This window comes from Psychrobacter pacificensis, from assembly GCF_900101915.1.
GTDB lineage: Bacteria > Pseudomonadota > Gammaproteobacteria > Pseudomonadales > Moraxellaceae > Psychrobacter > Psychrobacter pacificensis.
In genome coordinates this window covers 1-48,588 of record NZ_FNAL01000021.1, presented here as the reverse complement: position 1 = coordinate 48,588, position 48,588 = coordinate 1, and the positions used below count along the sequence as shown (strand labels likewise).

Here is a 48,588-nt window from a genome sequence, read left to right as displayed (position 1 = left end):
AGATGCTGTTTGCACTAGATTACTTTAAGCACAACATTAACAGCAGCATATTCTACAACTGGTGCAAACAAACCCTAATCCCAAGTCTTAAAACCAAATGCGTGATTGTGATGGATAACGCTCGATTTCATAAGAAGAAGCGCATTCAAAAGCTACTGAATAGGCATGGTCATCGTATTCTATGGCTGCCACCGTACAGCCCTGATTTGAACCCTATTGAAAAGAAATGGGCACAAGTAAAGTTTCTACGCCAAGGCTGGTTGGAAAACGACTTATCCAAGTTGTTTTATGATGTTTGTCCTAACCATAACAATTTTATTTTGAACTGACTATAGACTAAAATCTTAAGATATCCTAACGTGACAGCGGCGCAATGGCAAGATTCACGCCCGCCATTGCGCCGTCAGTTAGGCAAGAATGGACGATAGAGGCTATTCTAAGCCTTCCATCTTACGCAATTCTTTACGTAGGATTTTGCCAACGTTCGACTTTGGTAATTCGTCAACGAACTGTATGTGACGCGGACGCTTGTAGCCAGTCAGTTGTTTTTTGCCGTACTCAAGCAGCTCTTTTTCGGTAACATCGCCTTTTTTGACCACAAATACTTTTGGCTCTTCACCGCGCTCATCATTAGGAACGCCAATGGCACCGCACTCTACCACAGCTGGATGCTCACTCATGGCTTCTTCGATTTCATTTGGATATACATTAAAACCAGATACCAAGATCATGTCTTTTTTGCGATCAACAATTTTGATAAAGCCTTTTTCGTCCATAATGCCAATGTCACCGGTTTTTAGGTAGCCACTCGCGGTAAAGGACTCGGTTGTTTCTTTTGGACGGTTTTGATAACCAATCATCACCTGTGGACCTTTGACGCATATCTCACCGCGATCACCCAGCGCGACGACGTTTTCTTCTTCATCGATGAGCACGACATCGGTGCTAGGTGCAGGAATACCAATCTTGCCAGTAAACTCTGCGATGGTCATTGGGTTAAAAGCAACGATTGGTGACGTCTCAGATAGTCCATAGCCTTCAACGATAGGTAGACCTGTGATTTTATGCCACTCTTTGGCAACGCTCGGCAATACGGACATACCACCGCCGATAGAGGCTTTTAGATTAGAGAAATCTAGGTCTGCAAAGCTGTCTTTGTGCACTAAGCCATTAAATAGCGTATTCACAGCTGGGATAAAAGAAGGTTTGTATTTACCCATCTCTTTGATAAGCCCATCGAGATCGCGCGGGTTAGGAATAAGCAAGCCTGTATAACCCTGGTACATGCTACATATACCGCATACCATAAATGAGAACACATGATACAACGGCAGTGCTGTCAAGATGACATCTCTGCTGTCTATATCATCTTCGAATGCACTATTCATCAGTGCATTAACCTGTAGCATATTGGCGACTAAGTTGCCATGAGATAGCATTGCCCCTTTCGCCACGCCTGTCGTCCCGCCTGTATATTGTAGTAATGCCACATCACTCAAGTTCAACTCAGGACGCTCATAATGACTGGCAGAGACTGCGCTCAATGCTTCCTTAAAGCTCACGCTATTTGGGATTCGATAAGGAGGAATCATTTTTTTGATATGACGAGCGACGAGGTTGACCACGACCCCTTTGACCGTACCCAGCATATCCCCAATCTTACAGACGACAACATGCTCAATCTGCCCTTTATCTTCGGCATCTTGATAGGTTTTCGCAAAATTCTCAACGATGAATAAGGCTTTGGCACCACTGTCATGGAGCTGATGGGACAATTCGCGACTGGTATATAAAGGGTTTACATTGACGAGTATCATACCGGCGCGAATGACACCTAGCGCGATGATCGGATACTGCAAGAGGTTGGGCATCATAACCCCAACCTTATCGCCTTTAACCAACCCTAGCGATTGCAAATAACTGGCAATCTGGCGGCTATATAGGTCCAATTGCTTAAAACTAATCGAGGCGCCCATGCAGATATAGGCCGTTTTTTGGCCATAACGGTTAAAATTACGCTCAAACACATCAAGTAAAGAGGTACTGTCCTCTGGCATCTCAATCGTAGCATCAATGCTATAACGCTCATAAGCGCTCAACCATGGACTGTCACTGGCGATAGTCGGCATAGTAGGGAATGCATTGTCTTGATAAATATACTCAGATGCATTGCCTTTATCACTGGTGCCAGCGTTATTATCTGTTGTCTCTTTATTGATATTGTCCGTCATAATTTTCCTTAAATATTACTGTTAAAAACATAGAATACTTTATATAAAAACTCTGTTTTTTTGATGGTGTAATGTTTGATGCAGCATGGTGAAATCGTATTAAATGAGCTCACAGGTCAGCGTAGCTATATCATTTTTATAGTAATCGCTTTGCAAGTCATATTGAGTAAAATCATCACTCTATTATAAATAAATGCAAAAACCTCTTGGCTGGCACTATAGCATTTTTACTAAAAATTCTCTATCTATACTCCTTATGCCTCACTATTCACAACAGGCACAAAGACAAAAAATGATAAGGCAGCACGAGACAACCTTATCATTTTGGTTATAACAATAACTAAATCTGGTTACTCAGCATATTACAAGTACCAATCAATCATAGAGGTACTTATAAATAGCCAGTGATAAAACCCCATCTAAACATAAGCCTTCGTAGATTAACCGTGGTTTTTCTCTTCGAGTGCTCGTAAGTCTTTACGTAAGATTTTACCGACGTTCGATTTTGGTAGCTCGTCAATAAACTCAACATGGCGAGGACGTTTGTAGCCAGTTAGGTTTTCTTTGCCATACTCAATGACTCCCTCTGCGGTCAGACTAGCGTCACTACGTACCACATAAATTTTGGGCACTTCACCACTCTTCTCATCATCAATGCCAATAACCCCGCATTCCAAAATTTTTGGATGGGTGGACATGGCGTCTTCTACTTCATTTGGATACACGTTGAAGCCTGAGACCAAAATCATGTCTTTTTTGCGATCGACAATTCTAAAGTAGCCGTTTTCATCCATGATACCGATATCGCCTGTGCGGAAATAACCGTCAGACGTCATAACCTCAGCAGTCGCGTCATCACGCTTCCAGTAGCCTTTCATTACCTGCGGACCACGAATACTAATCTCACCACGCTCACCCAAGGCCACTTCATTGCCTTCTTCATCCAAGATCGCAACATCGGTGCCAGGTACTGGTAGACCAATCGTACCATCAAAAACGGTGCTACCCATGGGGGTGGCAGTGGCCACAGGTGCTGTCTCAGATAAGCCGTAGCCTTGCGAGATGACGTTGCCCGTCACTTGCTGCCATTGCTCAGCCGTTGAGCCAAGTACTGCCATACCACCGCCCATTGAAGAGACCAGCTTACTATGATCCAAAGACTTAAACTCTGCGTTATTGGCTAAGGCGGTGAACAACGTATTCACTGCTGGGAAAAATGCGGGTGGATAGTCTTTATATGCTTTGATCAAACTTGGTAGATCACGTGGGTTTGGTACTAGCAGCCCGATGCAACCACGGTATAGGCCAAACATACCACAAACAGTAAATGAGAAAATATGATATAGCGGCAGTGCCGTCATAATCACTGGCTGCTCATTACTCTTCTCAAACTTGTCAAAAGTATCGCCTAAATAAGTATCGCTTTGGATCAAGTTAGCCACCAAGTTACCATGCGTTAGCATAGCGCCTTTGGCCACCCCTGTCGTACCGCCCGTGTACTGAAGTACAGCGACATCATCGAGGCTGATATTGTTAGGACGTTTATAGCTTTTAGCAGAAAAAAGGTTCATTGCTTTTTTGAACTTGACGCTGCCTTTGATATGATAAGCAGGCACCATTTTTTTGACGTGACGTACCACGGCATTGACAATAAAGCCCTTGAGCGGACTCATCATATCACCCATTGAGGCAACTACGACATGATCGACGAGGTCTTGGCCGATATCTTCATAAGTTTTGGCAAAGTTCTCAAGCAAAATCAAAACTTTGGTATCTGAATCTGTTAACTGATGTGACAGCTCTTTGCTGGTATAAAGTGGGTTGACGTTGACCAATGTCATACCAGCACGTAGCACCCCTAGCACCGCAACTGGTAGCTGCAAAATATTAGGCATCATTACTGCCACTTTATCGCCTTTTTGTAGTCCTAATGACTGAAGGTAAGCGGCAACTTGTTTACTATAGAGATCCAACTCTTCGTAAGACAGCTTAACATCCATACAGACAAACGCCGTTTTGCCTGCATGATTGATAAAGTTTTGCTCAATGATATCAATCAATGAGGTGTTGGCTGGCGGCATATCAATATCATACTGAATGCCAAGTTTTTCGTATGTTTTGAGCCATACTTTGTCGTTGCGACGAATCAGGTTACCTTGATCTTCCATAATCTTTTCTCTCCTAGTAATAATACATTACCGTCAGCTCATGCAAATCACAGTGTGATAAACAGACGAAAAACCAGAGCGCAGTCTCACCATCATGATGACAAGCGAGGCTGCGATATAGTCGTAAGGTGATGAGCAAACAATGTAGTGGTAAATAGCCCTTTGTTCATTAACATACACACTTTATATAGACTACTCAATACAAAAGATTGTTATACGAGTTCTCAAACTGGCTTGACGGCTGATATTTTCATTAATATCAATTATTTATACCAACAAAAACTGGTCATGTCACTGAATTTTACCCACAGTATCTCTTTTATTTTAGACACAATATTTACATAATAAAACTGCCTTCGCCTGTGCTCTCGAGGGCATCAGCTGGCCCAGTGAGCGGCGTAAAGTTACAGTAAGCTCCCTCTTCTCTTTGTCGCTGCTCGGTTTAGCTGCGCCGGTTCTGTCACTAATTCGGCACTGTCACTCTAAGATATTTATTAAAAATAAATGTTAGGTTTACTATACTTAACTTTATCTATAAAAGCCACGTAAGGGGACATGGCAAGTAAAGTCTATAAAAGCCAGTATAAGCACGTCATGAGCTGTCGTATATTCTGATACATGTCTTTTTAATTGGATCAATATCCTTTACGATAGCACTATCTTATTTTTACGTGAATATCGCGCCGAACCTAAATGAGCATACGGTGCAGTTCACACCTATACTATGCCTAACTATATAAACCATACTAATTAAAAACTCATAAGCGAAGTCTATTTTATGTCTGATGTTATTGATCCTACTGTTGCCCCAATCATTCCTAATGAGCCGATGGATACTCGCTCAGTGGCAGAGTTCACTGAGCAGGCCTACCTCAATTATGCCATGTACGTCATCATGGATCGGGCGCTACCAAATATCGCTGACGGCCTAAAACCTGTTCAGCGCCGTATTGTCTACGCCATGAGCGAGCTTGGGCTAAAATCCTCTGCCAAGGCAAAAAAATCTGCACGTACGGTCGGTGATGTGCTCGGTAAATACCATCCACATGGTGACAGCGCGTGTTATGAAGCCATGGTATTAATGGCACAGCCGTTCAGCTATCGCTATCCGCTTATCACGGGTCAAGGTAACTGGGGTAGCCCTGATGATCCTAAGTCCTTTGCGGCCATGCGTTATACCGAAGCCAAAATGTCTGCTTATGCCAACACCCTACTTGCAGAGTTGGGACAAGGCACGGTCGATTGGCAAGATAACTTTGACGGCACGATACAAGAGCCAACCACTCTACCCGCTCGCCTGCCCAATATTTTATTAAACGGCACTACAGGAATCGCGGTTGGCATGGCAACTGACATTCCGCCGCATAACCTTAACGAAGTGGTACGTGCTGCTATTCGTTTATTAAAAAATCCTGAGCTGTCTGTTAAGCAGCTTACCCAGTCAATACCAGCACCAGATTTGCCAACGCCAGCTGAAATCATCACTAGCAAAAAAGACTTGCAGGCGATGTATGAAACAGGGCGTGGAAGTTACAAAATGCGCGCGACTTTTCATATCGACCCCAAAGAGAAGAATTTAGTCATTATTGACGCGCTGCCCTACCAAGTCTCAGGCAACAAAATCCAAGAGCAAATCGCCAAGCTCATGACGGATAAAAAACTGCCTTGGATTACCGATATTCATGATGAATCAGATCATGAGAACGCTTGTCGTATCGTATTAGAATTGCGCTCAACGCGCGTCGATGTCGATCGCGTTATGAGCCATCTGTTTGCTAGCACCGATCTTGAGAGCAACTACCGCGTCAATATGAACATGATTGGCCTCAATGGTAAGCCACAGGTCAAAAATCTAAAAGAAATCTTAGAAGAATGGCTCATTTGTCGCCGCTCAGTCGTCACACGCCGTCTGCAATATCGTCTTGATAAAATCGATAAGCGCTTGCACGTCCTTGCAGGTTTGCTAATTGCGTATCTCAATATCGATGAAGTCATACGTATCATTCGTGAAGAAGACGATCCAAAAGCAACATTGATGCAGGACTATAACCTGACTGATATTCAGGCCAATGCTATCTTGGATATTCGTTTGCGTCAGTTGGCAAAGTTAGAGGAAATTGAGCTACGCCGCGAGCAAGATGAACTCGCTGCCGAACGCGCCACCATCCAAGAGTACTTGGACAATCCAGACAGTCTCACCAATCTGATGATTGAAGAGCTCACCGCCGATATGAAAGAACACGGCAATGAGCGTGTGTCGCCATTAGCAGAACGCGAAGAAGCACAAGCATTAAAAGAGTCAGACCTCGTACCGAGCGAGCCGGTCACCGCTATCCTATCGAAAGCGGGCTGGATTCGCGCGGCCAAAGGCCATGATGTCGATGCCGCTGGTATGAGTTATCGCTCAGGGGACAGTTATCAAGCGCACGTGCGCGGCAAGTCCAATGAGAAAATTTACGTCCTCGATAGTACAGGACGCAGCTATAGTATTGATACGCACAACCTTGCCTCCGCGCGTGGTCAAGGCGATCCGCTGACCAGTGTGTTAAAACCGCCAGCAGGTGCCAGCTTTGAGCAGCTATTGACTGGTGCTGACGATCAACGCATCATTCTTGCCAGCTCGCAAGGTTATGGCTTTATCAACACCCTTGGTAATTTAGACAGCAATCAAAAGGCAGGCAAGAATGTCATTAACCTCGCTGCCGATAGTCGCCTGCTGTCTGTCGCTCGTATCGATGCGCCAGTAAAAATGGCGGATAACACTGACGACGAGACCACCAAGTTAGAGATAACGCCTGACCATGTCGCAGTGGTAACCAATGCCGGATATCTACTAATATTTGCCCTCGATGATTTGCCCGAACAGGCTCGCGGTAAAGGAAACAAACTGATTAAGCTGAAAGATGATGAAGAAGTGCTGGCTATTACGCCACTCAGTTTACAAAACAGCCTCGTCATTACTGCTGGCAAACGCCACGTGACACTCAAGCCAAATGACTTGGCTAACTATACGGGCACTCGCGGTAATCGCGGCGGACGGTTACCACGAGGCTTTCAGAATGTAACGAGTGTTGAGGTTGGGTAGTTTTGGTCTCTCAAGTTTGATCAAGCTAGATTAAAACCCAGCTATCACGCATCAAAAAGCCGCCCATACACAATGTATGGGCAGCTTTTTTGTACTAATAAAGGTTTGTATTACCAAGAACAAAAATTTGTACTACAGCAGAAAAATGTCTGGCCATATTTGAATATTAAAACTAAGAGCCACCAAAACTAGAAACGATTAAAAGTAGAGTGAAAAAACACAGTTGTAGCGAACAGATACGCTCCATTTAGATATCGTTAAGCAGTTCATCTGTGAACAGCGCATCCATAAAACTTGTGATTCGATCTTTCGGCATTAGGTAGGGATTAAAGTCAGTACCTGCCGAAAAATGTCTGAGGGTATGTGCTTCATATTCAGGAGTTGATGCTAAGTATCTGATCAAAAATCCATCCCATTTACGTGTCTCTACCTCTTTAATATCTACAACATGGATAAAAAGATGTGGACGTTCCGTGATAATCCTCGTTATCAGCTCGTTGACATCAAGTCTTGAACCTTCAATATTTTGAATAATATAGTTGTCGTTGATGGCCAGTGCTGAGGTTATACCGCTTTTCTCGTTGTTTCGTCTTGCTATCTCAAAAGTACGGGCCATTTTCACGCCATTATCTTTTTCGCGGTTTTTGCCAATATACGTTAGACTGGTGAGAATGTGAGCACCGTTTTTATTTCTCTCGTCTGAAATCATTCCCTTCTCTCTTCTAAATTAGAATTCAATAAATCTACGCATAAGGTATCTAATTAAAAATCCATTTAACTTAAGATACTATTTAAGAATTATCCTAATCAATAGCCCCTTATTTTTTTGTTATATAGTTGCTAATTAATAACCTTAAGTTATTAATTCTCGAAGACCCATCTTGTATTTTTATTCCAATTCCACTCAAAAAAAATCTAAAAAAAGCATCTATAATATCTTTCTCTGAGAGTTCTGTAGCGAGAACAACTCATCAACTCTTTCTTCACAAACCTTTTCAGTCATTATGTCGTTATAATTTTTTTTGATCTGCAAAAATCTCATGTAAAAAGTTCTCAATCTGACTACTTCTCATAAGGTAAGGATTATAGTCAGCACCTGTCGAGAAGTTTTTCAAAGCATACAATTCATCTTCATTACTTGACGTTAAATGTTTGATTAAAAAACCATCCCATTGGCGTGATTCTATTTCTTCTATGTTGATAATGTTAGGAAAAATAGTTGGATGCTCGTCGAATATCTTGTGCAAGGCAGTACTGATAGCAGGTCTTGTTCCCTGAAAGCTTTGGACAAAATAGCCTTCACTGATAACTAAAGCTGAAACGATGCCGTTTTCTTCGAAATACCTTCTCCAATACTCAAGTGCACGAGTCAACTCGATGCCTGAGTCTAGATCGACATTTCTGGCGATATATGTCATGTTGATAAGAATGTGCTCGCCATTTCTTTTTTTGTTCTCTGAAGCATGGCTTGTCGTTGTATGCATAAGAAACCCTATTTGCAAAATACTTATCTAAATTAAGATACACTTTATTATAAAATATAATCAATGAAATTGTTACGTTTTGACCGAATTTTTACCATCTATTATTATTTTTTAAATTGTGACATGACCTTTTTGATGAGATAGGACACCAGTATTTACTGCCGCGAATTTTACTACAAATGTTGGTGAAAACTGTGTGATTGTATTATTCTAATAGCTCAAAAGCCTAATCTATATCTGACTATAATTACTATTTTTTAATCCCAAAATAGCAATAACTAAGCTTTCCTTAATCGAAAATCTCGAGTTTTCAATGTTTTGAATAAAATAATGATCCTTAATGACAAGCGCTGAAGTGATATTGCTTTTTTCGTTATTTTTTCGTGCCGTCTCAAAGGTACGAGTCAGCTTTATGCCATTATCTTTCTCACGATTTTTACCGATATATGTGAGGCTAACCAGAATATCTGCCCCGTCTTTATCTCCCTCCTCCAAAACTTCAGCACCAGATTCTGAGATGTACTCAATAACTTTATGCATAAAAGATTCCAATGATCAAAACAGCTTTAAATTAAGATATCCTTTACTCTAAAGTACAATCAACAACATTTTGTATTTTTTAGTAGGTTTTTACCCGTTATTACTATTTTCTAGAGAGCCAACGTTGCAGTTTCAATAAGATAGCGTACTCCCACTCCTATCGCTACATCGTAGTACTACAGATTTTGATACATTCAGTGCGGTAGTCTTGTCTGATAAAAAATAAAGCTGAACTATTTTTCGCTATAACACTAATTTAACCCCAAAATAGGAATCACCAAATCTTCTTCATCAGTGAGGTGTTGCGACAGTAGCTCACTTGCATCCATTAAGCGCTGATGCAATTGCTCAACCAGCGCTTTATCTTCAGTATTGCTTGATGCTAGCCTGCTATTTAGCACTTGCAGCTCATTAAGCAGTGTATCCAAATGCACATGATCACGATCTAATATCTCAAAACCTGCTTTTAGTTGAGGGTACATGCGCATGAACTGCGGAAAGTAGCCTGTATCTTCAATATTATGGTGCTGATGTAATTTAAAAATATATTGATTAATCCGTGATGAGATTTGTGAGCGGTATTCTAACCATTCAATATCACCAGCATGATAGGCATCACTGATTTGGATAAGAACGTGTTGGCGTTTACGTATGTCAGCGTGAATACTTAGCCAAAAAGATGTCTTATAAACATAGTCGTTACTGAACCATTGATCTGGTGGCAGTTTGTCATACAAAAATAGCCATTCTGATTGTAATCGGCTCTCAGGGTGACGTGGCATAGACGCATCGAGCGTGTTATCTGCTATGGCATCATGATTTGATTTTGGGGTAGAAGCAGTCATAATCTTGTCCCTATAAATTATTTTGCTTATTCAATTTTCTCTATAAGTGCTTGAGTCGTTATCAATAAACCCTCTTTAAAGAACTTAGCTCAGAAAACGACATAGTAATTTATTAGATAAAATTCATTAGATGAACTAAAAAATATTTAATTTAAGTGTAGTCTATATATAGTCTAAACATAGAATATCAACGGTATCTTCGGTAATACGTTAGCAATTTTATGAATCATCAAAGTGAATAGCGTAAGACCCATGCGTTACACAACCTAGTCAAAACCATCCTCATTTTTGGCTAATGAGCCTGTAGGATAAGACGAATAATAAAGTCGCTCAGGCATTAGTAATCAGCTACTATTACCTTTAGTAGCAGCGCTTAAAATGTAGAGGATCATCATGTTTATCGAAGATAAAATTGCTCAAGAAAGTATGAATACCAAAGTTTCTACACCTAAAATCATCTTTTTCGATATCGATGATACCTTGAGTCGCAGCGGCGTCATTGCCGAACATAATAAAGCAACCCTTGAGCAACTGGCAGACACTGATATCAAGCTGGTGATTTCAACTGGGCGCTCCAAGGCCATATTGCCTGAGGATATCTTAGCATTGCTTGATGCAGATATATTGGATGCCATTATTTGTATGAATGGACAGTATAGCTTTGATAAAAAGGGCCGAATCAGCCACTATCCATTGTCAGATGAGCAAACAGATAAAATCGTGCGTCTTTGCCAGCAGAGCGACTTGATTCATAAGTTTGACTCTGCTACTCATATCGCATGGTCAGATGAAAACGACCGTTTGCGTGAATTCAACGCTGTCACACCCAACTCTATTCTTGACCCTGAGTATTACAAGTCAAATATCGTCTATCAATGCTCAGTATTTTTTAATAATCAATTCGATAAAATGCAGGACATCGATTTTGCGCAGTATGATTTAAAGCTGGTACATTGGCATCAAATCGGTGCAGATATTTTGCCAGTAGATGCTTCAAAAGCGCGCGGCATCAAAGATGTCTGCGAATACTATGCGGTCGATGTCAGCGAGTGTATGGCGTTTGGCGATGGTATGAATGATTTAGAAATGTTTGATTTGGTGGGGTTTGCGGTTGCGATGGGGGATGCTCAGCCCGCTCTGATAGAACGAGCTGATTTTGTCACTGGTACGATTGAAGAGTATGGTATCCAAGCCGTGCTTGAGCAGTTCTACACTGCCGCGTCCACCAAATAAAAACCTTGCTTGAGCCTATATCAAGTACCCGTTAGCTTTTTGCTAAGGCATCGTCAAACCACCATCAACCGCGATGGACTGACCGGTGATAGCCACGCTCAAATCAGACGCCATGAGTAGTACAGAGTTAGCAAAGTCGGCAACTGAGGTGGCTTGACGCAGCGGCGTGGTGGTAGCGATATAGTCAAAGACTTCCTCAGTCGTGAGGCTGCTAGCATCGGTAGTCTTTAACAGGCCGCCTGCTAATAGGTTTACGCGAATGCCGTGCGGACCAAGCTCGCTAGCTAGATTGCGCGTGAGCCCCAGCAGCGCCGATTTGGCGGTCGTATAGTCATAATAAGTCACGACAGGATTGTAGACAAGGTTGGTTGAGATATTAATGATTTTACCCATCTGCTGCGCTTTCATCTGTGGCAATACCGCTTGTACAGTGTTGACCGCGCCTTTGACGATACCGTCGATTTGCTGAGAAAAATGCGCCCACTGCACGGTCTCGATGCTAGTATTGTCAGCACTAGGGTCAAATTGATAGTGTGGCAATGCATTATTGACCACAATATCGATACGACCATGACGGCTAATAACTTCAGCCGCCATGGCCTTTACCTGCTCAAGCTTGGTGACATCCGCCTGATATACGAACGCCTGCCCGCCTGCTGCCATGATATCAGCCACTACCGTCTCAGCCGCCTCTTTACTGTTGAGGTAATTGACACAAACGATTGCGCCAGCTGTTGCCATTTGCTGAGCAATTTGTGCACCAAGTCCACGACTGGCGCCAGTGACGATGGCGACTTTGTCCGTAAGTAATGCTGGTATAGCGACAGGTCTGTTAGTAGAGGTACTTTGAGTCATCACGCGGTATCCTTTATTATTGTGGTATGGTTCATTGAGAGCCAAGTGCTTTTTGCGATTTTGCGCTTGAGCCTACGTTTATAGTAGCATGGTTATATCACCTCATTGCCCAGCACCTTGTGAGCAGTTTTTTAGAAATTCGACTGATTATCATCTGTGTTCAAATCAGCTGTTATGACAAATTTGATTTGTCTCATGAGCGCTATGTATGCGCATTACGACATATTGTCTTAGTAATAGCCCTTTAAATTGTGCAAAGTGATAACCATAATAGTGTTATTAGCGACATTAGGCATTAATTGCCTTATCATTTTTATCCGCATCTTTGATTTGAATTGTCTTTATTTAGGAGAGGTATTTTGACCCATTTATCATCGTTCCATTCAAGCAGCCCGGCACGCTTTGGACGTATGCTGCCAAAAGCATTACTAGCAGCCACTGTTGGCTTGGCATTATCCAGCTGTAGCAATTCTGACAATGCGGCAGATGCTAGCGCTGCTGCGAGCAATGAGACGCTTAATCTGTATAACTGGTCAGAGTACATGCCACAAGAGATTTTGGATGGTTTTGAGGAAGAAACTGGTATCACGGTCAATTACACAACGTTTGATTCCAACGAAGCCATGTACGCCAAACTCAAATTGCTTGATGATTCTAGCCAGTATGATTTGGCCATTCCATCGACTTATTATGTCGAAAAAATGGCCAAAGAAGGGTTACTGCAAGAGTTAGATAAGTCTAAATTAAGTAACTTTAAAAACCTCGATACGTCATTTACCAACACCAAAGTCGATCCTGACAATAAATACTCTATACCGTACATGTGGGGTAGCACCGGTCTTGCGATCAATGGCGATAGTGTCGATCCTGCAACTGTGAATAGCTGGAACGACCTATGGGATCCTAAGTACAAAGGTCAGGTGATGCTTACCAACGATGTGCGTGAAGTGTTCGGTATGGCGTTACTGACGCTAGGCTACTCGGGCAACAGTAGCAATCCTGATGAAATCAAAGCGGCTTACGACAAGCTTACAACGTTAATGCCAAACGTCAAAACGTTTAACTCTGATGCGACACGTATGCCGTACATCGAAGGTGAGACGTCTCTTGGCATGACGTGGAATGGCGAAGCAGTCATGGCGAATGACGAAGGTCTAACGAGCCTGGCTTATAAATACCCAACTGAAGGCGCTATCTTGTGGATGGACAACTTTGTCATTCCAAAAAATGCCAAACAGGTTGATGCAGCACATAAATTTATTGATTACTTATTGCGTCCTGAAAACGCCAAAATCGTGAGTGAAGAAATTGGTTATGCCTCACCAAACCAGGCAGCACGAGAGCTGATGGATGAAAGCGTTCGCAACAATCCAACGATTTACCCATCTAAAGACGTGTTAGCCAAAGCGGAATTCCAAGAAGATGTGGGCGATGAAGCACTACAAGTGTATCAACAATACTGGGATAAGCTAAAAACGGGGCGCTAATAGCCATGGTTTAATACCTTTAAAATAAAGTAAATCTTTAAGAAAAAACGCTGATCCTAAATGGTCAGCGTTTTTTTGTGCGTTATAAATGCAAATCTGTCTCGCCGCCCTGCTCTTTCATCCGGCGCTGCTCACGGCGCTGATAACCCAGCCCAGATGCAGCAAACCAGTGTGGCTTAGAGGTTTGTAACAGATCACTCAATTGCTGCAACTGGGTTTGCAACGTCTGTGTTAACCAAAAATACCCCTGCCACTCAAATGCTAAGTGCTGCACACTTGGATATTCTGACACAGCAATACGAGTAATCGGGCGAAACACTTCATCGCTTGGACTTCGGAGTACCGCCGCCATATGCTGCATGGCTTGCGTCAATTCGTGCTGATAATGCATCAGTAACACATGGTTTTCTTCATCAATTTCGATATTCGCCAAACGCGGAGCAGCACTTAATAATAAATCAATCGTTCCGATAATATTACGATGGGTACGCTGAATGGTCTCTAGCGTCTCTTTTTCGATTCCTGACTCACTTGCTGTCGCAGCGATATGTGGACGCACAGCCAGCAGGCGTTTGTTGATCTGCTGTAGCGCTGTTACCAACTTCCTATCAACGGGTACTTCTTTAATAGGAAAGGCGATTGGGTTTGATTTTTGAGTAGCATTGTCCATTACCCCATCCGCTGCATCAATATGATGACCCACGCCAGCATAGAGACTGCTACAAGCGTCAAGATTACTACTCAATAAAAACCGCCACATCAACGTTGATTTGAGCGGTAAAATCAGCGTCACTGCTACCGAAACACCTGTACCCAGTAAGATATTTAGCGCGCGGTAGATGCCATCTTGACCGATGCTGTTGTGACCCAAGTCAGAGACAATCATCAACATAGTGATACCCGTTAGCAGCCCTGTGTAGCCAAGCTTACGAACGGCCAGATAACCAATGATGCCGCTTAATATACCGATAAGTACATAATCGATCCATAGCCATGCACCTGCATTTTGAATGAACCACAGCACCCCAAGGGCTGTACCTATGCCTAATAGAGTACCCAAGACACGCTCTTTGGCTTTGGTATAAATAGCGCCTTGATACTGCAATAATCCCAAGATAATAAAAACCGTAATGGTGGTCCACTCACCATGCGGCAGGTTGGTGAGTTTATTGGCCAGTAGCGCCAGTATGACAGCCGTTCCTAAGCGAATGGCGTGCAAGACGTCGGCATGTTGATAGCGAACATAAGGCTCAGTAAATGGAGCAGTAATAAGCTGGTAAAGGGTTGATTTCACGCAAGGCTACTCTTTTTAGTGAATAAACGAGTTTTAGTGGATAAATGAGGTAAACGATAAAGCATATAGGGTACGCAAAAACATGCTAGCAGTCGAGCCTCGATTTACCAAGCATCACTCAAAAAAAACGCCTTTTGTCTGATAAAAGACAAAAGACGTTTACATCACAAACCACTAATAAATCGTGGAATCTAAATCGAGGTAATTATACTTCTAAAAAGTCTAGTATACCTTCTGCTGCTTCGCGGCCTTCCCAAATAGCCGTCACGACCAAATCAGAGCCACGTACCATATCACCACCTGCAAAAATTTTGGGATTCTGCGTTTGGAATTTAAAGGTTTGTTTTTCTGCAGCCAACACTCGACCAGAGCTGTCCATTGCCACTTGCTGCGACTCGAACCAATCAGCAGGACTTGGTCTAAAGCCAAACGCCATAATCACGGCATCACATGGGATAATCTCTTCAGAATTAGGAATCGGCTCAGGACGCTGACGTCCGCGGTTATCTGGCGCACCCAAGTGCGTCGTGACGACTTTTACCCCATTGACCTTGCCGTTTAAGCCAATGATTTCAGTAGGCTGGCGGTTGAATAAAAACTCAACCCCTTCCTCACGAGCATTGACTACTTCGCGGCGTGAGCCAGGCATATTTTCTTCATCACGGCGATAAGCACAGACGACTTTTTCAGCACCTTGACGAATACTGGTACGGTTACAGTCCATCGCTGTGTCACCACCTCCTAGTACGACAACTCTTTTGCCTTTAAGGTCGATGTACTCTTCGGCATCTTTTTCCCAGTCATTACAACGGTTGACGTTGGCAATCAGGTAATCTAGCGCATCATAGACGCCTGTCAACTCTTCACCAGCGAAGCCGCCACGCATATAGGTGTATGTACCCATACCCATAAAGACCGCGTCATACTCAGCCAATAGCTCATCAATGGTGACGTCTGTACCGATCTCTGTCTCTAAGCGAAACTCCATACCCATGTCTTCAAAGATGACACGGCGGTTACGCATGACGTCTTTTTCCATTTTGAACTCAGGAATACCAAAAGTTAATAAGCCACCAATTTCAGGACGTTTGTCAAAGACGACAGGCTTGACACCATTTCTGACCAAGATATCTGCGCAACCAAGACCTGCTGGTCCTGCGCCAATGATAGCAACTTTTTTGTCTGTCCAAACGACTTCAGACATATCTGGGCGCCAGCCAAGTGCAAACGCGGTATCGTTGATATATTTCTCGACATTACCAATGGTCACTGCCCCAAAGCCATCGTTCAATGTACAAGCGCCTTCACACAAACGGTCTTGCGGGCAAACTCGTCCGCATACTTCAGGCAAGGTATTGGTGCGGTGGCATAATTCAGCCGCTTGGAATATCTGTCCTTCTGTCGCCAACTTTAGCCAGTTAGGAATATAGTTGTGTACTGGGCATTTCCACTCGCAGTACGGGTTACCACACTCAAGACAACGATGCGCTTGCTGAGCAACAGCTTCGTTTTCAAAAGGTTTATAAATCTCAACAAACTCTGTTGAGCGCGTTGCAATGTCTTTTTTGGTTGGATCAAATCTCGGTACATCTAAAAACTGGAAGTTATTTTCTAAGCGTTTTGCCATGGTGCTATCTCTTTTATATAAGGCTCTTTTGCAGTGGGTGGCGACAGTCATGCGATGTGTTGTTTGTCTAAAATCTAAGACATATATCACTGCTGTCACGTACCTGCTGAAAACCTGTGAGTTAAAACGTCTCTAAAAACGGAACGCTGGCTACCCTAATTAAAGTCATTGTCGATTCCTCAATACGATCTCTTAAGACAATCGATTGACACGACCGACAATGACAAATCGGCTATTGTGGGTCGGCCATGGTAGTTTTAAGAAGACTTGCAATGTTCGCCGCTTTTGGCTTCACCAAATAGAATTTACGAACATAGTGCTCAAAGTCGTCCAATATCGTCTGACCCCACGCACTGCCTGTTTTATCTACATGAGCTTCAATCACTTGTTGTAAGTGAATGCGATGCTCTTCTGTTTGCTCGCTTGAGATACGGTTGAGATCGATCAGTTCATGATTGCAACGATCAAAGAAGTCACCTTCCATGTCGAGTACATAAGCAAAACCACCCGTCATACCAGCGCCGAAGTTGAGCCCAGTACGTCCAAGAATCGTGACGATACCGCCAGTCATATATTCACAGCAATGGTCACCTGTACCCTCGATGACTGCATGCGCACCAGAGTTACGAACGCCAAAACGCTCACCTGCGGTCCCAGCAGCATATAACTTACCGCCCGTTGCACCATATAGACAAGTATTACCGATGATGGCGGTTTCTTGTGCCGTAAAGTTTGAGTCTTTAGGTGGATAAATGACAATCTCACCGCCAGCCATGCCTTTACCCACATAGTCATTGGCATCGCCTTCAAGCTCAATATTTAGGCCGCCAGCGTTCCACACACCCAAGCTCTGCCCTGCGGTCCCCGTCAGACGAAGCTTGATCGGCATATCGCTCATGCCAAGGTTGCCCCATACTTGCGCAATCTCACCAGAGATACGAGCACCAATAGAGCGGTCACAGTTGCCAACGAAATAGCTATAATCGCCGCCTGAGCCTTGGCGAATATTGACGAGCATATCGCGAATCATCTGCTCAGCGAGCAAGCCTTTATCAAACGGCTCGTTACGCTCCACCTGACACGTTTGGGCTTTGCCCACACTGGCTGGGTGACTAAATAGCAATGGCGTTAAATCAAGATGACGCTGCTTGTCCGTATTACCTTCTAAGATATCTAGCAAGTCAGTACGACCGACCAGCTCTTCCATACTACGAACACCTAGCGCTGCTAACCATTCACGTGTTTCAGTCGCCACAAATTTAAAGAAATTAATCAGCATTTCTGCTTCACCAATGAAATGCTCATCGCGTAGCTTGGCTTTTTGGGTAGCAACCCCTGTTGGACAATTATTTAAATGACAGATACGAAGGTACTTACAACCAACCGCAATCATCGGCGTAGTACCAAAGCCAAAGCTCTCTGCACCAAGAATGGCAGCCTTGACGACATCCAATCCTGTTTTTAAACCACCATCGGTCTGAACACGTACCTTATCACGTAATCCATTCACTCGTAGAGACTGATGGGTTTCAGCCAGACCTAGCTCCCATGGCGAGCCTGCATGATGGATAGACGATAGCGGAGATGCTGCTGTACCACCATCATAACCTGAGATCGTAATCAAATCGGCATAGGCTTTTGCAACGCCTGTCGCGATCGTACCAACACCCGGACGCGACACCAATTTAACCGATACCAATGCATCTGGATTGACTTGCTTCAAATCAAAAATCAGCTGCGCCAAATCTTCGATAGAGTAAATATCGTGATGCGGCGGCGGTGAAATCAAGGTCACGCCTGGCACCGAATAACGCAAGCGCGCAATCAGCGCATTCACTTTACCACCAGGTAGCTGACCACCCTCGCCCGGTTTTGCGCCTTGAGCGACCTTAATCTGCATGACTTCTGCTGAGCGCAGATATGCAGGTGTCACGCCGAAACGACCAGAGGCCACTTGCTTGATCTTTGAGTTACGCAACGTGCCATAACGCGCAGGATCTTCACCGCCCTCACCAGAGTTTGAACGTCCACCGATAGTATTCATCGCCATCGCAATTGACTCATGCGCCTCAGGAGACAGCGCACCTAGTGACATGCCTGCTGAGTCAAAACGCGTCAAAATCTCAGAGATATCCTCAACATCATCGACATCGATACTGTTGTCAGTCTTTAATTGCAACAAGTCACGTAAGGTCGCCACTGGGCGGCTATTGACTAGATTGGCATAATTCTGATAATTCTCATAATCGCCCGTACGTACTGCCGTATGCAGGCTGTTGATCACGTCAGGGTTAAAGGCATGGTACTCTTTATTGAAGACAAATTTGAGCAAACCGCCCTGATCTAGTGGCGCACGACGCTTAAATGCGTTGGCAGCCAGTTGCGCTTGGTCAGCGGCAAGATCTGCAAAGGTAGCGCCTTTGATACGGCTTTGTACGCCTTTAAAACATAGGCTCACGACCTCTTCAGACAGACCAACTGCTTCAAACAGCTGCGCACCGCGATACGACACAATGGTAGAGATACCCATTTTTGATAAGATTTTTAGCAAACCTTTATCCAAGCCTTTGCGGAAATTAACGCGAGCTTGAATCGGATCACCAAGCAACTCACCAGTCGCCACCAAGTCATCGATGACATCATATGCCAGATATGGATACACACAAGTTGCACCAAACCCGATCAATACCGCGACTTGATGCGAATCGCGTGCAAGACCTGTCTCAATCACCAAGTTAGCATCGGTACGGATACCTTCTGCAATCAGATAATGATGTACGGCTCCTGTGACCATGATGGCATTGGCAGGTACTTTTTCTGCATCGATCTCTTTATCAGACAGTACGATCAAGGTATTGCCCGAACGGATTTTATCTGCCACTTCTTCGCAAATAGCAACGATAGCATCAGATAACTCTAAAGTACGGTCATAGTTCAGATCGATACGAGCCATCTTGAATGCTGGATCATCCAAGGTTTCAAGCTGCTGCATCTTGCTGGCTGACAAGACTGGTGATGACAAAATAATACGGTGAGCATCTCTTGCTGATGGCGCAAACACATTAGTCTCAGCACCTAGGCAAGTTTGTAGTGACATCACGATTGATTCACGTAATGGATCAATTGGCGGGTTGGTCACCTGTGCAAATTGCTGACGGAAAAAATCACCGACATGGCGGATTTGCTGCGATAGTACTGCCATTGGCGTGTCATCACCCATCGAACCTACTGGCTCTTGGCCGTTTTCAGCATTAGGACGGATGATCTCTGTACGCTCTTCATTGGTGATGTGATACATCTTTTGTAAAGCTTTTAGCTTGTCGCCACGGCACGCTTGCGCTGCTAAGGTTTCTTCTAAGCGCTCATCATCACGGACACGTGTCGCTTCTTCACGCAGCCACTTTCGATACGGATGCGCATTTTTCAGCAACGTTGCAACAGCAGTCGTATCCATCACTTGACCTGTCAACGTATCAATAACCAGCATTTGACCTGGGCCGACACGACCTTTTGCCAACACATCTTGTGGTGAGTAGTCCCAAACACCAACCTCTGATGCGACGGTGATATAACCGTTCTTGGTGGTCACCCAACGTGACGGACGCAGACCGTTTCTATCGAGCATACAGACGGCATAGCGTCCATCTTGGATCACAAGCCCTGCAGGACCATCCCACGCTTCCATATGCTGCGAATAAAACTCATAAAACGCTCGCAAATCCATATCCATGCTATCGACGTTCTGCCACGCTGGTGGCACCAAAATCGACATCGCATGGAACAAATTCATACCACCAGACATTAGCACTTCAAGCATGTTATCTAGGCTTGATGAATCAGAACCTGTACTGTTTACAAGCGGCGTCAATTCATTCAAGTTCGGCAGTTTGTCTGATTTGAGCTTTGGCGTGCGTGCTTTAGACCAGTTGCGGTTACCTGTAATGGTATTCAATTCACCATTATGAGCCAGATAACGGAACGGCTGTGCCAATGGCCAACGCGGCAAAGTATTGGTGGAGAAACGCTGATGGAAAACCACGATATGTGACGCCAAGCGCTCGTCTTGAAGATCCAAGAAAAATGCTGGCAGGTCTGATGGCATGACCAAACCTTTATAAATAATGGTCTGGCAGCTTAATGAACATACATAAAACAGCTCGTCATCTGTCAGGCGCTGCTCTGCTTTTTTGCGTGCAACAAACAGTTTACGGTTGAAATCTTCAGCAGCCAAGTCATCTGGCGCATTGACAAATACCTGCTTAAAACCTGGTAATGTCTCACGGCCGATCTCACCCACAATACTTAAATCAAGTGGCACATCACGCCAGCCAGCGACTTCTAATCCTTGGGCGGTAATCTCATCGCTCAATACTTGCTGGCTATACTTGGCTTTATCATCATCCAAATTGACGAACACCATACCAACAGCAAAGTTGTCTGTGATTGCGAATTGCTGCTCATCAGCGATCTGTTTAAAGAAGTCGGTAGGCGTCGCTAATAGTAGACCGCAACCATCACCAGTTCTACCATCTGCCGCCACACCACCACGATGTGTCATGCAACTTAAACTATGAATGGCGGTTTTTACCAAATTATGGCTGGCTTCACCCTTAATATGAGCAATTAGACCAAAACCGCAATTATCAGAAAAATCATCTGGCGTGGCCAGGTGTGTTTGCGAGGAAATCATTGACATAGCTTGTCCTTTTAAGTAGACGGGCAACTTACATCTCCAATGCGGAGCATAAGCTGGTACCCGTAAGCAGAACGGGCTGATAGTGGATATTCGGATAGTTGAATTAGTAAATGGTGCGAGGCTCAATCAACATCATGCTCTAAAAGCAAGTAACCCTTTGACCCTCTTGGTCATTAGCTAATGTCGTGACATATGCGTCGTATATTAAAGACAGTGAATGGCAGCCCTTTGAAACAGAGTAATTTATACCCCTAAATGCCAATTGCCCAATCAGTAATACGTTATGTCGTTCGTTTAAGCATCGTGTGTTATGTCGTTATATCTAGCAATGAGAGCTGGACATCCAACCATTTAATAATCGTGCATGTGGTTCGTCTTGAATATCTGACGCTCTGTATTCAAGCGCCTTATTCACTCTAAAAAGAGTGACAATAAGAGAGGTTGCGTCACTTACAATGATCTTGATGTCGGTTGTAAGTAGCCGCGCTTGAGACAACAAATTTCAGTAATAAACTCTATAAATGATAGATCTATCACTAAATGCTTGTTTAACAATAGTTTTTTACGATAACTATACAGAACGTCGCCCACAGTTATATTAGTTAATGATTCACAAAAAATCTAGTCTTTTCTATCGATTCATCAGCCATAATTTGTATATGGTCTCATTACTATTGGTTATAGGACGATTAAAAACCTATTAGAAATATAATATAAAGCGCCTATGTTAGGGTTACCTGAGGCAATGGATGATATCTGTCTACCTTGAATACTTTGCCCCAAAATAGCGACAGTAGCCACTAATATATTAAAAAAACGAAGTATAAAAAAACCCACTAACCAATTAGCTAGTGGGTTTTCAATAACAAAAAATGCGTATCAGTTGCTTTTGTCCTCTATTAACGACTTGATACTGTCACTATTATTTTTAGGCGCATTATTATTTTTAGGTGCATTTGCATTACTATTTGCCCCATTGTTGCTCGTATTGGGCGGTTTTGGCGCAGGTACAGCGGGTGGTTTTTTAGCGGTGCTATTATCTGCACCTGCTGTTGACGGCTTTTTATTTTCCTGCTTGGAGTTATTGGTATTACTTTGCGTTTGACTTGATGCCTCATCAGTTGATTGTGGCTCATTACCAACTGTGCGCTCTTCTGTGACAGATAATGTTTCAGAGGTATCTGCAGATTGACGGATGCTTTCTACTGGGGCGCTATCGTTAGAGGAACGTTGACTATCGCGACTCGTATTAGTGTTAGCGGCTTCTTGCTCATTAGCCGTATTGTTGACTGCTTGCGCTTGCTGACGTACTGGTATTTCACGCTTAGTCGGTTTTAGATTGACAGCGCGCGTGCGCTTCGTACTTAAGTCTTTTACTGGATCAGGACGCTCGTAGTTATCGATAATACTTACGTATCGATTGATCTCCTCCGGTAGTACACGTACATTGGCAGGCAGTTTAAAATCTGTGAGCTTTGCTGCCCCAACGGCCTCCTGTGGACTACTCATGATTCCGTAAGTCAGCATATAACGGACTTGATTTTCACTATCAAGATAGCGGAAATAAGCGAACTTATCACGATCTTCACGGCCTTCTAAATAGCTGACAATCACGTCATTTTCAGCGACATTCATCACCTGCACGGTCCACTTACCCTTGTTGGCAAGTAGATAGCGCTTGTCTTTAAACTCGTCAGGATAATTACGCAAGTCACGGACAGTCGTATCAAAACTAATCGGCTGTACATCGGTATCCAGCTCGTGAAGCGACTCGATTTTTAATGGTTGCTCAAACTCATCAGCCAACATTTGCGGTGCTGATACTGGTTCGTTTTCAATTTTGGCACCCATCGCTGGCGTTTGGCTTAGCATCCAGACTAACGCTGTCACAACACCTAATAGTAACGTCGCGACCAGCCAGATCAGGGCTTGACGACTGTATGATTGGCCAGCGGTACGCGTCTTCGATTTTGATGCTGCCATAGGAATATCCTTGGTAAAAACATATTTAAGAGCATTACACCAATGCTCATTCAAATAGAAGTGCAGTGAGTGCAGCCTATGAATCTGCTGTACATATCAAGTTTTAGTACGAATACTCACTAAAATTTTGATACATTATGCGCTGTGTTGTGACAATACTTCGAGCAACAGATCGTTATCGAAGTCATTGGTCACTACTGCACTCCCTATTGATTTTAACAAAATCAGCCGGATTTGTCCGTGTTTCACTTTTTTATCGTGTCCCATCAAGTCCAGAGCAGTTTGTACATCAATGGCAGGCGGTTTGGTTGGGAGGTTACCTAGCATCAAAACACGCTCAATGCGTTCAACCTCATCAAGGGTCAACCAACCAATTTTTTGGGAGAGTTTAGCTGCTTGCATCATGCCCGCCGCTACCGCCTCACCATGCAACCAATTGCCGTAACCTTGATGGGTCTCGATCACATGACCAAACGTATGCCCAAAGTTCAACAGGGCACGCACACCTGACTCTCTTTCATCTTGAGCGACCACATCTGCTTTGTATTGACAGCAGCGCTTCACGGCTTCGCCAAGTACTGCCAGATCCAACGCCATCATTGCAGTTAAATTCTCTTCAAGCCATGTCAGGAATGCTTCATCCATGATAAGCGCATACTTGATAATTTCAGCGACTCCTGCTGACAGCTCACGTGCAGGCAACGTTTTGAGCGTACTCATATCAGCGAGCACCATCTGTGGCTGCCAGAATGCGCCAATCATATTTTTGCCTTGCGCATGATTGATGCCCGTTTTGCCGCCAACGCTAGAATCGACTTGCGATAATAAGGTCGTTGGAATTTGGATAAAGTTGACCCCGCGCATAAAACTTGCCGCAGCAAAACCTGTCATATCACCCACCACGCCGCCACCAAGTGCGATAAGCGTGACATCACGATTGAAATGCTCTGCCATTAGTGCATCATATATTTGGTCAATGCTTGTCTGGTTCTTATATTGCTCACCATCTGGTAACACGCAAACTTTTACCGTAAACTGCTCTGCTAGCTCGTCTTCTAAAGCTTGCAAGTATAGAGGTGCCACGGTATCGTTAGTCACAATCAATACTTGGCAACCCTTAATATAAGGTGCGACTTGCTTTGCCATACTGCTGTCTTTTGACGTCGCATCTTCAGTAATAATGATTGGATAATCATGACTTTGCGTACGAACTGTTAAGCTATCATGAAACAGTGACGTTGCCATGAGACACTCCTTAAGCATTTATAATTGGGTAAAAGTAGCTGAGTATACCTACCTATCATATCAATAGATAATATCGGTCTACTCTTTATTGTCTTTTGGTGTTGTGTCAGTACAATCAAAAAATGCGTTCAGCTGCTGCATTAATTGGCTGACCATATGACGCGGATAAGTGTGACCAGTGGGCATAATAATATGCGCGACCTGACGATATAATGGATCGCGAATACTATATAGATCTTGCAGTATTTTTCTAGGATTAGGCTGTTGTAAAAGAGGCCGTGACTTGTCTTTAGAAGTGCGGGCCATTTGTACATCGACTGGGGCATTGAGATAAACCACGATGCCACGCTGTCTTAAGAACTCTCGGTTTTCAGCAGCCAATACTGCGCCACCGCCAGTTGCTAATACAATTTGGGGGGCTTGAGTCAGCTCATCAATGGCACGTGTTTCACGCTCACGAAAACCCGCTTCACCTTCTTTGGCGAATATCCAAGCAATGTCAGCACCGGTTTGCGATTCGATATACCAATCACTATCTACAAAAGTGCGACCTAACTGCTTGGCCAGTAACTTACCGATCGTCGTCTTCCCCGCTCCCATCGGACCCACTAAAAACACCGACGGCAATTCCTGCACCATAATACTCACTCAGCTAAATTAGCTATCATACAACGTCATTGATATTCTGGCTAGTAATGCGCTGTGATTATTGTTAGTAATATTTAGCGCTTATCGTCCATTAATCCATGCATATAGCTCGCAATATTAAAGATGCTAAGTTTATGCCCAAAAAAAAGTAAGCACTAAGGTTTACTTTTTTAGTGAATAATAAACAAATTTATGATTAATTCAAGCGCGCTGTACCATCATTGATCAATTTTGGTGTGACAAATATCAACAGCTCTTCCTTATTGTTATTGCGCACATCTTTACGGAATGCACGGCCAATGTATGGTAAATCGCCTAAAAACGGCACTTTGTCCACATTGTTGTTAGTACGGTTTCTAAAGACCCCACCCAATACCACCGTTTGACCATCTTCAACGATCACATTGGTTGAGATAGAATCTTCATTGATAGCAACGATACCATTGGTAAATAATGGTGTACCATTGGTGATAAGTAACTGCAGACCAATTTTGCCATCAGGGGTAATATTTGGCGTCGCCTCTAAACTCAGTGCCGCTTTTCTAAAACTGGTTGTAGTTGCGCCGCTCGCTGAGGCTTCCTGATAAGGAATCTGGGTACCAGAAGAAACTTTTGCGGTTTGCTTGTCGGCCGTCAAAACTTTCGGGGTTGAGATGACTTCACCGCGATTGTCCGCTTGCAATGCTGATAGTTCAAGATCAAGCATCACATCAGATAAACTTAATAGGCCAAAAGCGATACTACCGGCTGGATTATCCACCCCTAAATCAACGTTTAAGTTATCAGGACGGCTGATGTCATATGAAGGATAAGAAACCGTTTGTCCATTGACAGTCGTGGTTTCTACGTCAAAATCTTTTAAGTCCCACAAAGTTTGATCACTACCACCAACCAACAAGCTACGATTATTGGCTGCACCATTTGATAAGATTCCCCAGCGAACCCCAATCTCTTTACTAAAGCTGTCAGTGGCACTAACGATACGCGCTTCAATCATAACCTGACGCACAGGGATGTCAATCTTGCTAATTAAGGTACGAATATTTTCAATGCTATTTGCCACATCTTTGACAATCAAGGTATTGGTACGCTCATCAATTGTTACCGTACCACGATCCGACAACAACGTATTATTGTCATTTCCACGATTTGTAAGTCCGCTCGTGCCCCCTATACCGCTACTACCAGATGAACCACTTCCTTGAGAAATCAAAGTCAGGACATCTTGTGCTTTTGCATAGCTTAAACGAATATATTCAGTACGTAATGGCGCATAAGATTGAACAGCTTGCTGCGCTTCAAGCTCACGTGCTTCTTGTTCAGCGAGTTCAGTAGAAGGCGCAACCAAAATCACATTACCATTTTCGCGCTTGCCTAGATTTTTACTTTTTAGGATAATATCGAGTGCTTGATCCCAAGGCACGTTGATCAAACGCAAGGTGATGTTACCAGCGACTGAATCACTCGCAACGATATTCATCTCGGTAAACTGCGCTAAAATATCTAACACACTGCGAATTTCAACGTCTTGGAATTCCATAGACAGTGGCTCGCCGCTGTATACTCTCTCCTCAAGTGTCGGCTCACGTAGCAGCTCAGGCTTGCTAATACTAATATTTAACTGATTGCCCGATTGGTAAGCTTGATACTCGTAATCATCAAACATATTAATAGTGATGACACCATTTTGTCCTTGGTTTTTAGTATCGATGCTACTCACCAAACCACTATTAATATTTAATCGACGTAGCAAGTTTCTTGGGACCGTACTGCCTGTTAAACGTACGACAAGCTTATTACCTTGGCGTTGTACATCTACCGGAATGGCTTCGTTGGCAAGTACCATGCTGACGTTACCGCCACCATCATTACCTGCCGAAAAATTGACCGCGCTGAGACCATCATAGCTGTATTGCTTACTCACTTGTGCCGAAGCAAGTTGCGGGTTCAACAGTGGATTAACTCTGACTACCATCGTATCGGCTGGTACTTCGTTTTCTACCACGACGGTATTATTTGTACTGACAGCTGCAACGGGAACCGTGCTGGTCTCAACGATTGGCGTGACGACTGCAGTGGTGGTGATGCCGCTAGAGTTATTAAGGACATCTTGTACAGGGTCACTAGTAATCACTGGACGATCAGGATCTGTAATGGTCAGTAGTAGCTCGTTACCCTCAATCGCTGTTGTATAATTGCCTGATTGCTTGAGGCCAACGATAAGACGCGTCGTACTGTCGCTACTCAACGTGGTGACATCATTGACCATACCGATATTGTATTCGTTGAAACGACTGGCAAGACCGTTTTGTACTTGTTCAAAGTCTAATACCAAGCGGCTAGGATCATCAAGCTCGTAGGCTGCAGGCAATACTGGTAAACCTGTGAACCCCAAACGCATTTGTGTCACTGCTGGTGCAGTTTGCACTACAGACACATTATTGATGCGCTGTGCAGCGTGGGCGCTACTACTGACTGCCACCATGCTGACTGCCAGTGCTGAAATGGCAAAAGCAGAAGAAACGCGGTTGCTCATCATCATTACCTTGTTATTGCGTACTGTCATTATTTATTCCTCAAAAAATCTGCCGACTTAGCTTATAGGGGATACCAGCGACTGGGGTTTTTCAATAAACCCAGCGCGGCTGTCTGGCACAATTTCAATCAAATTGATCTGGGTCGGCGTGATTTCAACAATACGGCCGTCATTCAATCCAAGATAATCACCTACCTTCACACTAGCAACTGAACCATCAGGACGTTGTACCAATGCGTATCGCTGACCTTCAGGCGACACTACTACGCCTCGAAAAACCAGTTGCGATAACTCGTATTGTTCAAGTGGTTCTTTTACACGTGTAATATCTGGGCGCACGCCATCAATAGAAGTGGTAGGACCCTCTACATTCACCAAGCTCGGTGGTAAAAACGGGCTGCGCTGTGAGCTTGCACTATAGACGAAGTCTTCTACTAGTTCAGCTTTGGGTGGTGGTTCGATAGGCTGCGCTGGCTGGTTACGGATGTCAGTCATCGCTTGCTCTGCCATACCGATACGATCCGTACAGCCAGTCATCGCTAGCACTGAGATACTTAAAGTCAACAGCATGGGTAGTTTTTGCATACTCATTAGTTACCTCCTGCATTTGCATCAGTAGCGGCGGCATCACCTGCAGGAGCCGTTTCATCTTCAGGAGTCGCTTCTTTTGAACGATAGGTTTTGGTTTGCAAGACTAGATTAAGCTCAGGTAAAACATCTAAGCTCGGTTGTGGGTTACTCACCTCAAAATCGTGCATGGTGATGATACGAGGCAGTGCTGCAAGGCCACTAATAAAACTACCAAACTGATGATATTCACCTAAAGCAGCAATGCGAATCGGTTGCTCAATGAAAAATTCATTTTCAATCTCAGGTTCGACAGAGATGTCTTGAAAACGAATATTACTACCGACACCTGTCATATTGATACCTTCTACCAGCTCTGACACACGCGTGTCTTTTGGCAACTGGTCTAATAAGGTATTAAACTCCGTTTCCATCTGAACGACCTGTGCTTGATAGGCTTGTAGGTGACGCGCGCGCGATTCTTTTTCACGATAGCTTTCAAGCAAGGTCTGTTGCTGACTTTCAGCAGCATTGATCTCATCGATTTTACTACTAATCGGTAGCGCCCATGATAGGGCCGCTATAAAGGTAATAATAAGACCGATCACCGTCACCTTCACTGGTAACGGCCAGCTGCCATAGTTTTCAGAGTCTAGTGACTCAAAACTGCGACGAAATTCATTAAGATCAAACTGCTTCTTTGGTTTTGAAGCAATTTTTTTGGTCTTGATCAGGCTTTTTTTACGGACAAGTTTCATAACTCCCCTCCCACACCATCTTCCGCAGGGACAGGCGTTTCTGATTGTACTTTAGTCGTCACTACGAACTGTACATAACTGTCTTCAGGATAGACTGGACGCGGTGTCTCACCAGCCGTAGTGACGGTATTATTTAGTACAGGGGCCGCTTCATAAGCGCTAATGTTCTGTTGAATATTGCTAACTGCTGAGTTACCCATCCATTTACTGCTGTCCAAATTACGTATCAGGCTAGATACAATGTTTGGGTTATCAGCCAGACCAGTCAATGTTAATACATCGCCTTCGCGTTTGAGATTGGTTAGATAAAGCGCTGGTGGAATCGCTCTTGCCAGATCATCCCACAAACGTACTGGTACAGGACGCCGACCTTGCAAGTCTTGAATGACCTGCATACGTGAGATAATATCTTCACGGCGCTGCTCTAAACTGTCAATCTCAGTCAATGCGGTGTCTAAGCGTGCATTTTCTTGTTCAATCAAAGCATTAGCATCAAGCTGTTCATCAAGCTCATTGTTAAAATAGCTCCATGAAGCAAAGGCCGCCAATAAGGTGAGCAAAGTCACCGCAACGATCAGAGTCATAAACTCTTTGTTACGACGCTCGCGCTCCTCTTGTCGCCAAGGTAAAAGGTTAATACGAGCCATTAGTCAAAGCTCCTTAACGCAAGACCGCATGCAGCCATTAATCCTGGCGCGTCAATGGTCAATTGCTCATTATCGATATTAGGCGCAATGGTCATATTGGTAAACGGATTGGCAACACTAACGCTTACACCGAGTTTTTGTTGTGCCATCCCAGCAAGACCTGCAATGGAGCTACTACCACCCGCAAGTACCACGTGGTCAATACTACTATACTGACTTGAGGAGAAGTAAAATTGTAAGGAACGAGTGATTTGCTGAATGGTATTTTCTATAAAAGGGGTCAAAACTTCAGGATAGTAGTCATCAGGCAATGTGCGCTCACGTTTGCTCAGCGTTGCCTCTTCAGCTGACAACCCATACCGGTTTTGAATCGCTTCTGTTAACTGAACACCGCCAAACAATTGCTCGCGACTATAAATAAACTCACCATTCTTTGCGATATATAAAGTGGTTTGATTATGGCCGATATCAACCAAAGCGACCAGTTCTGGCATATTTGGCAGATTGTCTGCCATCAGTCCAAAAGCGCGCTCTATTGCATGTGACTCGATATCCATAACCTTGGTTTGCATACCACCAAAGGCCAACGCATCAACACGCTGATCAACGTTTTCTGAGCGAGAGGCCGCAAGCAGTACTTGTACCATATCCTCACTCACTAAAGATGGACCTAGCACCTCAAAATCTAAATTGACATCTTCTAATGGATAAGGCACATATTGATCAGCATCCAAACGTATTTGTGCTTCACGCTCAACATCGCTTAGCATCATATCCATATCAATAATTTTGGTGATGACGGCAGATCCTGATACGGCGGTTGCAGCATTACTGCCCGCAACTTGGCAACGTCTTGCTAGACTCGCTATAATGTTGCCAACCGCCTCTGTATCAACTAGGAGTTTGTCGACGACTACACCTTCCGGTAGTCTCTCAATACCGTAAGATTTTAGGTGGAACATGCCTTGTTGACGCTGTATGTCCACTATTTTTACTGAAGTGGCACAAATATCCACACCAATCAAATGTCGACTTTTTGAAGTAAATAGCCTCACAAACTCTATACCTTATATTAAGTGTACAATCTGATAGTTATTTGTAATAATTGAATACAATACTTTACTTAATTGATAGATTCAAGCGTTTAAAAATATATTAAGGCCTACTTACACATTTATTATGACCTGTTGATTTTGTTCAAGGTATAATACCTTATCCGCTACAAATTCTAATGAATAAGTCTTATTATGGCCAAAAAAAATGCTACCGCTCGTCTCATTCATTTCTTGGTGGGACTTTTTGTCGCTTGCCTAGCATTGGCAGTTATCTTAGCGCTTGCTGTACCTATTGGTTTTTATGGGATGGCGATGTATTTATCGCCAACTTTGCCCAGTATTCAAGAGATAAAAACTGCCAATTTAGAAATGCCATTGCAGATTTATAGTAGCGATGACAAATTAATCGGCCAATACGGCAATCGTTTATCGTTACCAGTCACATTTGATGAAATTCCTGAAGATTTGACTCACGCTTTTTTAGCGGCAGAAGATGCTTCTTTCTTTCAGCATAGTGGCATCAGTATCAAAGGTCTTGGACGCGCGGTCACTGAAGTGGTGACTGATGATGACAGTCAGACTGGTGGCTCAACTATTACGATGCAGGTCGCCAAAAATTATTTTTTAAGTCCTGAGCGTACTCTAAACCGCAAACTGACGGAATTATTTTTAGCACGTAAAATCGAAGACGAGCTGAGTAAAAACGATATTTTGACTTTATATGTCAATAAGATTTATTTGGGCGAAGGCGCTTATGGTATCCGCGCCGCTGCCAAAAAATACTATAGTAAATCACTAGATAATCTTACTATTGCTGAAATGGCAATGCTTGCCGGTTTACCAAAAGCCCCTTCTAAATATAATCCTGTTGCCAATCCTAGCCGCGCGTTGACTCGGCGTAACTGGATTATTGGCCGTATGTATGAGTTGGGTTATATCACCAAAGCTCAGCATGATGAGGCCGTTAACTCCCCCGTTGGCATTAAGCTATATCAAGAAAAACTCGACGTTAATATGCCCTATTTGGCAGAAATGACACGTGCGACCTTAGTTGAACGCTATGGTGAGCAAGTCATGCACAGTGGTTGGCGCGTTCGTCTCACGGTCGATAGTAAGGCACAAACGGCGGCAGAGGCTGCCATATTAACTGGGTTGATTGCTTACGAGCATCGTCATGGTTGGCGCGGCGCAGAGGCAAATGACGAGCCTCTCGAAAACTTTCAGCGCTATAGCAATATGTCTCCTGCCAAAGTTACCAAAGTCAACTCTCGTAGTTTTGAAGCGATATTACAGTCTGGTGAAAGTGTAACGGTCAATTGGTCTGGCATGAGCTGGGCACGCAAATACATCTCTGCCAATCGTATCGGTTACTACCCTAATAATGCTAGCCAAATAGTGAGCAAAAACGATATTGTCCGCGTGATACCTACCGCAAATGGTAATTGGCAACTAGGGCAGATACCCAAAATACAAGGTAGTCTGGTTTCATTAAATCCAGAAACCGGCGCGGTTAATGCATTAGTAGGCGGTTTTGATTTCAAACACAGTAAGTTCAACCGAGCCTTACAAGGATGGCGCCAACCTGGCTCAACCATCAAACCATTAGTCTATACCGCCGCTTTGGAAAAAGGCTACCGCCCAGACAGTATTGTTTCAGATCGCCCTATTCAAGTAGGCGACTGGAAACCTAAAAACTCTGATGAACGCTTCTTAGGGGATATCACGCTACGTCGTGGTTTGTATTTATCTCGCAACTTGGTTTCTATCCGTCTCCTACAAGCCATTGGTATCTCTGATGCGCGCAACCTCTTAGATGAGTTCGGCCTAGACAAAGAAAAACTACCAACAACTTTATCGTTGGCTCTAGGGGCAGGACAAGCAACCCCATTGCAAATGGTAACGGCGTATTCAACCTTTGCAAATGGTGGTCACCGCGTACAACCTTACTTTATTGAGCAAATTTATAACTATAAAAATGAGTTATTATTTCAGGCCAATCCACTTCAGGCTTGCGCCTTATGCTTTAATGAGCAACTTGAAGCGGTTAATAAAAACCTGATAGAAGAATATAACAAGTCATTAGAAGATAAAAACAGTACTACTGAAGAATTGGCTACCGAGAGCACAGAGCTAGAAAATAGTGAAAATGTAGAAGTAACGGATGAAGCAATCGACCTTACCGTCTACGACGCTGGTCCACAATCAGATCGCCTAAAAGCACCTGTCGTACAATACATAGCAGCCAAACAAGCACCAAGAATATTAAAGCCTAGAGTAGCATTTGAAATGGCAGATATTTTACGTGATGTGGTGCAACGTGGTACTGCAGTACGAGCAAAAGCCTTAGGCCGTGATGATATTGGCGGCAAAACCGGTACAACCAACGAAGCCAAAGACGCTTGGTTTGCAGGGTTTCATCCTACCAATGCAACGGTTGTATGGATGGGGTTTGATCAGCCAACATCTATGGGTCGCCGAGAGTATGGTGGTGTGGCTGCCCTGCCCATCTGGATGGACTTTATGAAAACTCAGCTCAAAGACACGCCAAACCAATGGGTGTCTATCAATAACCGCTCAAAATCTAAAAAGCAGCAACAGCAAATTATAGAAATGACCGATGATGGTATTATAACTGATGATGACGACATCTCTGATAATAGCGCACCAGCAAAACCGGTCAAGACTCAAATTCAGCAGCGCAAACCGACAGTCGCCGAGCCCACTGCAGATACTAACAACTCAGCAGTAGCTCAAGCAAACAATAGCCGTAGTAACGATAGCGTGCCGCAAAACCCTTTATCGGTCACGCCGGTCCAGCGTATGCCCCCGATGCCAGAGTAATCTACTGGTATCTCTAGCTACCGATATAAAAAAAAGGCTTATTCAGTCATCACTGAATAAGCCTTTTTTTGTAGATATTATATTTCGAATAGACTCATCCTGCTAAAACTCAACCATCCCTGCACGTAGTTGCTCGATCAGTTCTAAAAGCTGATTACGCCATTCTCTTATCGTTGCCTCATCAGGTAACCATTGATTTGACAAAGTAACGACATTCACAATAAGGTCGGGCGCAGATAAATCGCTACTTGGTTTTTCATCCACAACCGTATCTGGTGGTACCGCATAGAGACAACGCTCATAAGCGCGCTCTATATTTGCAATAAAGCCTTGCTGCTGCAATTGCTGCAAACGCTGAATCTCAGGAGATACCTGCGTGCGCTCGCTTAGTGCTTGCTCAATATCTGACAAAGTTGGTGCGGTCATATTTAAGCTATAAAAATGACCCAGTTCTTGAGTGAATGCCAGCAGCGCACCATACAAATGAAAAATAGCCGTTTCACAATGAGCTTGATATAGCTGCTTATCATTGGTGCTGCCTGCTGCTTGACAAGAGAGACGGCAGAAATACAGTTTTTGATTGGTACGATCTGCTTGATATTTGGCAACGCGAGTTTTACCTGCCATGTGCGACTTATCCTTCTATAGATAGTAAATTGAGGCTTATTTTCCAGTGTACTATTTTTTTAGATAATAGCACCATGCCTTTCTCAGTTTTTATACACACAAAAAAGCCAGCGACTTAGGCTGGCTTTTTCTTAAATTGGGAATGAAACAAAATACTTAATACGATTAATTATTTTGATTTAGCTCTTGAGCAAAGGCCTCATCAAAGCTTGCAAAGTCTTTGCTGTCAGCGCTTGCAGTCATATCAAACGCTGCATTTAGATCACTGTCTTGTAGCTTCTGATCCGCTGTCTCTTTGCGTGCCTTGTGATAAGCAAGACCCGTACCTGCAGGAATCAAGCGACCAACCACCACGTTTTCTTTCAGACCACGTAGCTCATCCACTTTACCAGTCACAGCCGCCGCCGTTAGTACACGGGTTGTTTCTTGGAAAGACGCCGCTGAGATAAAGCTTTCCGTTGCAAGACTTGCCTTAGTGATACCTAATAATTGACGTTCAAACTGTACTGGGAATTTGTCTTCCGCTTCTAGTTTCGCATTCAACGCTTTGATATCTGCATACTCGACCTGATCACCTTTGAAGTGGCTTGAATCGCCGCCGTCAGTGACTTCAACTTTACGCAGCATCTGACGAATAATAACTTCGATGTGCTTATCGTTGATTTTTACACCCTGCAAGCGATAGACGTCCTGTACTTCGTTGACGATATAATCAGCAAGTGCCGTCTGGCCTTTCAAACGCAAGATATCATGCGGGTTTTGTGGACCATCTGCAATAATCTCACCACGTGCTACCGTCTCGTTTTCAAAGACGTTGATTTGACGCCATTTTGGAATCAGCTCTTCATGTACTTCGCCATCTTCATTGGTAATAATGAAGCGGTTCTTACCTTTGGTCTCTTTACCAAAGCTTACGACACCTGTCATTTCTGCCATGATGGCGTGATCTTTTGGACGACGTGCTTCAAATAGATCAGCAACACGTGGTAGACCACCGGTAATATCTTTTGTACCAGAAGAGGCTTGTGGAACACGGCCTAGAATCGAACCTGCTGCTACTTTTTCACCATCGCTCACGCGAATGATCGTTTCAGCTGGTAAGAAGTAAACCACTTCTTTGCCTTCGTCAGTGTTCAAGATAATGGCAGGACGTAGGTCTTTTGCTGAACTTGAACGGTCACGAGTCGCTAGAATCTCAAACGAGCTCATACCAGTGGCATCATCAACCTTAACGGTCGCCGTTGAACCATCAACGATATCACTGAAACGTGCTGTACCAGCAAATTCTGTGATAATTGGATGAGTATGCGGATCCCATTTAGCGATGGTTTGACCGCTTTCAACCTGCTCTTCGTCTTTTACAAGAACGCTTGAACCGTACGGTAATTTATAGCGCTCACGCTCACGGCCAAGCTCATCAGTCAACGCGATTTCAGCTGAACGCGATACGATGACTAAGTGACCATCAGTATGCTGTACCGTTTTCATGTTTTCAAAGTGCGCTTGACCAGCATTACGTACAGAGATGCTGTTGTCCACAGATGCTGAACTCGCGGCCCCGCCCACGTGGAACGTACGCATGGTCAACTGAGTACCTGGCTCACCGATAGACTGAGCGGCCATAACACCAACTGACTCGCCGATATTCACTTTGTGACCACGTGCAAGGTCACGACCATAGCATTGTGAACACACACCATGTTCGATATCACAAGTAATCACCGAACGTACCCAGATATCATCGATTGCGTTGTTATCAAGGACATTAACCCAATACTCATCAATCAAAGTACCAGCTGGAACCAATACTTTATCAGCATCATCGTTATACGTCACATCACGTGCAGTTACACGACCAAGTACTAGCTCGCCTAGCTTCTCAATGATTTCACCACCTTGGATATGTGGCTTCATGAGCAAGCCTTCTTCGGTACCACAGTCTTCGCTGGTCACAACCAAATCTTGCGCCACATCGACCAAGCGACGAGTTAGGTAACCTGAGTTAGCTGTTTTTAGTGCTGTATCCGCTAGACCTTTACGTGCACCGTGAGTTGAGATGAAGTACTGTAGTACGGTCAAACCTTCACGGAAGTTCGCTTTAATTGGTGTCTCAATGATTGAGCCATCTGGTTTCGCCATCAAACCACGCATACCGGCCAACTGACGAATCTGTGCCGCACTACCACGAGCACCAGAATCCGACATGATAAAGATCGAGTTGAATGATTTCTGCTCGTCTTCTTCACCTTGGGCGTTGATAACTTTATCTGTGGCCAAATTATCCATCATCGCCTTAGCGACTTTGTCATTGGTACGTGACCAGATATCAACGACTTTATTATAGCGCTCACCAGCGGTCACAAAGCCTTGCTCAAATTGATCTTCGATTTCGCGAACTTCGCCTTCTGCCACTTCGATGATTTGCTTTTTCAGTGGTGGAATGACCATATCATCGATACCGATAGACACACCAGATAGCGTTGCTTGAGCAAAACCAAGATACATCAATTGGTCAGCAAACATAACGCTTTCTTTGACGCCCACTTTACGGTAGCAAGAGTTGATCAAACGAGAAATATTTTTCTTCGTCATCTCTTGGTTACACTCATCAAACGTCATACCTTTAGGCATGATGTTCCAGATAAGTAGACGACCAGCAACCGTATCTTTGATACTGGTTTCTTTGCTCTCGTTACCGTCTTCGTCAATTTGCGTTTCAGTGACACGCACTTTGATCTTCGCGTTTACATGTAAATCGTTTGAACCAATTGCACGCAAAGCTTCGTTGACGGTCGAAAATATCATGCCTTCGCCTTTGGCATTGATAGACGAGCGACTGATGTAATATAGACCTAGTACAACATCCTGTGAGGGTACGATGATCGGATCACCGTTCGCAGGTGACAAGATGTTGTTAGTAGACATCATCAAGGCACGCGATTCAAGCTGTGCTTCTAGGGTCAATGGCACGTGAACGGCCATTTGGTCACCATCGAAATCGGCGTTGAATGCAGTACAAACAAGCGGATGCAACTGGATTGCTTTACCTTCGATCAATACTGGCTCAAATGCCTGTAAACCCAAACGGTGAAGTGTTGGCGCACGGTTGAGAAGTACTGGATGCTCACGGATAACCATGGCCAGCATATCCCATACTTGTGGCTCTTCACGCTCTACCATCTTTTTGGCAGCTTTAATCGTAGTCGCTAAACCATGAGACAATAGTTTGTTATAAGTAAATGGCTTGAATAATTCTAGAGCCATTTTCTTCGGTAGACCACACTGATGTAAACGTAATGTTGGGCCTACAACGATAACCGAACGACCAGAGTAATCGACACGCTTACCAAGCAAGTTCTGACGGAAACGACCTTGCTTACCTTTGATCATATCAGCCAAAGATTTCAATGGACGCTTGTTACTACCAGTGATGGCACGACCGCGACGACCGTTATCAAGCAACGCATCCACTGACTCTTGCAACATACGTTTTTCGTTACGTACGATGATATCAGGTGCACTCAGCTCAAGCAGACGCTTAAGACGGTTGTTACGGTTGATCACACGGCGATATAGATCGTTTAGATCTGACGTCGCAAAACGACCACCTTCTAGCGGTACTAACGGGCGCAAATCTGGTGGTAGTACTGGCAAGATATTCATTACCATCCACTCAGGCTTGTTATTAGAGTCACGGAATGCTTCTAATAATTTAAGACGCTTAGACATCTTCTTAAGCTTGGTCTCAGAACCTGTTTGTGGAATCGCTTCACGCAGCTCATCAATCTCAAGATCCATATCGATATCTTTCAATAGGTCTTGGACAGCTTCCGCACCCATCTTGGCAGTGAACTCGTCGCCAAACTCTTCAAGTGCTTTGTAATAATCTTCATCATCAAGCAACTGATACTTTTCTAAAGAAGTCAGACCAGGATCAGTCACGATGTAGCTTTCAAAATACAGGACGCGCTCAATATCGCGCAATGTCATGTCTAGCAATAGACCGATGCGGCTTGGTAGTGATTTTAGGAACCAAATGTGCGCCACAGGACTGGCTAGGTCAATATGACCCATGCGGTCACGACGAACTTTCGCAGTGGTGACTTCAACACCACATTTTTCGCAGATAACGCCTTGGAACTTACGGCGCTTATATTTACCACATAGACATTCAAAATCTTTTACTGGGCCAAAGATTTTGGCACAAAAAAGACCATCACGCTCAGGTTTGAACGTGCGATAGTTGATGGTTTCAGGTTTTTTTACTTCGCCATGCGACCATGACTTGATGACGTCAGGTGAGGCTAGAGTAATTTGAATGCTATCAAACTCTGTATTACCGTTGCCGGTAGGGCTTTGCATGATATCGAGTAAATCTTTCAAGTTGCTTCTCCGTTATCTTTATAATCATCTGAAAGCGTACCATTGACGCAGATAAGATGAATGAAGGCAATGAATAGGGTTGAGACAAATCACTAAAAGCAGCAGCCATAATGCATACTGCCTTTAGTGGACAACTAAGTTAAACAACGGGCTAGTTGCTTTGTTTTAACTCAATATTAATACCCAATGATTTGATTTCTTTGGTCAGTACGTTGAACGACTCAGGCATGCCTGGATCCATATACTGCTCACCATCAACGATGTTTTTGTACATACGAGTACGGCCTTCAACGTCATCCGACTTCACCGTTAGCATTTCTTGCAACGTATAAGTCGCGCCGTATGCTTCTAGTGCCCACACTTCCATCTCACCGAAGCGCTGACCACCAAACTGCGCTTTACCGCCGAGTGGCTGCTGCGTGACTAGAGAGTAAGAACCCGTTGAACGCGCATGCATTTTGTCATCAACCAAATGGTTAAGCTTGAGCATGTACATGTAACCCACGGTCACTTTACGGTCAAATTTCTGACCTGTACGACCATCATATAACGTCTGCTGACCATCGCGATCCATACCAGCAAGCTCTAGCAGGTCTTTGACTTGGCTTTCTCTTGCGCCGTCAAATACTGCTGTGCCCATTGGTACACCGCCACGTAAGTTGTCTGCTAGCGCCATGATGTCATCATCACTTAAGCTATCAAGATCAACTTGCTCACCGCCTACTTGGTTATAGATTTTGTCCAAGAAGTCACGTAGCTCTTTGATCGCTGCTTGAGATTTGAGCATACCATCAATCTTCTCGCCCAATCCTTTCGCTGCCATACCCAAATGCGTCTCTAGAACCTGACCAATGTTCATACGAGATGGTACACCAAGTGGGTTCAATACGATGTCAACGGTATTACCATTTTCATCATAAGGCATGTCTTCAACTGGCATGATGCGCGATACCACACCTTTGTTACCATGACGACCAGCCATCTTATCACCAGGCTGAATACGACGCTTAACCGCTAGATATACTTTAACGATTTTTTGTACGCCATGTTGCAAGTCATCACCAGCAGTCAATTTGCGCTTTTTCTCAGCAAACTTCACATCGATGTCTTTTTGCTTATCAACCAAGTAATCAGAGATTTGCGTCAGACGCTCAGAGATTTCTTCTTCTACTGGTTGAATATCAAGCAAGGTCTCAAGGCTCATATCTTTCATATCAGCCAATGCCATAACCGTACCGGCTTTTAGACCAGCACCGCCGCTGACTTTTTGGCCATCTAGTAGAGTACTAATACGACCGCGAGCCGCTTCTTCAAAGATACGTAGCTCTTCTTTCAAATCTTTGCGATAGCTATCAAGCTGCGATTTTTCAATCGCTCTTGCGCGTGCGTCTTTTTCAACGCCATCACGGGTGAAAACCTGTACGTCAATAACCGTACCTTTACTTGAAGTTGGTACGCGTAGTGAAGTGTCTTTCACATCCGCCGCTTTTTCACCAAAGATAGCGCGTAGTAGTTTCTCTTCTGGCGTTAGCTGCGTTTCACCTTTTGGCGTCACTTTACCAACGAGAATATCACCAGCATCAACTTCAGCACCGATATAGACGATACCTGCTTCATCAAGACTTGATAGTGCGGCTTCACCAACGTTTGGAATATCAGCCGTGATCTCTTCTGTACCTAGCTTGGTATCACGAGCCACACAAGTCAATTCTTGGATATGAATCGTAGTGAAACGATCTTCTTTCACGACTTTTTCAGATAGTAAGATTGAATCTTCAAAGTTGTAACCATTCCACGGCATAAATGCGATGCGGATGTTCTGGCCAAGTGCTAGCTCACCAAGATCCGTTGATGGACCATCAGCCAAGATATCACCCAAAGCAATCTCGTCACCTTGGTTAACGATGATACGTTGGTTGATACAAGTGTTTTGGTTAGAGCGCGTGTATTTGATCAAGTTATAGATATCAATACCCGCTTCACCAGCAACCATCTCGTCTTCGTTGACACGAACCACGATACGTGATGCATCAACATCTTCAATTACACCGCCACGCTTAGCGATGACACAAACACCTGAGTCACGAGCAACGTGACGCTCCATACCGGTACCTACCAATGGCTTATCAGCACGTAGGGTAGGAACCGCCTGACGCTGCATGTTCGAGCCCATCAAGGCACGGTTAGCATCATCATGCTCTAGGAACGGAATCAGACCTGCTGCAACCGATACGACCTGACTTGGTGATACATCCATATGCGTCACTTTTTCTGGCGGCATACGAACAAATTCACCATAGTTACGCACACTGACCATCTCGTCAGATAACGCGCCATCCTCAGTCATCGGAGAGTCAGCCTGTGCAATAACAGTACCGACTTCTTCGATTGCTGATAGATATTCAATATCATCAGTCACTTTACCATCAACCACACGGCGATATGGCGTTTCTAAGAAACCAAAGCTGTTGGTTTTAGCAAATGTCGCTAGTGAGTTGATCAGACCAATGTTTGGACCTTCAGGAGTCTCAATAGGACATACACGGCCATAATGCGTATCATGTACGTCACGTACTTCAAAGCCTGCGCGTTCACGAGTTAGACCACCAGGTCCTAACGCTGATACACGGCGCTTATGGGTAACTTCAGACAATGGGTTGTTCTGATCCATAAACTGTGACAACTGGCTTGAGCCAAAGAATTCTTTAACCGCAGCCGCTACTGGCTTAGAGTTAATCAAATCTTGTGGTGACAAGTTGTCTGACTCTGCTGAGCTCAAACGCTCTTTTACGGCACGCTCAACACGTACTAGACCAACACGGAATTGGTTTTCTGCCATCTCGCCCACTGAACGAATACGGCGGTTACCTAGATGGTCAATATCATCGACATCGCCGCGACCGTTACGAATTTCGATAAGTTCTTTTAGAACATTAACGATATCATCGTTGGTCAATACACTGCGTTCGCGCTGTACGTCTGGGTCATCGGTGTTTTCAAATGGCAGACCAAGACGACGGTTGAACTTCATACGGCCGACGTTAGATAAGTCATAACGATCGGCGTTGAAGAACATGCTCTCAAACAGTTTCTCAGCCGTTTCAACCGTTGGTGGCTCACCTGGACGCATAACTTTGTAGATTTCGATCAATGCTTCTTCGCGGGTTGACGTGCTATCAGCACGTAGCGTATCAGCAATATAGCTGCCTTGGTCGATATCGTTAGTGAACAGAATGCTGAACTCTTTGATGGCACCACTGGCTTCAAATGAGTTCAATTTTACCAATAACTCGTGGTCGATTGGCGTGTTCGCTTTAGCGATGATTTCATCATTAACAACGATGTCTTCAGCTAAAATACGCTCATATAGGTATTCATCAGGTACCGCAATTTTCGTCATACCTGCTTCTTCAAGCTGACGGATACGGCGTGCGTTGATACGTTTGCCCTGCTCTACAATAACGTCACCTTCAGGTGATACGATATCAAACTGCGCCATTTCGCCACGTAGACGATCAGCAACTAGATCAATTTCAAACGTCTCTTCAGCTTTATAAACAGCAACTTTATCAAAGAACAAATCTAGAATTTCAGATGTAGTCAGGCCAAGTGCACGTAGAATGATAGAAGCCAATAGCTTACGGCGACGGTCAATACGAGCAAAGACTAAGTCCTTTGCATCAAATTCAAAGTCTAACCATGAACCACGGTAAGGGATGATACGCGCGTTATAAAGCACTTTACCACTTGAATGCGACTTACCTTTATCATGGTCAAAGAACACACCAGGTGAACGATGTAGCTGAGATACGATAACACGCTCAGTACCATTAATAATGAAAGTACCGTTCGCAGTCATCAAAGGTATCTCGCCCATGTAAACGCTTTGCTCACGGATATCTTTGATAGCGGCTTTGCTATCTTTATCTTTGCTATCTTTATCTTTGATGATCAAACGAATTTTGACACGCATCGGCGCCGCGAACGTTGAACCACGTAAGATACACTCACGCTCATCAAATTCAGGCGTACCTAAATAGTACTCAACAAATTGCAACTCCGCGTTACCAGAGTGACTCTCAATTGGGAAAATAGAGGAATACGCAGCTTGCAAACCAGTATTCTCACGAGCTTTTGGCTTTTTATGCTCTTGCAAAAATTGCTCATAAGAATCTACTTGAATAGACAGTAAATAGGGAACGTCCATTACAGTGGGCAATTCAGCAAAACTTTTGCGAATACGCTTTTTTTCAGTATAAGAATATGCCATCGAGAGTCCTTACAGTAAACGTGGAAACAAATTAAAAGCGTGGCCAATATGCATAAATACGATGCACACTTAGCGACGTAAACGATAATATAAAACGGGTTTTCGTGTTCAGTTCATGTCTTTTCTGTCAATTACTACTTTACTCATCAGTGCTTACCTAGCACACTTCACTTAATCTCGTCTTTGCTTGCTAAATTCATGGTAAGTGAATCAATCTATATGACTGTTGCAACCAAAAAATTCAATATTATATAATCTATAATGCATTGCCTATGAGGCTTAATTTACAAATACATTGCTGGAAAATAACGTCTATTAAGATTGCATATAAGCCACTTGCCATCTAGACTGCTTATTACCGAACTATGTTCCCTACACATGCAAACTGTCTATAAGACTTAATATCGACAGTCATGCCACACCAAGTAGGCAACTTATGATCACCAGCTTTTTCAGAATACCGCTTTTTTCAGGATTAATAATTGGGGTAACTATAACTTTAAGAATCAGTATAAACTATAGTGTTGATAGGAAAGCATGCAGACACAAAAAAATGCCAAACATCTACAGACGTTTAGCTGATATTAACTGATTTCAAAAACTGGTATGTGTACTTGCATGTATATCGTCTGTCCTTTTGATGGGTATCCACCGTTAATGCATACGTATGTTGGCAGACACAAAAGGTCAAGCTACGAATTATAATAAAAAAAAGCCGGCAATGCAAGGCATTACCAGCTTTTTTTCTGTACAGTGTTAAACTTATTTTAGTTCAACAGTTGCACCAGCTTCTTCAAGTTTCTTTTTCAACTCTTCAGCTTCAGCTTTAGATGCGCCTTCTTTGATTGGAGCTGGAGCGCCTTCAACCAAATCTTTCGCTTCTTTTAGGCCAAGACCAGTTGCTTCACGTACGGCTTTAATTACGCCAACTTTCTTGTCGCCGAAGCTAGCAAGAACAACGTCAAACTCGTCTTTTTCTTCAGCAGCAGCAGCGCCACCAGCAGCAGCAACAGGTGCAGCAGCAGCAACAGCAGCAGTTACGCCGAATTTTTCTTCCATATCGCTAATTAGCTCAACGATGTCCATTACTGACATTTCAGCGATTGCGTTTAACACATCTTCTTTAGATAGTGCCATGAGAACTCTCCGTTATCTGATAAAAATTAATTGATTTTAATATCGCTTTGATTGATTGCCGAATGTGGCAATAAAATTCAACCAAAATTAGCAATGTTAAAGTTACGTTAAAACAAGCAATTAAGCAGCTTCTTTTGCGTCTTTGATTGCCGCTACAGTGCGAACGAACTTGCCAGGAACAGCGTTCATAGTCTGGACAAGCTTGGTCACTGGTGCGTTCATAGTAGCCATCAAGATAGAGATTGCTTCGTCGCGAGTTGGTAGCTTCGATACGCGCTCTAGCTCTTCTGGACCATAAACTTCACCACCGACTGATACTAATTTGGTCTCTAACGCTTTGTTATCTTTACTGAAGTCGAAAACGACTCTGGCAGCAGATCCTAAATCTTCCATAGAGAAAGCCAAAAGTAGTGGACCAGTCATACGGTCTGACATGCTCTCAAACTTAGTGCCTTCAAAAGCGCGTTTTGCCAGGGTATTTTTTACCACTTTCAAAACGACGCCTTTTTCACGGGCTTGTACGCGAAGCTGAGTAAGCTGTGCAACACCAATACCGTGATATTCGGCAGCTACTGCTGAGTAAGCATTAGCAGCAACTTCAGACACTTCAGCCACAACTTGTTGTTTTTGCTCTAGCGTTAATGCCATAAGTTGACTCCTTTAATCTTATCAATCTGCTTATCATAAAAGCGCTAAAAATCGAAATTTCTGCAAGCTTAAATTTCAAGCTAGGACTGACTTGATACGACACATTACCAGCGGATTCAATTAATAAAAAAAGCATCTACTGGTAACGACTGATTACGGCACCGTTATCAGAATGACGTTGAGTAATAGTTTGAAGATTATATAAATAACCTTACCGCCCTATTCGCTCGTGTCTTAAACTGTATGGGCCACCGTCTGCGTAGGACAACTAAGATTTTCATCTGTCGTCGATTAACAAAAGTGACTCAGTGTCATATTTAACCATTCGAAAATTGTTACTTATGACGCTAAACCACTCTCTACCTACGGTCTTAGACAGCGTAGCAAATACTACGCTGACCTAATTTTTGAATATAGTATGTGCTCATCATTCAAAATACTTGAAGTTCAAGTACTCAAAAATAGAGACTTTAATTATTTTGCAGTACGATAAGGAACAGCGTCAATCGTTAGACCAGGGCCCATCGTGCTAGACAAGGTGATTTTCTTGATGAAAGTACCTTTAGAAGTAGCAGGCTTAGCACGCTTTAAATCAGAAAGAATCGCTTGCGCGTTTTGCTCGATTTGCTCAGCAGTGAAACCAACTTGGCCGATAGTTGCATGGATAATACCAGCTTTATCAACACGGTACTGAGCCTGACCCGCTTTCGCATTAGTCACAGCTTCAGCAACGTTTGGCGTTACCGTACCAACTTTAGGGTTAGGCATTAGACCACGTGGACCTAGGATCGTACCCAATTGACCAACAACACGCATAGCATCAGGAGCTGCGATCACAACATCAAAGTCCATGTTACCGGCTTTGATTTCTTCTGCTAGGTCTTCAAAACCAACGATGTCCGCACCAGCTTCTTTAGCGGCTTCAGCAGCAGCGCCTTGAGCAAATACAGCAACGCGTTTAGTTTTACCAGTACCAGCAGGTAGATTGGTTGCACCGCGAACGACTTGGTCAGATTTACGTGGGTCAACGCCCAAGTTTACTGCAATATCGATAGACTCTTTGAATTTTAGCGCTGGCAAATCGTTTAGGATTTGAACGGCTTCTTCTAGCGTGTATTGTTTTTCGTTATCAACACGGCTTTGAATTTCTTTTTGACGTTTGGTTAGCTTAGACATTATACACCCTCCACGGTAATACCCATTGAACGTGCAGTACCAGCGATGGTACGGACAGCAGCGTCAAGATCAGCAGCCGTTAAATCTGCATTCTTAGTCTTAACGATTTCTTCTAGTTGTGCACGGTCCACTTTGCCGACTTTAGCAGTGTTCGGTGTACCTGAACCTTTAGCGATGCCAGCAGCTTTACGTAGTAAGTACGCAGCTGGTGGTGACTTCATGATGAAGGTAAAAGATTTATCGTTATATACTGTGATCTCAGTTGGGATCGGTAGACCTGGCTCCTGGCCTGAGGTCGCAGCGTTAAATTCTTTACAGAACGCCATGATGTTCACGCCTTTTTGACCCAAAGCTGGACCAATCGGTGGTGAAGGATTTGCTTTGCCTGCAGGCACTTGCAGTTTGATGTAACCATCAATCTTCTTAGCCATGATACTCTCCTAAATGGGTGATAGCGCCAAATCAACGTGATACGACATATAACTGGTTGACTAACAGCTCCCCGGTTGATGAACTTTTTGCTGATTTAGTCTAGTTTTTCAACTTTACTAAACTCAAGCTCAACCTGCGTAGGTCGATTAAATACGTTTACCGTTAAATGTAGTTTAGACTTCTCATAATCCACTTTTTCTACTAACCCTTTAAAGTCAGTAAATGGACCATCGATAACCAATAACTCTTCGCCTGGCTCAAATAGAGTCTTAGGACGTGGGTCAGTTTCAGTCTGGTTCAAACGGTTTAAAATGCGATCAGCTTCTACTTGCGTAATCGGTGCAGGCATCTCAGGCGTACCACCGACGAAGCCCATAATACGAGGGCAATCTTTTACGATGTGCCAAGTATTATCGTTCATCTCCATCTGGATCAATACATAACCTGGAAAGAATTTACGCTCGCTCTTACGCTTTTTGCCGTCTTTCATTTCGACGACTTCTTCAGTAGGAACCAGTACATCACCGAATGACTCAGCAAAGTCACTACGGTTAATACGATCAGTTAACGAACGTTGTACTTGTTTTTCATATCCTGAAAACGCTTGGACAATATACCAACGCATATCACGCTCCTGATCATTATGAATAAGTCGTTATAAGTAAATCTCGTTAATAGTCACTAATACATGCTATTAACCGATAAAGATACCAACGAACCAATTAAAGAAATTATCTAATAACCAAATAAAAAACCCAACAATTCCGATCACGACAATGACTTGCCATGTGTATTGAAAGGTTTCGTCTTTACCTGGCCATGTCACTCGGCGAAGCTCAACACCTGCGTCTCTTAATAATATTTTAAAAGCACGACCTTGATGCGTCAGCGCCAAGCAAATTAATGCAAATACAACAAGTGCAACAATAATACCAATACGTACCCAGACATCGTTGGCAGGTTGCCAATAGCCTGGTAAATATTGATTAACGAGAGTCGCACCGATCAAAACAATTGCGGCAAGTAGCCACAAAATCAAATCTTTGATTGAGCCAGTCTTAGCAACTTCAACAGCAGAAGTACCGCTCGCTGAGATGTGCTTATTTTTAGACAGCATTCCACCAGCAACCGCCTTGGCATCAGATAACTTAGTCTCGAGGTTATCTTGATTATTGCTCATAAAGAACTCGCTTCGGAGATGATGGGGTACAACAAAGATGAGATAAGAAGATGGCAGGCGATGTAGGACTCGAACCTACAACCCTCGGTTTTGGAGACCGATGCTCTACCAATTGAGCCAATCGCCTATGGATGTAAAGGACAGCATTATACAATATCCAGCATAGAATGCAAGCCTTTGGCGGTAAAATTGTTAATTTTTACCTGATATTACATCTATCAAAAGTCACTATATTAATTATAGGCTTTCTCGTTATGGTTTAGATTAACCATACACGTTAAATGCAGCGCTAATATAGCAAGCTATGCGGCAAATTACAATACAGTGTATTATAAATAAATAGCCAGTATCAAAAGTCACTCCATCAAAAGAACCATTTTACCAAATCTTAGATCTAATGCTGCAAATACCCCTATTTACCTCCAAAAAAAAAGCCATCCTAGATAGGATGGCTTTTTTATGACTAATTCATAATCTCATTACTGAGACTTAAGTCTTAGTTCAATACGTTAGCAACAACACCAGCGCCTACAGTACGGCCACCTTCACGAATAGCGAAGCGTAGACCTTTGTCCATAGCAATTGGGTGGATAAGCTCTACGCCCATCTCAACGTTATCACCAGGCATGACCATTTCAGTACCGTCTTGTAATTGGATTGCGCCAGTTACGTCAGTGGTACGGAAGTAGAACTGTGGACGATAGCCGTTTAGGAATGGTGTGTGACGACCACCCTCTTCTTTTGACAGTACATATACTTCTGCGTCAAATTTGGTGTGAGGCGTGATTGAACCTGGCTTCGCTAGTACTTGGCCACGTTGTACGTCTTCACGCTTAGTACCACGTAGTAGTACGCCACAGTTTTCGCCAGCACGACCTTCGTCAAGCATTTTACGGAACATCTCTACACC

At 43.7% G+C, this 48,588-nt stretch carries 33 protein-coding genes and 1 tRNA gene; 5 read left to right on the top strand and 29 right to left on the bottom strand.

Annotated features, from left to right (window positions below):
* Positions 1 to 329, top strand: a 329-nt coding sequence (locus BLR43_RS11120; protein WP_208855958.1) for a transposase, incomplete at its 5' end; no start/stop codon positions are given.
* 102 nt (positions 330 to 431) lie between these two features.
* Here the strand turns inward: BLR43_RS11120 and BLR43_RS11115 are convergent.
* Entirely contained in the window at positions 432 to 2,231 is a 1,800-nt protein-coding gene (locus BLR43_RS11115; protein WP_093071098.1) for an AMP-binding protein, read from the bottom strand.
* Positions 2,232 to 2,671: 440 nt separating this feature from the next.
* A complete protein-coding gene (locus BLR43_RS11110) occupies positions 2,672 to 4,399 on the bottom strand; it encodes an AMP-binding protein (protein ID WP_093071095.1) in 1,728 nt (575 codons plus the stop codon).
* Positions 4,400 to 5,177: 778 nt separating this feature from the next.
* Between BLR43_RS11110 and parC the strand changes: the two genes are divergently transcribed.
* Positions 5,178 to 7,484: a DNA topoisomerase IV subunit A gene (parC, locus tag BLR43_RS11105; protein ID WP_093071093.1), complete on the top strand. Its 2,307-nt coding sequence runs from the start codon at positions 5,178 to 5,180 to the stop codon at positions 7,482 to 7,484.
* A gap of 247 nt (positions 7,485 to 7,731) precedes the next feature.
* On the opposite strand, the gene BLR43_RS11100 is transcribed toward parC, so the two are convergent.
* The 4 genes from BLR43_RS11100 to BLR43_RS11085 form a co-directional block, all read right to left on the bottom strand.
* Positions 7,732 to 8,193 carry a BLUF domain-containing protein gene (locus tag BLR43_RS11100; RefSeq protein ID WP_093071091.1) on the bottom strand — a complete coding sequence of 154 codons (462 nt, stop codon included), beginning with the start codon at positions 8,191 to 8,193 and terminating at the stop codon, positions 7,732 to 7,734.
* A gap of 301 nt (positions 8,194 to 8,494) precedes the next feature.
* Positions 8,495 to 8,968, bottom strand: coding sequence for a BLUF domain-containing protein (locus BLR43_RS11095; RefSeq protein WP_093071089.1), 474 nt, complete (start codon positions 8,966 to 8,968; stop codon positions 8,495 to 8,497).
* Positions 8,969 to 9,199: 231 nt separating this feature from the next.
* Positions 9,200 to 9,508, bottom strand: coding sequence for a BLUF domain-containing protein (locus tag BLR43_RS11090; RefSeq protein WP_093071086.1), 309 nt, complete (start codon positions 9,506 to 9,508; stop codon positions 9,200 to 9,202).
* Positions 9,509 to 9,759: 251 nt separating this feature from the next.
* Complete coding sequence (locus tag BLR43_RS11085; RefSeq protein WP_093071084.1) at positions 9,760 to 10,353, bottom strand: hemerythrin domain-containing protein; 594 nt, start codon at positions 10,351 to 10,353, stop codon at positions 9,760 to 9,762.
* Between the two features lie 393 nt (positions 10,354 to 10,746).
* On the opposite strand from BLR43_RS11085, the gene BLR43_RS11080 reads away from it, so the two are divergent.
* Complete coding sequence (locus BLR43_RS11080; protein ID WP_083328928.1) at positions 10,747 to 11,586, top strand: Cof-type HAD-IIB family hydrolase; 840 nt, start codon at positions 10,747 to 10,749, stop codon at positions 11,584 to 11,586.
* A gap of 42 nt (positions 11,587 to 11,628) precedes the next feature.
* Here BLR43_RS11080 and BLR43_RS11075 read toward each other — a convergent pair whose 3' ends face one another.
* Entirely contained in the window at positions 11,629 to 12,441 is an 813-nt protein-coding gene (locus BLR43_RS11075) for a 3-oxoacyl-ACP reductase (RefSeq protein WP_071002938.1), read from the bottom strand.
* A gap of 359 nt (positions 12,442 to 12,800) precedes the next feature.
* Here BLR43_RS11075 and BLR43_RS11070 point away from each other — a divergent pair, with 359 nt between their 5' ends.
* Positions 12,801 to 13,928, top strand: a complete 1,128-nt coding sequence (locus tag BLR43_RS11070) for an ABC transporter substrate-binding protein (RefSeq protein ID WP_071002937.1) — start codon at positions 12,801 to 12,803, stop codon at positions 13,926 to 13,928.
* Positions 13,929 to 14,010: 82 nt separating this feature from the next.
* Here BLR43_RS11070 and BLR43_RS11065 read toward each other — a convergent pair whose 3' ends face one another.
* The 11 genes from BLR43_RS11065 to pilM all read right to left on the bottom strand — a co-directional run bounded on the left by BLR43_RS11065 (position 14,011) and on the right by pilM (position 30,984).
* Positions 14,011 to 15,222 (bottom strand): FUSC family protein, encoded by a 1,212-nt coding sequence (locus BLR43_RS11065; RefSeq protein ID WP_093071082.1) that lies wholly within the window; start codon positions 15,220 to 15,222, stop codon positions 14,011 to 14,013.
* A gap of 205 nt (positions 15,223 to 15,427) precedes the next feature.
* Positions 15,428 to 16,849: a glutamate synthase subunit beta gene (locus tag BLR43_RS11060; protein ID WP_058024467.1), complete on the bottom strand. Its 1,422-nt coding sequence runs from the start codon at positions 16,847 to 16,849 to the stop codon at positions 15,428 to 15,430.
* A 232-nt stretch (positions 16,850 to 17,081) separates the two neighbouring features.
* On the bottom strand, positions 17,082 to 21,545 hold the full coding sequence (gene gltB, locus BLR43_RS11055) for a glutamate synthase large subunit (RefSeq protein ID WP_093071080.1): 4,464 nt from the start codon (positions 21,543 to 21,545) through the stop codon (positions 17,082 to 17,084).
* An 879-nt stretch (positions 21,546 to 22,424) separates the two neighbouring features.
* Positions 22,425 to 23,528 carry a hypothetical protein gene (locus BLR43_RS11050; protein WP_093071077.1) on the bottom strand — a complete coding sequence of 368 codons (1,104 nt, stop codon included), beginning with the start codon at positions 23,526 to 23,528 and terminating at the stop codon, positions 22,425 to 22,427.
* Between the two features lie 135 nt (positions 23,529 to 23,663).
* On the bottom strand, positions 23,664 to 24,773 hold the full coding sequence (aroB, locus tag BLR43_RS11045; protein ID WP_093071075.1) for a 3-dehydroquinate synthase: 1,110 nt from the start codon (positions 24,771 to 24,773) through the stop codon (positions 23,664 to 23,666).
* A gap of 78 nt (positions 24,774 to 24,851) precedes the next feature.
* Complete coding sequence (gene aroK, locus BLR43_RS11040) at positions 24,852 to 25,412, bottom strand: shikimate kinase AroK (RefSeq protein ID WP_093071072.1); 561 nt, start codon at positions 25,410 to 25,412, stop codon at positions 24,852 to 24,854.
* A gap of 205 nt (positions 25,413 to 25,617) precedes the next feature.
* A complete protein-coding gene (locus BLR43_RS11035; RefSeq protein ID WP_093071070.1) occupies positions 25,618 to 27,987 on the bottom strand; it encodes a type IV pilus secretin PilQ in 2,370 nt (789 codons plus the stop codon).
* A gap of 27 nt (positions 27,988 to 28,014) precedes the next feature.
* Positions 28,015 to 28,548 carry a pilus assembly protein PilP gene (locus BLR43_RS11030; RefSeq protein ID WP_058025948.1) on the bottom strand — a complete coding sequence of 178 codons (534 nt, stop codon included), beginning with the start codon at positions 28,546 to 28,548 and terminating at the stop codon, positions 28,015 to 28,017.
* The gene (locus tag BLR43_RS11025; RefSeq protein ID WP_071002930.1) at positions 28,548 to 29,282 is read right to left on the bottom strand and encodes a type IV pilus inner membrane component PilO; all 735 of its coding nucleotides are present in this window, start codon (positions 29,280 to 29,282) and stop codon (positions 28,548 to 28,550) included. The genes BLR43_RS11030 and BLR43_RS11025 overlap by 1 nt, the downstream gene beginning before the upstream one ends.
* Positions 29,279 to 29,929: a PilN domain-containing protein gene (locus BLR43_RS11020; protein WP_071002929.1), complete on the bottom strand. Its 651-nt coding sequence runs from the start codon at positions 29,927 to 29,929 to the stop codon at positions 29,279 to 29,281. The genes BLR43_RS11025 and BLR43_RS11020 overlap by 4 nt, the downstream gene beginning before the upstream one ends.
* Positions 29,929 to 30,984 carry a type IV pilus assembly protein PilM gene (gene pilM, locus BLR43_RS11015; protein WP_071002928.1) on the bottom strand — a complete coding sequence of 352 codons (1,056 nt, stop codon included), beginning with the start codon at positions 30,982 to 30,984 and terminating at the stop codon, positions 29,929 to 29,931. Before pilM ends, BLR43_RS11020 begins: the two co-directional genes overlap by 1 nt.
* A 192-nt stretch (positions 30,985 to 31,176) precedes the next feature.
* Between pilM and BLR43_RS11010 the strand changes: the two genes are divergently transcribed.
* On the top strand, positions 31,177 to 33,825 hold the full coding sequence (locus tag BLR43_RS11010; protein ID WP_093071068.1) for a penicillin-binding protein 1A: 2,649 nt from the start codon (positions 31,177 to 31,179) through the stop codon (positions 33,823 to 33,825).
* 102 nt (positions 33,826 to 33,927) lie between these two features.
* On the opposite strand, the gene BLR43_RS11005 is transcribed toward BLR43_RS11010, so the two are convergent.
* The 11 genes from BLR43_RS11005 to BLR43_RS10955 all read right to left on the bottom strand — a co-directional run.
* A complete protein-coding gene (locus BLR43_RS11005) occupies positions 33,928 to 34,452 on the bottom strand; it encodes a DUF6586 family protein (protein WP_093071066.1) in 525 nt (174 codons plus the stop codon).
* Between the two features lie 165 nt (positions 34,453 to 34,617).
* Complete coding sequence (gene rpoC / locus BLR43_RS11000) at positions 34,618 to 38,835, bottom strand: DNA-directed RNA polymerase subunit beta' (protein WP_093071064.1); 4,218 nt, start codon at positions 38,833 to 38,835, stop codon at positions 34,618 to 34,620.
* Positions 38,836 to 38,986: 151 nt separating this feature from the next.
* Positions 38,987 to 43,105, bottom strand: a complete 4,119-nt coding sequence (rpoB, locus tag BLR43_RS10995) for a DNA-directed RNA polymerase subunit beta (RefSeq protein WP_093071061.1) — start codon at positions 43,103 to 43,105, stop codon at positions 38,987 to 38,989.
* A 762-nt stretch (positions 43,106 to 43,867) separates the two neighbouring features.
* Positions 43,868 to 44,242 (bottom strand): 50S ribosomal protein L7/L12, encoded by a 375-nt coding sequence (rplL, locus tag BLR43_RS10990; protein ID WP_093071059.1) that lies wholly within the window; start codon positions 44,240 to 44,242, stop codon positions 43,868 to 43,870.
* A 120-nt stretch (positions 44,243 to 44,362) separates the two neighbouring features.
* Positions 44,363 to 44,890, bottom strand: coding sequence for a 50S ribosomal protein L10 (gene rplJ, locus BLR43_RS10985; RefSeq protein ID WP_071002922.1), 528 nt, complete (start codon positions 44,888 to 44,890; stop codon positions 44,363 to 44,365).
* 474 nt (positions 44,891 to 45,364) lie between these two features.
* Positions 45,365 to 46,066, bottom strand: coding sequence for a 50S ribosomal protein L1 (gene rplA, locus BLR43_RS10980; protein ID WP_071002921.1), 702 nt, complete (start codon positions 46,064 to 46,066; stop codon positions 45,365 to 45,367).
* Complete coding sequence (gene rplK / locus BLR43_RS10975) at positions 46,066 to 46,497, bottom strand: 50S ribosomal protein L11 (protein WP_071002920.1); 432 nt, start codon at positions 46,495 to 46,497, stop codon at positions 46,066 to 46,068. The genes rplA and rplK overlap by 1 nt, the downstream gene beginning before the upstream one ends.
* A 95-nt stretch (positions 46,498 to 46,592) precedes the next feature.
* Entirely contained in the window at positions 46,593 to 47,123 is a 531-nt protein-coding gene (nusG, locus tag BLR43_RS10970; RefSeq protein WP_071002919.1) for a transcription termination/antitermination protein NusG, read from the bottom strand.
* 69 nt (positions 47,124 to 47,192) lie between these two features.
* On the bottom strand, positions 47,193 to 47,678 hold the full coding sequence (gene secE, locus BLR43_RS10965; RefSeq protein ID WP_093071056.1) for a preprotein translocase subunit SecE: 486 nt from the start codon (positions 47,676 to 47,678) through the stop codon (positions 47,193 to 47,195).
* Between the two features lie 51 nt (positions 47,679 to 47,729).
* Positions 47,730 to 47,805: transfer RNA gene (locus tag BLR43_RS10960), tRNA-Trp, on the bottom strand.
* A gap of 369 nt (positions 47,806 to 48,174) precedes the next feature.
* Positions 48,175 to 48,588, bottom strand: a 414-nt coding sequence (locus BLR43_RS10955) for an EF-Tu C-terminal domain-related protein (RefSeq protein WP_342021342.1), incomplete at its 5' end; no start/stop codon positions are given.

Coding starts and splice junctions, on each gene's coding strand:
- BLR43_RS11005 (WP_093071066.1), bottom strand. CDS start 34,452: ATGGCAGGTAAAACTCGCGTTGCCAAATATCAAGCAGATCGTACCAAT.
- BLR43_RS11060 (WP_058024467.1), bottom strand. CDS start 16,849: ATGGCAAAACGCTTAGAAAATAACTTCCAGTTTTTAGATGTACCGAGA.
- BLR43_RS11030 (WP_058025948.1), bottom strand. CDS start 28,548: ATGAGTATGCAAAAACTACCCATGCTGTTGACTTTAAGTATCTCAGTG.
- BLR43_RS11075 (WP_071002938.1), bottom strand. CDS start 12,441: ATGACTCAAAGTACCTCTACTAACAGACCTGTCGCTATACCAGCATTA.
- rplK (WP_071002920.1), bottom strand. CDS start 46,497: ATGGCTAAGAAGATTGATGGTTACATCAAACTGCAAGTGCCTGCAGGC.
- gltB (WP_093071080.1), bottom strand. CDS start 21,545: ATGTCAATGATTTCCTCGCAAACACACCTGGCCACGCCAGATGATTTT.
- parC (WP_093071093.1), top strand. CDS start 5,178: ATGTCTGATGTTATTGATCCTACTGTTGCCCCAATCATTCCTAATGAG.
- BLR43_RS11035 (WP_093071070.1), bottom strand. CDS start 27,987: ATGACAGTACGCAATAACAAGGTAATGATGATGAGCAACCGCGTTTCT.
- BLR43_RS11115 (WP_093071098.1), bottom strand. CDS start 2,231: ATGACGGACAATATCAATAAAGAGACAACAGATAATAACGCTGGCACC.
- BLR43_RS11090 (WP_093071086.1), bottom strand. CDS start 9,508: ATGCATAAAGTTATTGAGTACATCTCAGAATCTGGTGCTGAAGTTTTG.
- BLR43_RS11095 (WP_093071089.1), bottom strand. CDS start 8,968: ATGCATACAACGACAAGCCATGCTTCAGAGAACAAAAAAAGAAATGGC.
- BLR43_RS11050 (WP_093071077.1), bottom strand. CDS start 23,528: ATGGCAGCATCAAAATCGAAGACGCGTACCGCTGGCCAATCATACAGT.
- BLR43_RS11080 (WP_083328928.1), top strand. CDS start 10,747: ATGTTTATCGAAGATAAAATTGCTCAAGAAAGTATGAATACCAAAGTT.
- aroB (WP_093071075.1), bottom strand. CDS start 24,773: ATGGCAACGTCACTGTTTCATGATAGCTTAACAGTTCGTACGCAAAGT.
- rplJ (WP_071002922.1), bottom strand. CDS start 44,890: ATGGCATTAACGCTAGAGCAAAAACAACAAGTTGTGGCTGAAGTGTCT.
- BLR43_RS11020 (WP_071002929.1), bottom strand. CDS start 29,929: ATGGCTCGTATTAACCTTTTACCTTGGCGACAAGAGGAGCGCGAGCGT.
- BLR43_RS11100 (WP_093071091.1), bottom strand. CDS start 8,193: ATGATTTCAGACGAGAGAAATAAAAACGGTGCTCACATTCTCACCAGT.
- rplA (WP_071002921.1), bottom strand. CDS start 46,066: ATGTCTAAGCTAACCAAACGTCAAAAAGAAATTCAAAGCCGTGTTGAT.
- BLR43_RS11110 (WP_093071095.1), bottom strand. CDS start 4,399: ATGGAAGATCAAGGTAACCTGATTCGTCGCAACGACAAAGTATGGCTC.
- nusG (WP_071002919.1), bottom strand. CDS start 47,123: ATGCGTTGGTATATTGTCCAAGCGTTTTCAGGATATGAAAAACAAGTA.
- BLR43_RS11085 (WP_093071084.1), bottom strand. CDS start 10,353: ATGACTGCTTCTACCCCAAAATCAAATCATGATGCCATAGCAGATAAC.
- aroK (WP_093071072.1), bottom strand. CDS start 25,412: ATGGTGCAGGAATTGCCGTCGGTGTTTTTAGTGGGTCCGATGGGAGCG.
- BLR43_RS11010 (WP_093071068.1), top strand. CDS start 31,177: ATGGCCAAAAAAAATGCTACCGCTCGTCTCATTCATTTCTTGGTGGGA.
- secE (WP_093071056.1), bottom strand. CDS start 47,678: ATGAGCAATAATCAAGATAACCTCGAGACTAAGTTATCTGATGCCAAG.
- rpoB (WP_093071061.1), bottom strand. CDS start 43,105: ATGGCATATTCTTATACTGAAAAAAAGCGTATTCGCAAAAGTTTTGCT.
- BLR43_RS11025 (WP_071002930.1), bottom strand. CDS start 29,282: ATGAAACTTGTCCGTAAAAAAAGCCTGATCAAGACCAAAAAAATTGCT.
- rplL (WP_093071059.1), bottom strand. CDS start 44,242: ATGGCACTATCTAAAGAAGATGTGTTAAACGCAATCGCTGAAATGTCA.